At 71.8% G+C, this 57,671-nt stretch carries 50 protein-coding genes and 1 tRNA gene (2 of these 51 only partly in view); 18 read left to right on the top strand and 33 right to left on the bottom strand.

Going from position 1 to position 57,671, the window contains the following annotated elements; genetic code table 11:
• The 7 genes from E0W78_RS09430 to E0W78_RS09400 all read right to left on the bottom strand — a co-directional run.
• Nucleotides 1-606: the 5' portion of a bifunctional aldolase/short-chain dehydrogenase gene (locus tag E0W78_RS09430; RefSeq protein WP_131403633.1), read on the bottom strand. The gene continues 1,431 nt to the left of window position 1, outside the view; the window shows 606 of its 2,037 coding nt (coding positions 1-606); the start codon lies at nt 604-606; its stop codon lies off the left edge, out of view.
• Entirely contained in the window at nt 606-1,769 is a 1,164-nt protein-coding gene (gene rhaI / locus E0W78_RS09425; protein ID WP_131403631.1) for an L-rhamnose isomerase, read from the bottom strand. The genes E0W78_RS09430 and rhaI overlap by 1 nt, the downstream gene beginning before the upstream one ends.
• 1 nt (nt 1,770) lies before the next feature.
• Nucleotides 1,771-2,127, bottom strand: a complete 357-nt coding sequence (locus tag E0W78_RS09420; protein ID WP_038951674.1) for an L-rhamnose mutarotase — start codon at nt 2,125-2,127, stop codon at nt 1,771-1,773.
• A gap of 79 nt (nt 2,128-2,206) precedes the next feature.
• Nucleotides 2,207-3,235: a rhamnose ABC transporter substrate-binding protein gene (rhaS, locus tag E0W78_RS09415; RefSeq protein WP_131403629.1), complete on the bottom strand. Its 1,029-nt coding sequence runs from the start codon at nt 3,233-3,235 to the stop codon at nt 2,207-2,209.
• A gap of 5 nt (nt 3,236-3,240) precedes the next feature.
• Nucleotides 3,241-4,335: an ABC transporter permease gene (locus E0W78_RS09410; RefSeq protein WP_131403627.1), complete on the bottom strand. Its 1,095-nt coding sequence runs from the start codon at nt 4,333-4,335 to the stop codon at nt 3,241-3,243.
• Nucleotides 4,332-5,378, bottom strand: a complete 1,047-nt coding sequence (locus E0W78_RS09405) for an ABC transporter permease (RefSeq protein ID WP_131403625.1) — start codon at nt 5,376-5,378, stop codon at nt 4,332-4,334. The genes E0W78_RS09410 and E0W78_RS09405 overlap by 4 nt, the downstream gene beginning before the upstream one ends.
• A gap of 79 nt (nt 5,379-5,457) precedes the next feature.
• The gene (locus E0W78_RS09400) at nt 5,458-6,990 is read right to left on the bottom strand and encodes a sugar ABC transporter ATP-binding protein (protein ID WP_131403623.1); all 1,533 of its coding nucleotides are present in this window, start codon (nt 6,988-6,990) and stop codon (nt 5,458-5,460) included.
• 214 nt (nt 6,991-7,204) lie between these two features.
• Between E0W78_RS09400 and E0W78_RS09395 the strand changes: the two genes are divergently transcribed.
• Nucleotides 7,205-8,242 carry a LacI family DNA-binding transcriptional regulator gene (locus E0W78_RS09395; protein WP_131403622.1) on the top strand — a complete coding sequence of 346 codons (1,038 nt, stop codon included), beginning with the start codon at nt 7,205-7,207 and terminating at the stop codon, nt 8,240-8,242.
• An 81-nt stretch (nt 8,243-8,323) separates the two neighbouring features.
• On the opposite strand, the gene E0W78_RS09390 is transcribed toward E0W78_RS09395, so the two are convergent.
• Entirely contained in the window at nt 8,324-9,226 is a 903-nt protein-coding gene (locus E0W78_RS09390; RefSeq protein ID WP_131403621.1) for a bile acid:sodium symporter family protein, read from the bottom strand.
• Nucleotides 9,227-9,318: 92 nt separating this feature from the next.
• Here E0W78_RS09390 and E0W78_RS09385 point away from each other — a divergent pair, with 92 nt between their 5' ends.
• The 3 genes from E0W78_RS09385 (at nt 9,319) to E0W78_RS09375 (ending at nt 12,036) form a co-directional block, all read left to right on the top strand.
• Complete coding sequence (locus E0W78_RS09385; RefSeq protein WP_131403620.1) at nt 9,319-9,672, top strand: ankyrin repeat domain-containing protein; 354 nt, start codon at nt 9,319-9,321, stop codon at nt 9,670-9,672.
• A gap of 37 nt (nt 9,673-9,709) precedes the next feature.
• Entirely contained in the window at nt 9,710-10,180 is a 471-nt protein-coding gene (locus E0W78_RS09380) for a PPOX class F420-dependent oxidoreductase (protein ID WP_131403618.1), read from the top strand.
• A 104-nt stretch (nt 10,181-10,284) separates the two neighbouring features.
• Nucleotides 10,285-12,036 (top strand): S8 family serine peptidase, encoded by a 1,752-nt coding sequence (locus E0W78_RS09375; RefSeq protein ID WP_131403616.1) that lies wholly within the window; start codon nt 10,285-10,287, stop codon nt 12,034-12,036.
• A 60-nt stretch (nt 12,037-12,096) separates the two neighbouring features.
• On the opposite strand, the gene E0W78_RS09370 is transcribed toward E0W78_RS09375, so the two are convergent.
• Together E0W78_RS09370 and E0W78_RS09365 are read right to left on the bottom strand one after the other, a co-directional pair.
• Complete coding sequence (locus E0W78_RS09370) at nt 12,097-13,140, bottom strand: DUF429 domain-containing protein (protein ID WP_165570453.1); 1,044 nt, start codon at nt 13,138-13,140, stop codon at nt 12,097-12,099.
• A complete protein-coding gene (locus E0W78_RS09365; protein ID WP_242686296.1) occupies nt 13,137-14,672 on the bottom strand; it encodes a carboxyl transferase domain-containing protein in 1,536 nt (511 codons plus the stop codon). The genes E0W78_RS09370 and E0W78_RS09365 overlap by 4 nt, the downstream gene beginning before the upstream one ends.
• A gap of 49 nt (nt 14,673-14,721) precedes the next feature.
• Here E0W78_RS09365 and E0W78_RS09360 point away from each other — a divergent pair, with 49 nt between their 5' ends.
• The 3 genes from E0W78_RS09360 to E0W78_RS09350 are packed head-to-tail and all read left to right on the top strand — an operon-like array spanning nt 14,722 to nt 16,773.
• Nucleotides 14,722-15,429 carry a histidine phosphatase family protein gene (locus tag E0W78_RS09360; RefSeq protein ID WP_131403613.1) on the top strand — a complete coding sequence of 236 codons (708 nt, stop codon included), beginning with the start codon at nt 14,722-14,724 and terminating at the stop codon, nt 15,427-15,429.
• 10 nt (nt 15,430-15,439) lie between these two features.
• Complete coding sequence (locus E0W78_RS09355; protein WP_131403612.1) at nt 15,440-16,009, top strand: DUF3090 domain-containing protein; 570 nt, start codon at nt 15,440-15,442, stop codon at nt 16,007-16,009.
• Complete coding sequence (locus E0W78_RS09350) at nt 16,006-16,773, top strand: SCO1664 family protein (protein WP_131403610.1); 768 nt, start codon at nt 16,006-16,008, stop codon at nt 16,771-16,773. The genes E0W78_RS09355 and E0W78_RS09350 overlap by 4 nt, the downstream gene beginning before the upstream one ends.
• Before the next feature lie 89 nt (nt 16,774-16,862).
• On the opposite strand, the gene E0W78_RS09345 is transcribed toward E0W78_RS09350, so the two are convergent.
• The 7 genes from E0W78_RS09345 to E0W78_RS09315 all read right to left on the bottom strand — a co-directional run bounded on the left by E0W78_RS09345 (nt 16,863) and on the right by E0W78_RS09315 (nt 27,256).
• Nucleotides 16,863-17,264: an SRPBCC family protein gene (locus E0W78_RS09345; RefSeq protein WP_131403609.1), complete on the bottom strand. Its 402-nt coding sequence runs from the start codon at nt 17,262-17,264 to the stop codon at nt 16,863-16,865.
• On the bottom strand, nt 17,264-17,464 hold the full coding sequence (locus tag E0W78_RS09340) for an Lrp/AsnC family transcriptional regulator (protein ID WP_131403607.1): 201 nt from the start codon (nt 17,462-17,464) through the stop codon (nt 17,264-17,266). The genes E0W78_RS09345 and E0W78_RS09340 overlap by 1 nt, the downstream gene beginning before the upstream one ends.
• Nucleotides 17,465-17,534: 70 nt before the next feature.
• Nucleotides 17,535-17,846, bottom strand: coding sequence for a GNAT family N-acetyltransferase (locus tag E0W78_RS09335; RefSeq protein ID WP_131403606.1), 312 nt, complete (start codon nt 17,844-17,846; stop codon nt 17,535-17,537).
• Nucleotides 17,847-17,900: 54 nt separating this feature from the next.
• A complete protein-coding gene (locus E0W78_RS09330; protein ID WP_131403604.1) occupies nt 17,901-22,034 on the bottom strand; it encodes an Ig-like domain-containing protein in 4,134 nt (1,377 codons plus the stop codon).
• A 146-nt stretch (nt 22,035-22,180) separates the two neighbouring features.
• Nucleotides 22,181-22,822 carry a class E sortase gene (locus tag E0W78_RS09325; protein ID WP_242686295.1) on the bottom strand — a complete coding sequence of 214 codons (642 nt, stop codon included), beginning with the start codon at nt 22,820-22,822 and terminating at the stop codon, nt 22,181-22,183.
• A gap of 85 nt (nt 22,823-22,907) precedes the next feature.
• Complete coding sequence (locus tag E0W78_RS09320; RefSeq protein ID WP_131403601.1) at nt 22,908-24,212, bottom strand: HNH endonuclease signature motif containing protein; 1,305 nt, start codon at nt 24,210-24,212, stop codon at nt 22,908-22,910.
• A 221-nt stretch (nt 24,213-24,433) separates the two neighbouring features.
• A complete protein-coding gene (locus E0W78_RS09315; RefSeq protein WP_131403599.1) occupies nt 24,434-27,256 on the bottom strand; it encodes an aminotransferase in 2,823 nt (940 codons plus the stop codon).
• A gap of 141 nt (nt 27,257-27,397) precedes the next feature.
• On the opposite strand from E0W78_RS09315, the gene E0W78_RS09310 reads away from it, so the two are divergent.
• Nucleotides 27,398-27,880, top strand: coding sequence for a hypothetical protein (locus E0W78_RS09310; RefSeq protein ID WP_131403598.1), 483 nt, complete (start codon nt 27,398-27,400; stop codon nt 27,878-27,880).
• A gap of 208 nt (nt 27,881-28,088) precedes the next feature.
• Here E0W78_RS09310 and E0W78_RS09305 read toward each other — a convergent pair whose 3' ends face one another.
• The 8 genes from E0W78_RS09305 to E0W78_RS09270 form a co-directional block, all read right to left on the bottom strand.
• Nucleotides 28,089-28,520, bottom strand: coding sequence for an ASCH domain-containing protein (locus E0W78_RS09305; protein WP_131403597.1), 432 nt, complete (start codon nt 28,518-28,520; stop codon nt 28,089-28,091).
• Nucleotides 28,493-29,980: a GNAT family N-acetyltransferase gene (locus E0W78_RS09300; RefSeq protein ID WP_131403596.1), complete on the bottom strand. Its 1,488-nt coding sequence runs from the start codon at nt 29,978-29,980 to the stop codon at nt 28,493-28,495. The genes E0W78_RS09305 and E0W78_RS09300 overlap by 28 nt, the downstream gene beginning before the upstream one ends.
• Before the next feature lie 486 nt (nt 29,981-30,466).
• Nucleotides 30,467-30,543, bottom strand: a tRNA-Met gene (locus tag E0W78_RS09295).
• A 191-nt stretch (nt 30,544-30,734) separates the two neighbouring features.
• The gene (locus tag E0W78_RS09290; RefSeq protein WP_207392701.1) at nt 30,735-31,760 is read right to left on the bottom strand and encodes a prolyl oligopeptidase family serine peptidase; all 1,026 of its coding nucleotides are present in this window, start codon (nt 31,758-31,760) and stop codon (nt 30,735-30,737) included.
• Between the two features lie 26 nt (nt 31,761-31,786).
• Nucleotides 31,787-34,633: a UPF0182 family protein gene (locus tag E0W78_RS09285; protein ID WP_242686294.1), complete on the bottom strand. Its 2,847-nt coding sequence runs from the start codon at nt 34,631-34,633 to the stop codon at nt 31,787-31,789.
• A gap of 96 nt (nt 34,634-34,729) precedes the next feature.
• Nucleotides 34,730-35,257 carry a PPA1309 family protein gene (locus E0W78_RS09280; RefSeq protein ID WP_207392700.1) on the bottom strand — a complete coding sequence of 176 codons (528 nt, stop codon included), beginning with the start codon at nt 35,255-35,257 and terminating at the stop codon, nt 34,730-34,732.
• Nucleotides 35,248-36,339: a PDZ domain-containing protein gene (locus E0W78_RS09275; protein ID WP_131403592.1), complete on the bottom strand. Its 1,092-nt coding sequence runs from the start codon at nt 36,337-36,339 to the stop codon at nt 35,248-35,250. Before E0W78_RS09275 ends, E0W78_RS09280 begins: the two co-directional genes overlap by 10 nt.
• Before the next feature lie 28 nt (nt 36,340-36,367).
• Nucleotides 36,368-36,775, bottom strand: coding sequence for a molybdenum cofactor biosynthesis protein MoaE (locus E0W78_RS09270; protein WP_019145069.1), 408 nt, complete (start codon nt 36,773-36,775; stop codon nt 36,368-36,370).
• Between the two features lie 146 nt (nt 36,776-36,921).
• Between E0W78_RS09270 and E0W78_RS09265 the strand changes: the two genes are divergently transcribed.
• Both E0W78_RS09265 and E0W78_RS09260 read left to right on the top strand, forming a co-directional pair.
• Nucleotides 36,922-38,250, top strand: coding sequence for a zinc-dependent metalloprotease (locus E0W78_RS09265; RefSeq protein ID WP_131403591.1), 1,329 nt, complete (start codon nt 36,922-36,924; stop codon nt 38,248-38,250).
• Complete coding sequence (locus E0W78_RS09260; protein ID WP_131403589.1) at nt 38,247-38,825, top strand: NUDIX hydrolase; 579 nt, start codon at nt 38,247-38,249, stop codon at nt 38,823-38,825. Before E0W78_RS09265 ends, E0W78_RS09260 begins: the two co-directional genes overlap by 4 nt.
• Here the strand turns inward: E0W78_RS09260 and E0W78_RS09255 are convergent.
• A complete protein-coding gene (locus E0W78_RS09255; RefSeq protein WP_131403588.1) occupies nt 38,749-39,249 on the bottom strand; it encodes a M48 family metallopeptidase in 501 nt (166 codons plus the stop codon). The two genes, E0W78_RS09260 and E0W78_RS09255, sit on opposite strands and share 77 nt — an antisense overlap.
• 332 nt (nt 39,250-39,581) lie before the next feature.
• On the opposite strand from E0W78_RS09255, the gene E0W78_RS16555 reads away from it, so the two are divergent.
• The 3 genes from E0W78_RS16555 (at nt 39,582) to E0W78_RS09245 (ending at nt 42,018) form a co-directional block, all read left to right on the top strand.
• Entirely contained in the window at nt 39,582-39,740 is a 159-nt protein-coding gene (locus E0W78_RS16555; protein ID WP_165570452.1) for a DUF5679 domain-containing protein, read from the top strand.
• A gap of 94 nt (nt 39,741-39,834) precedes the next feature.
• The gene (locus tag E0W78_RS09250) at nt 39,835-40,641 is read left to right on the top strand and encodes a hypothetical protein (protein ID WP_131403586.1); all 807 of its coding nucleotides are present in this window, start codon (nt 39,835-39,837) and stop codon (nt 40,639-40,641) included.
• A 39-nt stretch (nt 40,642-40,680) separates the two neighbouring features.
• Nucleotides 40,681-42,018, top strand: coding sequence for an AarF/ABC1/UbiB kinase family protein (locus E0W78_RS09245; protein ID WP_207392699.1), 1,338 nt, complete (start codon nt 40,681-40,683; stop codon nt 42,016-42,018).
• A gap of 66 nt (nt 42,019-42,084) precedes the next feature.
• Here the strand turns inward: E0W78_RS09245 and E0W78_RS09240 are convergent, their stop codons facing one another.
• Nucleotides 42,085-44,067: an ATP-dependent DNA helicase UvrD2 gene (locus E0W78_RS09240; protein WP_131403585.1), complete on the bottom strand. Its 1,983-nt coding sequence runs from the start codon at nt 44,065-44,067 to the stop codon at nt 42,085-42,087.
• A 110-nt stretch (nt 44,068-44,177) separates the two neighbouring features.
• Here E0W78_RS09240 and E0W78_RS09235 point away from each other — a divergent pair, with 110 nt between their 5' ends.
• The gene (locus E0W78_RS09235; RefSeq protein ID WP_019145061.1) at nt 44,178-44,429 is read left to right on the top strand and encodes a mycoredoxin; all 252 of its coding nucleotides are present in this window, start codon (nt 44,178-44,180) and stop codon (nt 44,427-44,429) included.
• A gap of 85 nt (nt 44,430-44,514) precedes the next feature.
• On the opposite strand, the gene nudC is transcribed toward E0W78_RS09235, so the two are convergent.
• From nudC to moeZ, 5 genes are all read right to left on the bottom strand, one after another.
• Nucleotides 44,515-45,396, bottom strand: a complete 882-nt coding sequence (nudC, locus tag E0W78_RS09230) for an NAD(+) diphosphatase (protein ID WP_242686293.1) — start codon at nt 45,394-45,396, stop codon at nt 44,515-44,517.
• A 20-nt stretch (nt 45,397-45,416) separates the two neighbouring features.
• Nucleotides 45,417-48,578, bottom strand: a complete 3,162-nt coding sequence (locus E0W78_RS09225; protein WP_242686292.1) for an ATP-dependent DNA helicase — start codon at nt 48,576-48,578, stop codon at nt 45,417-45,419.
• Nucleotides 48,575-51,805 (bottom strand): ATP-dependent DNA helicase, encoded by a 3,231-nt coding sequence (locus E0W78_RS09220; protein ID WP_131403583.1) that lies wholly within the window; start codon nt 51,803-51,805, stop codon nt 48,575-48,577. Before E0W78_RS09220 ends, E0W78_RS09225 begins: the two co-directional genes overlap by 4 nt.
• 126 nt (nt 51,806-51,931) lie before the next feature.
• The gene (locus E0W78_RS09215; protein WP_131403581.1) at nt 51,932-52,234 is read right to left on the bottom strand and encodes an MGMT family protein; all 303 of its coding nucleotides are present in this window, start codon (nt 52,232-52,234) and stop codon (nt 51,932-51,934) included.
• Between the two features lie 58 nt (nt 52,235-52,292).
• Entirely contained in the window at nt 52,293-53,450 is a 1,158-nt protein-coding gene (gene moeZ / locus E0W78_RS09210) for an adenylyltransferase/sulfurtransferase MoeZ (RefSeq protein ID WP_347559437.1), read from the bottom strand.
• Between the two features lie 134 nt (nt 53,451-53,584).
• On the opposite strand from moeZ, the gene E0W78_RS09205 reads away from it, so the two are divergent.
• From E0W78_RS09205 to E0W78_RS09195, 3 genes are all read left to right on the top strand, one after another.
• Nucleotides 53,585-54,517 carry an LLM class F420-dependent oxidoreductase gene (locus tag E0W78_RS09205; RefSeq protein WP_131403579.1) on the top strand — a complete coding sequence of 311 codons (933 nt, stop codon included), beginning with the start codon at nt 53,585-53,587 and terminating at the stop codon, nt 54,515-54,517.
• 63 nt (nt 54,518-54,580) lie between these two features.
• On the top strand, nt 54,581-55,225 hold the full coding sequence (locus E0W78_RS09200; protein ID WP_242686291.1) for a TetR/AcrR family transcriptional regulator: 645 nt from the start codon (nt 54,581-54,583) through the stop codon (nt 55,223-55,225).
• Nucleotides 55,222-55,464, top strand: a complete 243-nt coding sequence (locus E0W78_RS09195) for a DUF3107 domain-containing protein (protein WP_019145053.1) — start codon at nt 55,222-55,224, stop codon at nt 55,462-55,464. The genes E0W78_RS09200 and E0W78_RS09195 overlap by 4 nt, the downstream gene beginning before the upstream one ends.
• Nucleotides 55,465-55,553: 89 nt before the next feature.
• Here E0W78_RS09195 and E0W78_RS09190 read toward each other — a convergent pair whose 3' ends face one another.
• Nucleotides 55,554-56,261: a ferritin-like fold-containing protein gene (locus E0W78_RS09190; protein ID WP_131403577.1), complete on the bottom strand. Its 708-nt coding sequence runs from the start codon at nt 56,259-56,261 to the stop codon at nt 55,554-55,556.
• Nucleotides 56,262-56,489: 228 nt separating this feature from the next.
• Between E0W78_RS09190 and E0W78_RS09180 the strand changes: the two genes are divergently transcribed.
• Nucleotides 56,490-57,671: the 5' portion of a DEAD/DEAH box helicase gene (locus E0W78_RS09180; RefSeq protein WP_131403574.1), read on the top strand. The gene runs 228 nt beyond the window's last position; only the first 1,182 of its 1,410 coding nucleotides appear in the window; its start codon is at nt 56,490-56,492; its stop codon lies beyond the right edge, outside the window.

Here is a 57,671-nt window from a genome sequence, read left to right as displayed (position 1 = left end):
GATCCACAGCGAGTTCTGCTCCGCCTCGTCGCTGGTGTCGCCCCAGGCGGTGATGCCGTGGCCGCCGAGGATGCAGCCGATGGCCTGCGGGTTCTTCTCCTTGATCGCGGCGATGTCGAGGCCGAGCTGGAAGCCCGGACGACGCCACGGCACCCACACGACCTTGTCGCCGAAGATCTGGCCGGTCAGGGCCTCGCCGTCGGCGGACGTCGCGATGGCGATGCCCGAGTCGGGGTGCAGGTGGTCGACGTGCGCGGCCGGCACGAGGCCGTGCATCGCGGTGTCGATGGACGGCGCGGCACCGCCCTTGCCGTGCAGGCAGTAGTCGAACGCGGCGACCATCTCGTCCTCGCGCTCGACGCCCGGGTAGACGTCGACGAGCGAGCGGAGGCGGTCCAGGCGCAGCACCGCGAGGCCCTGCTCCTTCAGGGTGCCGAGGTCTCCGCCGGAGCCCTTGACCCAGAGCAGCTCGACCTCCTGGCCGGTGACCGGGTCGGTCTCGGTGCCCTTGGCGGACGTGTTGCCGCCGGCGTAGTTGGTGTTCTTGGGATCCGCGCCCAGGCGGTTCGACCGCGCGATGAGCTCGGCTGCCGTCGGGTTCGTCATCAGTTCCATCCTGCCTGCGTACCGCCCACGCGGTCCGCCTCGATCTGCTCCTGGTAGCCGCTCTCGAGGTAGGCCCGCATCGGGTTCGCGGGCAGGCCTCGCTCCTCGCGCCACGTGGCGAGGTCGGCGCGGACGTCGGTGTAGAAGGCGTCCATGAAGATCTCGTTGGCCAGCAGGACGTCGCCGTCCTCCTGGGCCTTCGTCAGCGCGTCACGGTCGACGAGCAGCGCGCGCGCCGTCATCTCCTGGACGTTGAGCACCGAGCGGATCTGCCCGGGGATCTTCTTCTCGATGTTGTGGCACTGGTCGAGCATGAAGGCCACGCCGCTGTCCGCCTCGAGGGCGCCACCGCGGACGCACTCGACCATGATGCGGAACAGCTGGAACGGGTCCGCCGAGCCGACGATCAGGTCGTCGTCGGCGTAGAAGCGGCTGTTGAAGTCGAACGAGCCGAGCTTCCCCAGGCGCAGCAGCTGGGCCACGATGAACTCGATGTTGGTGCCGGGCGCGTGGTGGCCGGTGTCCAGGCAGACCATCGCCTTGTCGCCGAGCGCGGCCACCTGCACGTACGACGTGCCCCAGTCCGGGACGTCGGTGTGGTAGAACGCCGGCTCGAAGAACTTGTACTCCAGGACGAGCCGCTGGTCGTCGCCCAGGCGGTCGTAGATCGTCCGCAGGCTCTCGGCCAGGCGGTCCTGGCGGCCGCGCATGTCGGCCTGGCCCGGGTAGTTGCTGCCCTCGGCGAGCCAGATCTTCAGGTCCTGCGACCCGGTGGCGTGCATGATCTCGATGCAGGCCAGGTGGTGGTCGATCGCCTTCTGGCGGATCGCCTTGTCGGTGTGCGTCAGGGCGCCGAGCTTGTAGTCGTCGTCCTGGAAGGTGTTGGAGTTGATCGTGCCCAGGCCGACGCCGAGGTCCTCGGCGTACGAGCGCAGAGCCGCGTAGTCGTCGACCTGGTCCCACGGGATGTGGAGCGCGACGGTCGGCGCCAGACCGGTGAAACGATTCACCTGGGCAGCATCGGCGATCTTCTCCTGCACGGTGCGGGGCGTGCCCGGCGTGCCGAAGACCTTGAACCGGGTGCCGGAGTTGCCGTAGGCCCACGACGGGACCTCGATCGCCTGGCCCTCGAGGAGCGGCGCAATCTGCTGGAACGTTGTCATCTCACTTCGTCTCTGTGCTGGTGTTCGCGGCCGCGAGCTGGTCCTCCAGGTGGAAGACCTCCTCGAGCTCCTGGAAGCCCTCGTCCGGCGCCTGGTCCTGGTCCTCGAAGAGGTCGCCCATCTCGGCCTGCCAGCGCGCGTTGACCTCACGCGCGGCCATGGCGGCCTGGGCGGCCTCGAGGGACTCGGTCTCCAGGTAGCCGATGAGCAGCCCGTCAGGGCGGAGGAACAGCGAGTAGTTGTGCCACCCGGTCTCGTGCAGGGCCTGCAGCATCTCGGGCCACACCGCCGCGTGGCGGCGCTTGTACTCCTCGATGCGGTCGGGCCTCACCTGGGAGTGGAAGCACACCCGTCTCATCTGTTCCTCGTTCCTGGGGTCGTGCCTGCCGGGACCTGGAGGGACCCCGGCAGGCACGGGTCCAAAGTGACGACTCGACTCAGAAGTCGAAGTCGCCGATGTTGTCGGCGTTGAAGACGAACGGGTCGCCCAGGAGCACCTCGCCGTTGTCGCCGACGGTGTACTCGCCGAGCTCGCCGGCCTCGAAGGTGTCGCCCTTCTTGCCCTCGATGTCGCCGTCGATCAGGGCCTTGGCCGCGAAGGCGGCCAGGTAGCCCAGGTCCTCCGGGTTCCACAGCGCGAACGCCGTGACGGTGCCGTTCTCGACGTACTCACGCATCTGGTTGGGGGTGCCCAGACCGGTCAGCGCGACCTTGCCCTTCGACTTGGAGGTCGAGAGGTAGCGAGCGGCCGCCGCGATGCCGACGGTGGTCGGCGACACGATGCCCTTGAGGTTCGGGTGCGACTGCAGCAGGGCCGCGGTCTTGTCGAACGACGTCTGGTCGTCGTCGTCGCCGTAGACGGTGTCGACGAGCTTGATGTTCGGGTGGTTCGCGGCGAGCTCCTTCTCCATGAGCTCGATCCACGCGTTCTGGTTGGTCGCGTTGGCCGCGGCCGACAGGATCGCGATCTCGCCGGAGTCACCGATCTGCTCGGCGATCAGGTCGACCTGCGCCTTGGCGATGCCCTCGGACGACGCCTGGTTGACGTAGATGTCGCGGCAGTCGGCCTCGGTGTCGGAGTCGAACGTCACGATCTTGACGCCGGCGTCGCTGGCCTCGTTGAGCGCGTCGCAGATGGCCTTGGGATCGTTGGCCGAGACGACCAGCGCGCCCACGCCCTGCTGCGCGGCGGTGTTGATGAAGGGCACCTGCGCGTCCGGGGTGGCGGTGTCGGGACCGACCTCCTCGAACTTTCCACCGAACTCCTCGACGGCCTTCTTGCCGCCGGCGTCGCTCGTGTCGAAGTACGGGTTGCCCAGGTTCTTCGGCAGGAAGGTCACCGAGGCGTCGCCGCCACCGTTGCCGTTGCTGCCGCTCTCGTCGTCCGAACCGCAGGCGGTCAGCGCGAGGCTGGCGGTGAGGGCGAGCGCGGTGAGCGCGGCCGTCCGCCGGTTGATGAACTTCATCGTTCTTACCCTTCTGTCGTGCTGCTGGTGCCGGACTGAGCCCGGCTGGTGGAGGGGCGGGAGCCCCGTGTCCTCGAGCGGACCTGGCCCGAGACCCAGCCGAGGAGGTTCGTGGAGATCACCGAGAGCACGAGGAGCACTCCGATGACGATGTTGATGACGTTGACCGTCTGGCCCTCCAGGCGCATCGCGCTGGAGATGACGCCGATCAGCAGGACGCCGGCGACGACGCCGTGCAGCGCGCCGCGTCCGCCGAAGATCGACACGCCGCCCAGCAGGACGGCCGCGATCACCTGCAGCTCCATGCCGTTGGCGTTGTCGCCGCGGGCGCTGCCGAAGCGCAGCGTGAAGTACACGCCGGCCAGGGCCGAGACCGCGCCGGCCAGCAGGAAGAGCCACAGCTTGGTGCGGGCCACGTCGACGCCGGCGAACTGCGCCGCCTCGTCGTTGAGGCCGATGTCGTAGACACCGCGGCCGAACGGCGAGAAGTGGAGCAGCAGCACGAAGCCGAGGAGCAGCACCAGGAACGGGATGAGGATCATCGGGTAGGGCTGGCCCTCGATGATGCGCTCCTTGGACAGGTCGGTCCACTTCTCGGGGAAGTCGGTCTTCGCCGTCGTGCCGAGGATGCCGACCGCGATGCCGCGGTACAGCGCGAGCGTGCCGATCGTGACCGCCAGCGAGGGCAGTCCGACGTACGCGACCAGGAAGCCGTTGAAAGCGCCGCAGACCGCGCCGACCGCGATGGCGATGAGCGCCGCGACCGGGACCGACAGGCCGCCGTCCTGGACCAGGACGCCCACCAGGACGCTGGACAGTCCCACCACGCTGGCGACCGACAGGTCGATCTCGCCGGTGATGATGATGAGCGTCATCGGCAGCGCGATCAGCAGCAGCGGCGCGACGTCCAGGAACAGGTAGTACAGCGTCAGCGGGCTGTCGAAGTTCGCGACGTTGCCCATCGACCAGGCGTACACGGCCACGACGAGGGCGATGATCGCCATCTCGCGGGTCAGCAGGGTGCGCTTCCACCACGGCTGGGCGTAGGCGTCGTACGTGCGCGCCTGGCCGTCGGGACGGGTGAGGACGGGGGTGCTCATGCGTGGTCCCTCTCTTCCACGAGCTTGCGTTCCTGACGGGCCGAGAGCACCCGGTCCAGGACGATCGCGCCGATGATCAGGGCGCCGACGACGGCGCGCTGCCAGAAGTCCTGGATGCCGATGACCGGCAGGGCGCGGTTGATGGTGACGAGCAGGAACGCGCCGATGGCCGCGCCCCACACGGTGCCCGCGCCGCCGAAGATGGCGACGCCACCGATGACGGCCGCGCCGACGGCCTGGAGCTCGATGCCCACGCCGGCGCCGGAGCTGACCGTGCCGTAGCGAGCGGCGTAGACGACGCCGGCCAGGCCGGCGAGCGCGCCGGACAGCACGAACGCGGCCAGGATGCGGCGGGTGACCGGCAGGCCGTACAGCGTCGCGGCGTCCGGGTCGGAGCCGATGGCGTACAGCTCCCGGCCGCCGCGGTGGCTGTGCAGGTAGTAGCCGACGATCGCCAGCACGGCGAGCGCGATGATCGTGAGGATCGGGATGCCCAGGATCGAGGACGTGCCCAGGTCGAGGAAGCCGGGCGGCATGTCCGAGGCGGTGATGCGGTCGCTGCCGGCCCACGACAGGAAGATGCCGCGGTAGATGTACATCGTGCCCAGCGTGATGACGAGGGCCGGGACGCGGCCGAAGGCCACCAGCACGCCGTTGACCAGGCCGAGCACGGCACCCATGGCCAGGCCGGCCAGGAAGACCACCACGATCGGCAGGTCCGGGTAGGTCGAGAACAGCTTGCCGGTCAGGTAGGCGGTGAGGCCGAGCGTGGAGCCGACCGACAGGTCGACGCTGCGGGTGATGATGACCGCCGTCTGGCCCACCGCGAGCAGCAGCAGGATCGACGGGGTGACCAGCAGGTCGCGGAAGTTGTCGCCGCCGAACAGGAAGCTGGGGCTCTTCAGCGTCGTCAGCACGACGACCAGCACCAGGACCGCGGCCACCGCGATCTCGCGCGAGCGCAGGGCGTTGCTCAGCCCGCGCACGAAGGCGCTCTGGCGCGACCCGGCCTCCGGGCGCTGCGCTTCGGTCGTCGTGCTCATGCGGACACCTCCGTGAAGGAGAAGGAACGGTACGTAGGCGTCGTCATGAGGAGCCCTTCGCTCACTCGCTGGCGCTCGCTCATGCCTTGATCTCCTCGGTGGTGCTGGCGCCACGGGTGGCGGCGTGCATGACCTTCTCGGGCGTCGCCTCGGCGCGGTCGAGCTCGGCGGTGATCTGTCCCTCGCACACGACGAGGACGCGGTCGGCCATGCCGAGCACCTCGGGCAGCTCGGAGCTGATCATGAGGATCGCCATGCCCTGGCCGGCCAGCTCGGAGAGCAGGCGGTGCACCTCGGACTTGGTGCCGATGTCGATGCCGCGGGTCGGCTCGTCGATGATCAGCAGCTTCGGGTTCGTCGCCAGCCACTTGGCGATGACGACCTTCTGCTGGTTGCCGCCCGACATCGTCGACGCGGCCATGTCGAGGGCGTTGGTCTTGACCTCGAGCTTGGACGCCCACGGGCCGGCGGCCTTGTTCTCGGCGCCCGAGGTCAGCAGGCCGCCCTTGGTGAGGCGGCGGCGGATGACCGAGGCGACGTTGCGGGCGACGGACTCCTCGACGACCAGGCCCTGCTTGCGGCGGTCCTCGGCGACGAAGGCGATGCCCGAGCCGATGGCCGCGCGCGGACGGTTGGCCGGGACCGGCTTGCCGTTCATCGTCACCGTGCCGGCGTCGTACTTGTCGACGCCGAAGACCGCGCGGGCGATCTCGCTGCGGCCAGCGCCGACGAGGCCGGCCAGGCCGACGATCTCACCGGCACGCACCTGGAAGGTGACGTCGTGGAAGGTGCCGGCCGACGACAGGCCCTGGACGTCCAGGACGACGTCGCCGAGCGGCGCGGGGGTCTTGGGGAACAGCTCGGCGACCTCGCGACCGACCATGAGGGCGACGAGCTCGTCGTTGGTCGTCTCGGCGATGGCGTTGGTGCCGACGTACTCGCCGTCGCGCATGACCGTGACGGTGTCGCACAGGGCGAAGACCTCGTCGAAGCGGTGCGAGATGAACACCAGGCCGCGGCCCTCGTCGCGCAGGCTGCGCGCGATGGTGAACAGCCGCTCGACCTCGACGCCGGACAGGGCGGCGGTGGGCTCGTCCATGATCAGCAGGCTCGCGTCGAGCGAGATGGCCTTGGCGATCTCGATGACCTGCTGGTCGGCGATGGACAGGCCGCGGGCCGGACGACGCGGGTCGATCTGCACGCCGAGGCGCTCGAACAGCGAGAGCGCCTCCTCGTGCATGCGCGCCCGGTCGATGCGGCGGCCGGCACCCAGCGGCTGGCGGCCCATGAAGATGTTCTCGGTGACCGACAGGTCAGGGAACAGCGTGGGCTCCTGGTAGATGACCGCGATGCCGGCGGCCTTCGAGGAGGCGGTCGAGCCGAAGTCGACGTCCTCGCCCTGGAAGCGGAAGGTGCCGGAGTCGCGACGGTGCACGCCGGCGACGATCTTGACCAGCGTCGACTTGCCGGCGCCGTTCTCGCCGATGAGGGCGTGGATCGATCCCGCCTGCACGGCGAGGCTGCCGGAGCGCAGCGCGGCGACCGAGCCGAAGGACTTGCGGACGTCCTGCAGCTCCAGCACCGGGGTGGTGGCGGGGGCCGGACCAGCCATGCATCGCTCCTTTGAAACGTTTTAATCGAGCACGGGAAATGTATGTGACCGTCATCACGGACGTCAACCGCCCGGAGGAACCAATTTGTCGCGAGTCGGCAATCCGCCCGTCATCTCGGCCAAATATCGTGACCCCGCCTGCGTGTCGAAGGCGTGATCGTTGACACATGCACCCTGAACCGTTTCAATCAGGCGAGCCTCGGAGGGAGGGCCCGTGAGTCCTGCAGCACGTCGACCGGCAAGCCCCACAGCATCCGTCAAGGACGTCGCCGCGGCCGCCGGGGTCTCCCTCGGCACCGTCTCGAACGTGCTGAACCGACCCGACCGCGTCGCCGCCGGCACCCGGGAGCGGGTGGAGCGGGCGATGAACGAGCTGGGCTTCGTGCGCAACGAGTCCGCCCGGTCGCTGCGCTCGGGCCGTTCCCGGACGCTCGCCTACGTCATGCTCGACGCCGGCAACCCCTTCTTCACCGACGTCGCCCGCGGCAGCGAGGGCCCGGCCGACGACGGCGACCTCTCGCTCTTCCTGTGCAACAGCGACAACCGCGCCGGCCGCGAGGCCGCCCACCTGGAGCACCTCGAGCAGCAGCGCGTGCAGGGCATCCTCATCACGCCGGTCGACCCCGACAGCCCGACCCTCGACGCCGTCGTCGAGCGCGGCACTCCCCTGGTCATCGTCGACCGCACGCGCACCGACGATCGCATCTGCTCGGTGGCCGTCGACGACGTCCTGGGCGGTCGCCTGGCCGTCGAGCACCTCATCGACCAGGGCCACACCCGGGTCGCGTTCGTCGGCGGGCCCACGTCCATCGGTCAGGTCGCCGACCGGCTCGAGGGCGCCCGTCGCGCCTGGGCCGACGCCGAGCTGCCCGAGGACGACCTCACGCTCGTCCACACCGACTCGCTGACCGTGGCCGCCGGCCGGGAGGCGGGCGAGCGCATCGCCGGGCTCGCGTCGACCCGGCGGCCGACGGCCGCGTTCTGCGCCAACGACCTGATCGCGCTCGGGCTGCTGCAGCAGGCCACGCGCGCCGGGCTCGCCGTGCCCGATCAGCTGGCCATCGTCGGCTACGACGACATCGAGTTCGCCGCGGCCGCGGCCGTGCCGCTCACGTCCGTGCGCCAGCCGCGTCACGAGCTGGGGCGGACCGCCGCGCTGCTGGTGCTGGACGAGTCGAGCAACCCCCAGCACGTCCACCAGCAGCTGACGTTCGAGCCCGAGCTCGTCGCCCGCACGTCCACCCTCGGCTGACTTTGCTCCCTGAGCCTGTCGAAGAGACGTCCTCTCGACAGGCTCGAGGACCCCACCGCTCCCTGAGCCTGTCGAAGGGGCCTACCGCACCGCCCGCTCCCCTGCCGCGGGCTCGGGTGCCACGGCTCCCCCGCGCACGCGACGCGAGATCGCCCAGCCGAACAGCGCGGCGAGGACGTACATGACGATCGAGTAGACGGCGCTGGGGATCGCGACCTCGGTGCTGTCCAGGACGCTCAGCGCGATCGTCATGGCCACCGTGGTGTTGTGGATGCCGACCTCCATCGAGCTGGCGATGGCCTGGCGCTCGTCCAGCCGCATGACCCGGGCGCCGAGGTAGCCGATGGTCAGGCTGGCCAGGCAGAACAGGGCGACGACCAGGCCGACCTGCTCGACGTACTCGGCGATGTTCTCGCGCTCGCCCAGGATCGCGCCCACGGACACGAGCACCAGCACGACGATCGAGAAGATGCGCACCGGCTTGTCCGCACGCGCCGCGAACGCCTCGGACCGGCTGCGCACGACCATGCCGATCGCGACCGGCACCAGGACGATCGCGATGACCTGCACGACCTTGGTCAGCTGCAGGCCCAGCTCGCCGTCGGCGTCGAAGTGGTTGATCGCCAGGTTGGTGATGAGCGGGATGGAGACGGCCGCGAGCACCGAGTTGATCGCGGTCAGCGTCACGTTCAGCGCCACGTCGCCGCGGAACAGGTGGCTGAACAGGTTGGCGGTGGTGCCGCCTGGGGACGCGGCGAGCAGCATCACGCCGACCGCCAGCAGCGGGTCGACGTCGAACGCGGTGACGAGCCCGAAGGCCACGACCGGCAGCACCAGCACCTGCAGCACGAGCGCGACCACGACCGCGCGGGGCGAGCGCGCGACGCGCTGGAAGTCGGCGACCGTCAACGACAGGCCGAGGCCGAACATGATGATCGCCAGGGCGATCGGCAGGCCGACGGTGATGAGGGCGGAGTCGTTCATCGGGTCCTCCAGGGGCTCGGATGACCGAAGGATGGCAGTGGCCCGGGTCACACGACGCGCTACCGTTCGGGTGACCCGAGCGAGGAGGCCCCGTGTCCGGTGGCGACTGGAAGGACATGTTCGGCGCTGCGTGCGCCGGCGACCTCGACACCCTGCGCCACCACCTGGCCGCGGGCGTCGATCCCGACTACGTCCATCCCGAGTACCAGTCGACCGCGCTCGTGGCGTGCCTGCTGGAGCGCCAGGGCGCCGCGGCGGACGTCCTGCTCGACCACGGGGCCTCCCCCGTGCTCGTGTCGCCGCTGGAGGGGCAGACGCCGGTCGAGGCGGCCCGGCAGGTCCGGCTGGCCGCCGTCGAGCAGCGGCTGCGCGCGATGGGCGCCCCCGACCCCGCACCCGCCGAGTCCGGACGTGGCGGCTGGTTCGGCCGGCTCTCACGCTCGTAGCCGCGCGTCCGTCCCCGGCCCGTGCCACGATCGGCACATGGCCCGCACGATCGCGACGAACACCCGAGTCGACCTGCCCGAGCTGCTGGAGTTCGTCCGGCCGCGGCACCGCTTCGTCCTCATCACCGAGCGGGCCGACGGCACTCCGCAGGCGTCCCCGGTGAGCGGCGGTGTCGACGCGTCCGGACGGCTCGTGGTCGCGACCTACCCCGAGCGGGCCAAGACCCGCAACGCGCGCCGGCGTCCGTGGGTGAGCGTCGTGGTGCTGTCGGACGAGTGGAACGACGCCTGGGTGCAGGTCGACGGACCGTGCGAGGTGCTCGACGCGTCCGAGGGTGACGAGGCGCTGGACGCGTTCGTCGACTACTTCCGCAGCATCGCCGGCGAGCACCCGGACTGGGACGAGTACCGCCGGGCGATGGTCGACCAGGGCAAGTCGCTGCTGCGGGTCACGCCCGAGCGCTGGGGCCCGGTGGCGACCGGCGGCTTCCCCGCCCGGCTCGCGTAGCGACGCGCGGCGGCGATTTTTCTCCGTCGTCGCCGGAAGAAGGTACGGTTCGCACGACGGCTCGGGGGAACGAGCTCGTCGTTCGTCCTGACCCGGAGGTCCCCTTGAGCTCGTCGTTCACCCGCGCCCTGTGCGGCACCGTGGTCGCGGCCCTGCTGCCGCTCACCGCGATGTCGCCGCTGTCCGCCGCCGAGGAGCCGTCCGCCGACGCTCCCGTCGAGGTCGACGGCCTGACGCCCACCGAGGTGGCCGACGAGGTCGAGCGCACCGGCAACCCGGTCGTCGCCATCCTCGACGACGGTGACGACCTCACCATCAAGACGTACGACGCCGACGACGCCGACGAGGCCCGCGACGTGGCCGAGAAGCTCGAGAAGAACGACGACCTCGTCGCCCTCGACGTCGACCAGCGCGTGCGCGGCGCCGACTCCGAGGTGAAGATCCTGGGCGACCACGCCGGGAGCGGCGCCGAGAACTGGAAGCAGTACGCGCTCGACCGCACCGGGGCCCGCACGGCCTTCAACATCGGCACCCGCTCGGTCAAGGTCGCCGTGGTCGACACCGGCGTCGACGCCGCCCACCCCGACCTCGCCGGCCGGGTGCTGAACGGCGCCGAGTTCCTCGACCGCAACACCGGTCACCGCGGACGCGTCGACGACCACGGTCACGGCACGCACGTCGCCGGCATCGTCGGCGCGCTGCACAACAACGCCGGCGTCGACGGCTTCGCCACCCACGTCCAGATCCTCCCGGTCAAGGTCCTCGACAAGCAGAACCTCGGCTGGACGAGCGACTTCGCCCAGGGCATCATCTGGGCCGCCAACAACGGCGCCCAGCTGATCAACGTGAGCCTCACCAGCACCGGCCGCGACGCCGCGGTCCTCGCCGCCGTGCGCCACGCCCGCCGCAAGGGCGCGCTGGTCATCGCCGCGGCCGGCAACGACGGCGCCGGCGCGCCGGTCTCGTACCCGGCCGCGCACCCCGAGACGATCTCGGTCGCGTCCACGAACCAGTCCGACTACTGGGCCAACTTCTCCAGCGTCCGGGGCGACGTCGACATCGCCGCGCCGGGCCAGGACATCATCTCGCTGTGGCCGAACCAGCGCGTGGCCGTGCTGAGCGGCACCTCGATGGCGGCTCCGGCGGTCACCGGCGCCATCGCCTCGCTCATGTCGACCGGCATCACCGCGAACCAGGCGTACAGCGCGCTCGTCGCCAGCGCGAAGGACATCGCCGGCGGCCGCATGGGTCTGTCGTTCGGCACCGACCCGTACACCGGCATCGGACGCATCGACGTCGCGGCCGCGACCAAGCCCGTCGTCTCCTTCCTCGGCTCGGTCGGCCGCACGTACACCGCGGGCACGACGGCGCGCATGCAGGTGCGCGTGTCGCACCTGGGCCGTCCGCTGGCCAACCGCGCGGTCACCATCCGCACGTCCACCGGTCGCACCGCGAACGTCCGCACGGGTGCCAACGGCCAGGCCGCGTTCAACGTCCCGCTGCTGCGCGGCACCACGATCGAGGCCCGCACGGCCGGCATCGCGGCGCGACGCACCACGTTCGCCCGGGTCCAGCCGCACGCCCGCGTGAAGCTGAAGAAGTACAAGGCGTCCTCGCAGCGCAAGTACCGCAAGGTGCGCCTCACGATCGCCCGTCCGGCGCGTCAGAAGGTCGTCGTCCAGGTCAAGAACGGCCGCCGCTGGAAGACGGTCAAGAACGCCCGCCTCGGCGCGACGACCCGCGCGAAGACGTACTCGTGGAAGGTGAACGCTCGCTCGTCCAAGAAGCGCTACGTTCGCGTGAAGATCTACGCCGGCGGCGGGCTCGTCTCCCGCACGATCACCGTCAAGGGCTGACCCGCCCCGACGAGGAAGGGTCCCGGACCGCTCGGTCCGGGGCCCTTCGCCGTCCCTGGGTCAGCGCGGTGCCCCGCGGCGAGGTGCGACCGTGACGCGCACTCCGTCGACCCGCGCGTCGAAGCGAGCCCTGATGTCAGCCACCTCCCGGGGGACGAGCGCGTCCCGCATCCCGGTCAGCACCTCGGTCACGAGCACCTCCAGGCGCGGCCCGAGACCGGGCGCCACGGCGAGCTCGATCGTCACCGAGCGGGCCTCGGGCAGGTGCGCGGCCTCGACGGCGGTCGCGGCGTTCTGCATGAGGTCGCCGTGCGGCGCGACGTCCAGGACGACCGACGGGGTGACCGGCCGTGCTCGTCGGGGACCGGCCGCGTGCGTCGGCGGGGGCGGCGCCACGACGTAGCCCTCCGCGAACGTTCCGTAGACCTGCAGGACGTCCGGGCTCGTGTGCCACAGCCAGGCCAGGTGCGCGCACAGGACGGCGTCGATCTCGTCCTCGACCGCCTCGAGGTGCATGTGCCGCGTGGCCCCCTCGACCGCGGCTCGCAGGTGCAACCAACGCACGTTCTCGGCCAGCCGGAGCGGCTCGATCGTCTCCATGTGCTCGACCAGCGTGGTGAACGTGTCGCGGCGCGCCTCGGGGGTGCGTCCCCGGCTGGACTTGTAGGGCAGGACGGTCGGCAGCTCGAACAGCGCGACCATCGCGGGGTGCGGGTAGACCTCGATGCACACCGGCTCACCGGGCGCCCCGTGCCGTGCAGGGTCCATGGACCAGCCCATCGCCCGCGCGAGCGTCTCGCCCCGGGGCGGGTCGAACCAGGGCCGTGAGCGGTTGGCGGGGTACGGACCGGCCCCGTACGCGCCGAACGAGCGCTGCACCTCGTTCTCCCCCGGACGCTGGCCCGCGGCGTTCGGGACGATCAGGGGCGCATCCACCGCCGCGACGAGCACCTCACCCTGGTCGCCGACCCAGCCGACGATCTCCGCGTCCGTCCGCACCGTCGCGGAATCGAGCAGGCGCCCATCGACGTCCACGACGGCCAGTCCGGTGCGGTTCCGGTCGGACCACGCCAGGTCGATCCCGACGAAGCGCGACTGACTCACCAGGCGTCCACGGGGCGGTGGCTGCCCTGCAGGCGGCCGTCGCGGTCGGCGGCGTCGAGCAGGCGGGTGAGGACGAAGCGGGTCTCGGCCGGGTCGATGACGTCGTCGATCTCGAAGTGGCGCGCGACGTTGAGAGCGGACGCGTGGGACTGGGCGTAGGCGACCATCTCCTGCACCGCGGCCTCGCGCTCGGCGTCGTCCTCGATCGCCTCCAGCTCCTTGCGCATCGACAGCCGCACCGCACCCTCGAGTCCCATCGCGCCGAGATGGGCGCCCGGCCACGCGAGCGTCATGAGCGGCTCCCGGGTGCTGCCGCCGAGCATCGCCTGCGCGCCGAGCCCGTAGCCACGGCGCAGGACGACGCCGACCAGCGGGACGGTCAGGCGTGCCCCGGCGATGAGCAGCCGCGACGTGTGGCGCACCATCGCCGTCCGCTCCGCCTCCGGGCCGACCATCATCCCGGGGGTGTCGACGAGCGAGACGACGGGGAACCCGTACGCGTCGCACAGCTGCAGGAACCGCGCCGCCTTGTCGCCGGCGTCCGCGGTGATCGCGCCGGCGGTGTGCCGGGTGTCGTTGGCGACGACGCCGACGGTGCGTCCCTCGATCCGTCCCAGCGCGGTGAGCAGCTCGGGGGCGAAGTCCGGACGCAGCACGGTGACGGTGTCCTCGTCGCACAGCGTCTCCACGATCGGCAGCACGTCGTACGCCCGCCGCTCCCCCTCGGGCACGGCGTCGCGCAGCGCGTGCTGGTCGGGCTCCGTCCAGGTCTCGGCGCGCCCGAGGAAGTACCCCAGCAACGTCCGCGCCGCCGGCACGACGTCCTCGCTGGACGTCGCCACGTCGACGACGCCGTTGGCGGTCATGACGTCGATCGGACCGACCTCGGACGCCGCGAAGTCGCCGAGTCCTCCCCCGGCGATCATCGCCGGCCCGCCCATGCCGAGGGAGGCGCGGTCGCTGGCGACGATGAGGTCCGAGCAGCCGGCGATCACCGCGTTGCCGGCGAAGCAGTTGTCGTCCACCACGGCGATGCGCGGCACCGTGCCCGACAGCCGCGCCCACTCCGCGAACGTCGTGGCGTGCAGGCCCGAGACCATCGGCAGGTCGACGTCGCCCGGACGTCCGCCGCCGCCGGCCGCGAAGAACACCGTCGGCAGCGCGAGCCGCTCGATCACCTCGAACAGCCGGTCGGTCTTGGTGTGCCCGCGGAAGCCCTGCGTGCCGGCCATGACGAGGTAGTCGTACGAGAGCACCGCGACCTGCTGGCCGTCGATCGTCGCCAGGCCGCCGACGATGCCGTCCGCGACGCTGCGGTCGAGCAGCTCGTCCACGCTGCGGCGCTGCTCCTGCGCGGCGGTGACGTAGCGGCCGTACTCGACGAAGCTGCCCTCGTCGACGAGCTCGCCGATCAGCTCGCGGGCCGTCCGTCCACCACGGTCGTGCAGCCTCGCGACCGCCTCGGGACGCGCCGCGTCCTCGGTCAGCGCGCGGCGGGCCAGCAGGTCCAGGAGCTCGGGTCGGATCGACATGTCCCGCATCCAAGCAGAGCCGCTGGTCAGGCCCCTCTACGCTCGCGGCATGGCCACCGTCATCCTCGTCCGGCACGGACGCACCACCGCGAACGCCAGCGGCACCCTCGCCGGACGCACCGCCGGCGTCGAGCTCGACGAGACCGGACGCGACCAGGTCGCCCGCACCGGCAAGCGGCTCGCGGACGTCCCGCTGGTCGAGCTGGTCACCAGCCCGCTGGAGCGTTGCCGCCAGACCGCCGCGGCCGTCGCCATGCACCAGTCCGAGGCGACGCAGGCGACCCTCGAGGACGCGCTCACCGAGGCCGACTACGGCGACTGGCAGGGCGGCTCGCTGGCCGACCTGGCCCAGCACGACCTGTGGCCGGTCGTGCAGAACCAGCCGTCCGCGGTCGTCTTCCCCGGCGGCGAGTCGATGGTGTCGATGCAGTCCCGCGCGGTCGAGGCGGTCCGCCGCCGTGACGCCGAGATCGAGGCCCAGCACGGGCCGAACGCGGTCTGGGCCGCGGTGAGCCACGGCGACATCATCAAGGCCGTCCTGGCCGACGCGCTGGGCATGCACCTGGACGCGTTCCAGCGCATCGGCGTCGACCCGGCGTCCGTCTCGATCGTCCGCTACACCAGCGCCCGGCCCTACGTCGTCGCGATGAACACCCACGCCGGCGACCTCTCGTGGCTCGCCGCCAAGCCGTCCGGCGAGGACGCCGCGGTGGGCGGCGGCGCGGGCCCGGCGGCGCCCGTTGACGAGCGCTCCTAGAGTGGGGCCCATGGCACCGATCGTCCACGAGTTCGACTGGCCTGACCGTTTCGTCGTCGGCACCGTCGGAGTCCCCGGGGCGCGCACGTTCTTCCTGCAGGCCCGCGACGGACAGCGCGTCGTCAGCGTGTCGGTCGAGAAGGAGCAGTCGTTCGCCCTCGCCGAGAAGATCGACGAGGTGCTGGACGAGCTCATGACCGAGGACGGCAATCCCTACAGCATCCCCGCGCTCGCCGACGAGGCACTCGTGGACGAGGACCCGCTCGACACCCCGATCGACGAGGCGTTCCGCGCCGGCGCGATGAGCCTGGGCTGGGACCCGGCCACCGGGCAGGTCGTCATCGAGGCGTTCCCGATCGTCGAGGTCGAGGTCGAGAGCCTCGAGGAGCTCGACGAGATCATCGACCTGCCCGAGTCGCTGCCCGAGCAGGTCATGCAGGTCCGCATCCCGGTGGGCGCCGCCCGCGCGTTCACCAAGCGCACGCGGGACGTCGTCGCGTCCGGCCGGCCGATCTGCTCGCTGTGTGGGCTGCCGATGGACGAGGGGCACGTCTGCGAGCTGCCCGACGGCTTCCGGTGACCGTTCCCGGCGACCTGCTCGAGGGCGAGCTCGTCCTGCAGGGCCGCATCATGCCGGCGTCCAACGCGACGTTCCTGGCCACGATCGGCGACGTGCAGGTGGTCTACAAGCCGGTCGCCGGCGAGCGTCCGCTGTGGGACTTCCCCGACGGCACGCTGGCCCAGCGCGAGGTCGCCGCGTACCTGGTCTCCGAGGCCACCGGCTGGGACGTCGTCCCGCCCACGTGGCTGCGCGACGGCCCGCACGGCGTCGGCATGGTGCAGCGCTGGATGGACGCCGACCCCGAGCAGGAGGCGGTCACCGTCGTCCGCGCCGGTGAGCTGCCCGAGGGCTGGCACCACGTCATGGACGGCCTGGACGAGGACGAGGAGGTCGTCTCGGTCGTCCACGAGGAGTCGGCCGCGCTGCGCCGCATAGCCGTGCTGGACGTCGTCATCAACAACGCCGACCGCAAGGGCGGGCACGTGCTGGAGATGCCCGGCGGGCACCGGCACGGCGTCGACCACGGCGTCTCGCTGCACGCCGAGCACAAGCTGCGCACCGTCCTGTGGGGCTGGATCGGGCAGCCGCTCACCGACGAGGAGCGCGCGGGCGTCGAGCGCGTCCGCGAGGCGCTGGACGACGGTCTCGCCCGGACGCTCCAGGACTACCTCACCGGCGCCGAGGTCGAGGCGCTGCTGGCCCGGTGTGACGTCCTGCTGGACGCCGGCGTGTTCCCGGCTCCGAGCGGATCGATGCCGCCCGTCCCGTGGCCCCCGTTCTGACCCCCGCGCTCTGAGCCTGCGACCCCCGCTCCGTGAGCTCGTCGCCCCCGCTCCTTGAGCTCGTCGAAGGGGCAGCGGTCCGTCGCAGGCTAGGCGGTGGGTCGTTCGGCGGCGAGGCGCTCGATGCGGCGCAGCGCGACCTCCAGCACCGGCAGGTAGGCCGGTGCCCACAGCGGCGCGGTCATGCGGACGACGCAGCCGCCGAGCACGGGCTCGACCTCGTGGGTGGTGGCCGGGACGCCGGCGACGCTCCACGACCAGCAGTGCTCGGGGTCGACGTAGGTGACCTCGAACGGCAACGGGACGCCGACCGGCGTCCACACGGTGCCGCGGGCGCCCTCGACCACGGCACCGCCGTCGATCTCGGCACGCTTGACCGTCGGGCCCCACAGCGGCCACGCGTCGGTGTCGGTGAGCAGGTGCCAGACGGCCTGCGGCGGCACGCGCATGTGCCGCTGCGCCGTCCAGCGTCCGGCCTTCAGCGCGACCATCAGTCGGCCGACGCCGTCAGCCGGTACTGCTGTCGGGGCGGTTGCGACGGCAGCTCCACGGACACGACCGCCCCGGCCGCCTCGAGGATCGACAGGCGGGCGCGGACGTCGTCCAGCGGCGCGCCGACGGCCTCGGCTACCAGCTGCGGCTCGCGTCCGCCGTCGGCGAGGGCGTGCAGGATCGCGTCGTCGAGCTCCATGCCACGACCGTAGGCGCAGTCCGCTCCCTGAGCCTGTCGAAGGGAGCCTGTGGAAGGGACCGCCGGACCGTCAGTCCGTGGCGGTGGTCGCGGGCGCGCCGTAGATCATGTCGGCGTACTCGCGGTGGTGGCCGATCCAGCCCTTGATGAACGGGCACAACGGCAGCACGCGGCGGGTGCCGTCGGCGCGGACGTCGTCGAGCGCGAAGCGGGCGATCTTGGACCCGACGCCCTGGCCCTCGAACTTCTTGTCGACCTCGGTGTGGGTGAAGACGATGAGCTCGTCGGTGAGCTGGTACTCGGCGAACCCGGCGCGCACGCCGTCGATCCACGCCTCGTAGCGGCTCCGCTCGGTGTTGTGCACGGTCTCGATCTCAGCCATGGCTAGAACCTACCGCTGCCTCGACACCCACCGACGTGGCCGGGCGAGCCGGTCTCAGACCTCGCGCCGCCACCGCAGCAGGGCCGCGCCCAGAACGACGAGCAGGGCTCCCCCGGCCAGGATCCCCAGGGCCGGTCCACCCGCAGCCGGCAGCACGTCGGTCGCCTCCCCGGCGCCCTCGACGGTGATGTCGAGGGAGTCGCGGTAGGTGTTGCCCGCGGTGTCCCGCACCGAGAACTCGACGGTCGCGACGCCGGAGAAGCCCTCGCCCGGCGTGAAGGTCACCGCGCCATTTCCGCGCACGCCCCAACCGCCGACCGTGTCGACGTCCAGGTCACGGACGCACGCGGCGGCACCGTCGACGGGATGCGGGTCGCCGTCCACGAGCACCGTGTCGGTCAGCAGGCACACGCTGCCCGGCACGAGCTTCGCGCCCACGGCGGGCGTGACGAGTGACAGCACGTCCACCGTGACCGACCCGCCCGCGTCGACGCGTCCGGTGCTCGGCGCGGAGTGGCCGGCCGCCGCGACCACCGTGACCGTGAGGCTCGCCCAGGCGGAGTTGCCCGACGAGTCGGTCACCGCGTATGGGACGACGGCAGTGTCACCGGCGAACGTCGGCTCGGGGTCGAGCACGACGGCACCGCGGTCGGTGGCGCGCCAGACGCCTTGGCCGGGCACCGTCAGCGTGCGCTGGTCGGCGGTCAGCACGCTGCCCGCGGGCAGGTCCGCGGACGTCCGCAGGCGCACCGGGGACGCGGCCCAGTCACCGGCCGAGCCGTCGGCCTGCTGGCCCGGCGTGTCATTGCCGAGCGGCTTCAGCGTGACGTCGGTGTCCTGGGCCGTGGTCGCGGCGTCGTCCACCGCGACCGGGCCGGGACGCACGCGGACGCGGAGCGTCGCGGTGCTGGTCGTGCCGTTCACGTCCTCGACGCGGTAGGCGACCCGGGTCGTCGTGCCGGTGAAGCCGTCGGCCGGCACGAAACGGACCGTGCCGTCGGCGCGCAGCGTCCAGCGTCCCTCGGCGGGCACGGCGAGCGTGCGGCCCTTGTCGGTGAGCGCGGCGTCGGACGGCTGCCCGGCGGACGGGAAGACGGTCGCGCCGAGCACCAGGGCGGGCGTCACGTCGTCGGTGGTGTCCGACGGGGTGTCGTGGTCGTCCGTGCCCGGGGTGTCGTCGCCGGCGCCGACCAGGTCCACCGGCGTCGCGTAGGCGGTGTCGCACTCGTCGTCGGTGGCGACGGGGACGATCGGGCGCACGCGCACCGTCATCGTCGAGCGCACCCGGTTGCCCAGCGAGTCCTCGACCGCGTAGGTCACGGCGGACGTCGTGCCGTGGAAGCTCGCCGCCGGCTGGAACGTGGCCGTGCCTGCCGCCGGGTCGATGGTCCACGTGCCCTCACCGAGCACGGTCAGCTGCTTGCCGCCGGTCGCGATCGCCGCGCCGGGCTGGCCGGACGCGGTGAACGTCACCGAGCGGGGGTCGAGCGTCCCGGAGTCGCAGCCGGACGGGGTGCCCGCAGCCGAGCACGGACGACCGAGGTCACCCGCGACGTCGTTGGACAGCGGCGCCAGCCCGACGGCGGTGGCCTGCGGGGTCGCGGCATGGTCCGGCGCGGCGAGCGCACCCTGGCCCACCACGACGGTGACGTCGGCGGCGCGGCGGGTCCCGTTGCGGTCGGCGACCGAGTAGCGCACCGGCGTCGCCGTGCCGGTGAAACCGGACTCGGGGGTGAAGCGGAGGCTGCCGTTGCTGCGCACGGTCCAGGTGCCCTCGCCGTCGACGACCAGGGACGTCCCGCCGGCCGTGGCGGACGTCGAGGTGAGCCGGACGCTCGCGGCGTCCAGCGGGGCGGTGGGGTCGCCCCCGGCGTCGTTGGCGAGCACGTCCACGACCACGGACTGGCCCTGGCGCGTCTTGGCACCGTCACCGACGACGACCGGGACGATCGCCGTCACGGTGACCTCGATGGTCGCGGTCGCGGTGTTTCCGGCCTGATCGGTCACCCGGTAGGTCACCGGGGTCGTGGTGCCGGTGAACGCGGGCTCGGGCCGGAAGGTCAGGCGTCCCGTCGTGGCAGCAACGGTGTGCACGCCCTCACCGGCCACGGTCAGGGTGCGTCCGTCGGCGCTCACGATGGCGCCCGCGGGCAGTCCGGACGGCAGCAGGGTCACGGACGCAGGGTCCAGCGCGCCGGCGCTGCCGTCCGCCCGCGGTCCGGCCTCGTCGCCGTGGAGCAGGTCGACGACGACGTCCACGCCCTGCTTGGTCGTGCCGCGGTCGGCGTCGGCGGTGGGCGCCGGACGCACGGTCACGGCGAGCGTCGCGGTGGACGTGAGGCCGTTCTCGTCCACGACCCGGTAGGTCACGCTCGGCGTCGTGCCGACGAAGCCGGCAGCCGGCTCGAAGCGGACGTCGCCGTCGGCGCGGACGGTCCAGGTGCCCTGCGTCGTCACCAGGCGGTGGCCGGCGTCGGTGGCGTCGGCGTGGACCAGCACGGTGTCGGCCGCCACGACGTCGGTGCTGCCGCGGACGTCGTTCACCGCGCCGGGCAGCGCCACGGCGGTCGCGTACGGGGTGCCGACGGCGTCGTTCGTGGCGGTCGGGCCGACGACCTTGTTCGTCGCCGCCGCCGCGTCGCTCGCCGAGGCACTGCCGTTGCCCTTCACCGGGGTGCCGGACGCCGTGGCGGTGTCGGTCAGGTCGGCCGAGGCGGCGACGTGCGCGGCGGTGACCGTCGACGTCGCCGTGCAGGTGGTGGACTCGCCGGCGTCCAGGCGCTGGCCGAGCGCGACCGGCGTGCACGAGGCGGCCGAGAGCCCGGCCAGCGTGTGGCCCAGCGCGAGGGCGTCCAGGTCGACGTTGCCGGCGTTCGTGATCTCGTACGTCCAGGTCAGTTCCTGGCCGACGCGGGTGAACGTGGTGGGCGTGACGGTGGCGTCGACGGTGATCCGCGGGGTCACCGCGCCGACGACGAAGCTGCAGCTGGTCGTCGCCCCGGTGGTGCCGGTCGGCACGGTCACCGGCATCGAGGTGCCGGCCTGCACGGCGCCGGCCTGGCCGGTCGCGGTGTCGACGCAGCGGTAGCCGATCGTGTAGTCGTCCAGGTCGGTCGTGCCGGCGGGCTTGAGCGTGGCGGTGTAGGAGTCACCGGGCAGGACGATCGCCTTGCCCGCCGTCTCGCCGGGGCCGTCCTGCACGCCGCCGTCGGTGCCGGTCGTGGTGCCGCTGGGGAAGGCCGGCGTGCCGTCGTAGTCGCCGCCGACTACCTCGATGGTGAACTGGTCGGTCGGCTTCACGCGCCCCAGCTCGCCCAGGTCGGCCGCGACGGTCAGCGTGCTCGGGCCCGCGCAGGAGGCGAGGTCGGTGCTGGTGACGCCGGACATCGACACGGACGTCACGACCTTGCCGGTCACCGGGTTGACCTTCGTCAGCATCGTCGACTGGCCCAGGTACAGGAAGCCGTCCGAGCCGAAGGCGATGCCGTTGGCCGCCCCGGACAGGGTCGAGGTGGAGATGGAGATCGCCGTGAACGTCTTCTTCGGCGTGCCGGTGGGCAGCTGATCGCCGAGCCGGTAGAGCGTGGTCTCGGTGCTCGACGCGACGAAGTACAGGATGCCGTCGGCGTCGAAGGCGAGGTCGCCGTTGGTGCCGGGCAGGCCGGGTGCGGTGATGGACGCGACCGGGCCGCGGGTGGAGTCGGTGGCCGGGTCGTAGACCCAGAGCACGAGGTTCTTGCTGCTGTCGTAGCCGCCGTAGTAGAACAACCCGTTCTTGAGGTTGATCGCGCCGGCGACCTTGTTGACGCCCGCGTCGACCAGGGCGGTGGTCGAGCTGGTCGCCCCGCTGACCGGGTCGACCTCGACGATCTTGCCGTCGGAGATGTAGATGGCCTGCGCGCCGCCCTTGGAGACGCCGACCTGGTTGGCCGACGTGCTCGTGCCGGTGTGGACCGCGGTGCCGACCGTGCCCGTGGTCGGGTCGACCGGACGGATCTGGCCCGTGGCGCTGTCGGTGAGGTAGAGCGTGTCCAGGCACTTCAGCGCGGTGCCCGCGGCGTGGGCCGCCGGGGCGGCGACGGCGCCCGTCACGACGGCCGCGACGGCGGTCAGCACGACGGCCAGAGCGGCGCTGGCGAGGGGGCGCAGGACGGGACGGGCAGGGCGCGAGCGCCGGACGAGCAGCATGGAGCAGGGGGCCTTTCAGCGGCGGCGGGTCCGCAGCACGGCCCCCGAGACCAGTCCCCCATCGGTCTCCACCGATTCGATCTGAGCGGCCAAACGTCTTTGGCCCGCAACCAAAATGCCAAACGCGCTCCGGGCGCCGAAACGGTTCAGCGCGAGGCGGGAGCGAGACGGGGCGCGGAGCTCTTCAGATGCCCGAAGACGACCGTGCGGTCGTCGGTCTGGAACACCTCGGCGCAGGTCACCAGCGTGATGAGCTCGGCGGCGTCCGTGGGCCCGGTGCCGCCGTCGGGGTTGCGCGGTCGCTCGTCCAGCACCCAGGTGTCGGTGAACGGGACGTCGAGGTCGTGCCCACCGGTGTCGAGCACGTACGTGTAGGTGGCGTCGCGGGTCTCGACCTCGACCTCGTCGCCGGGACGCAGGTCGCGGATGCCGGCGAACGGCTCGCCGTGGGTGACCCGGTGGCCGGCGAGCGCGACGTTGCCGCCCTCGCCCGGCTCGGCGGTGCCGTCCAGGTGCCCGACGCCGGAGGCCAGCACCGTGTCGGACGACCCGCTCAGCACGGGCACCGACCAGTCGTCGCCGAACCGCGGGATCCGCAGGATCGCCGTCGCCTCGCCGAACTCGGTCTCAGCCGTCGGCTGGCCGGACGTCCACGTCTTCTCGAGCGTCGCGGTGACGTCGTCGTGGCGCTGCTGGGACTGCCAGTTCGTGCCCCAGTACTGCCAGCCGAGCCAGCCGAGCACGGACAGGCCCGCGACGACCAGCACCAGCCCGACGATCCTCAGCACACGCCCACCCTGGCACAGCGAGCCCACGGTCGTTGCCCCGTCGAAGCGACCGGTCGTTGAGGCCGTCGGAAGAGCCCGGGACAGGTCAGGCTGGGACGCGTGGGCGCAGCCTCACGTGGCGGACGTGGCGCATCGGTCGCCGGAGCGGATCGATCCGTGCCGGTGGGATCACCTCGACGACGCCGTCCTCGGCCAACCGCGCGGACCAGTCCGAGTCGTGGAGCAGGTGGTGGTGCTGGAAGCAGAACAGCGCGCCGTTGTCGACCGATGTCTCCCCGCCTTCGCTCCACGGCGTGAGGTGGTGAGCCTCGCACCAGGCCGGCGGCCTGTCGCAGCCCTTCCACGAGCATCCGCCGTCCCGTTTCGCCAGGACGGCACGCTGATGGCGATCGTGGAGGCGCTCGCCGCGGCCGAGGTCGAGGGGCTGGGAGTCCCCACCGAGGACCATCGGCAGGATGCTCGCGTTGCAGGCGAGACGTCGGGCCTGACTGGCGCTGAGGCCACCACCCGTGGAGAGCGACGCCCGCGACACACGGTCGCGGAGGTCGTCGAAGTCGATGTTGATCGTCACCGTCGCGGCGACGCCCCCGGCCTGCGGGAAGCACTCGTTCGGGAGGTGCTCCACGAGCTCGCACAACGCCAGGCCCATGCGCCGCGCGTGGTCGAGGCGTCCGATCTCTTGGTCGGAGTGCTCGCCGTCGACGTTGCGGAAGATCGCGCCGTCGCGTCGGGGTGAAGCGAGGCCTTCGAGGACGGTCTTGAGCATGTCAGCCTGCACGTCCGGCAGGACGCCCCGGATCGACGAACGGCCCTTCCCCATCCGGATGATCGACAGATGGGTCTCGTCCCAGGCCTGCTTCTCCTGGCGTTCCAGCTGCGCCCCGATGATCTCGTCCGCCGAGTCCGGATCGACCACCTCGACAACGCGGTTCGCCAGCCGGCGCAGGTCGTCCGCCCCGAAGTTCTTCGCGTGCTCCAGGAGCGTGGCCTCGGCGTCGTCGTGCTGCTCCTCAACGAACCACTCAGGCAGGGCGTCGAGCGCGGTCAGGATGATCGAGGCCTGCTCGGTGGCAAGGTCACCGGAGCCCCACGCCTCCCGGGTTGCAGTGCCGCGGGCCGGGTCGAGGTGGGACAGCTTGACCAGCCTCGACGCCTCACGCCGCGCCATCCCAGTTGTCGACGCCAGCCACGCAGCTGTCGAGGCGGAACCGTCCTCGCGCGGAAGCGCTCTGTCCTCGGCGGCGCCAGTCAAGCGCGCCGCGGTCGCGGTCAGGCTGGCGATCGTCCGATGGATCTCGACGTTCACCGCGCGCAGCTCCGTGTCCGTGAGCGACCATGCCTCGAGCTCGCGCAAGTCGCTGCGCAACCTCTCCAGCTGGTCGATGATCATCCGAAACCCCCGCGTCGAACGTTTGTTCTACTCTACCTCGAACGACCGACAAGAACAACGCGATATCCCCGAAACCTCAGCGCTTTCCTCGCTTCGACAAGCTCAGCGAGCGGTGGCTAGACCGAGCGACGAACCGAGCCGCGCACGCACGCACGCACGCACGCTCGTTTCGACAAGCTCAAGGAGCGAGCCCCGCTCCTCGAGCTTGTCGAGAGGAGCCCTCACCCGAGCATCGACAGGACGCGGTCGAGGGCCTCCACGACGTGGTCGACGCTCTCGCGGGTGATGACGAGCGGCGGCTTGATCTTGAGGACGTTCTTGTGGTCGCCGGTGGGCTGCACGATGGCGCCCTCCTCGAGCAGCAGGTCGCAGACGTCGGCGGCCAGCCGCGTGGCCGGCGCGAACGTCTCGCGGTCGCTGACCAGCTCGACGCCGAGGTACAGCCCCATGCCGTGCACCGCCCCGATCGCCGGGTGCCGCTCAGCCAGGGCGAGCAGCCGCTCGCGGAAGTGCCCGCCGACCTCGCGCGCGTTCTGCTGGAGGCCCTCGGACTCCAGGACGTCCAGCACGGCCAGGCCGATCCGCGAGCTGACCGGGCTGCCGCCGGCGGAGCTGAAGAACGATCCTTCGGCGGCGAACGCCTCGGCGATCTCGCGGGTCGTGATGACCGCGCCGAGCGGCTGCCCGTTGCCCATCGCCTTGGCGACGGTGATGACGTCCGGCACGGCGTCCTGCTGCTCGAAGCCCCAGAAGTGCTCGCCGAGGCGTCCGTAGCTGACCTGCACCTCGTCGCTGATGCACACGCCGCCGAGCGCACGCACCCGCTCGAAGACGCCGGCGAGGTAGCCGTCGGGCAGCAGCACTCCCCCGCCGTTGCCGAAGATCGGCTCGATGACGACGCCGGCGAGCTGCGCACGTCCCTCCTCGCCGAGCGCGTTCAGTTGCACGTCGAGATCGGCGAGGTAGCCGGTGGCGGCGTCCGGGCCGCGGTGCGTGCCGCGGACGCTGTTGGGCGCGTCGATGAGCTCGACCCAGTCCGGACGGCTCTCGAGCGCGCGCGGGTTGTCGCCCAGGGACGTGGAGACGGCGTCGGAGGCGAGCGTCCAGCCGTGGTACGCCTCGCGGGCGGCGAGCATCCGCGGACGTCCGGTGGCGACCTGCGCGAGCCGGATGGCCAGGTCGACGGCCTCGCTGCCGCTGTTGACCAGGAAGACGCTGTCGAGGCGGTCGGGCCCGAGGGCGGCGAGCCGCTCGGACAGCTCGGCGACCGCGGCGTAGTGGAAGCGCGAGTTGGTGTTGAGCAGCGACCACTGGCGGGTGGCGGCCTCGACCAGGTGCGGATGCGCGTGGCCGGTGGTCGCGACGTTGTTGACCGCGTCGACGTAGACCTGCGCCTGGGTGTCGACCATGAGCTCGCGCCAGCCGCGCTCGACCTGCGGCGGCGCGGCGTAGTAGTGCTCCTGCACCGGCGCGTAGGCGGCGTCGCGGCGGGCGAGCACGCGGTCGGCGTCCGTCGGCGGTGCGGCCACGTCGACGCCGAGCAGGGCGGACGGGTCCGGGCTCAGCGCCCGCCACAGCGACTCGGCCCGCGGGCTGACGAAGAACGGCGCCCGCGGCGCCTCGGTGCGGTGCAGCTGGACGCGCAGGCGACCGGACGCGAGCCCGAGCCCGTCCGCATCCTCGACGTCGCCCCGGACGACGAGGGTCAGCGCGTCGCCGCGCAGCTCGAAGCCGCCGTCGATGCGCACTCGCTGTCCCTCGAACGGGACGTGCAGCAGGGTGCCGTCAGGCACGACGACGTCGACGCCCAGCGCGAGCGTCCGGGCGCTGCCCCGGGGCGCGAGCGGACGAGCCTGGGTGAGCCGGTGCTCGGCCCAGCGGGTGCTGACCGGCGCGCCCTCGGCGTCGAGGACGGCCTGCTCGGCGTCCGGCTCGAGCCAGCGACCGGCGTCCAGCGACGGGCTGAGCACGGACAGGTCGACGACGCTCGGCCGGACGTGCTCGGGCAGCATGCGGCCGAGCGAGAACGGCCGCGGCCGCACGCCCGCGACGGTGGCGGCGACCAGCACGGCCATCTCGTCGGGGTCGAAGGACGTGGCGAGCCGGAACGCGCGCCACTCGCGGCTCGTCCGCTCGGCGGCGTAGTCGTTGCCCTCGTCGATCGCGGTGAGCTCGGCGGCGCTGGTGACGAGCACGGCGCAGCGCAGGACGACGAGCGGCCACAGAGCCACGACCTCGGCGTGCTCGAGCGGCACCTGCTCGGCGAACGCGCGGACGGTCTCGAGCGACGTCAGCGGGTCGTCGCAGCCGTTGGCCAGCACGCCGGTGATCGCGACGGCGAGCTCGGCGACGCGCCAGCTGACCATGAGGTCGCCCAGGTCGATGACGCCGACGCTCCCCTGCTCGTCGAGCACGAGGTTGTCGTCGGTGACGTCGCCGTGGATCACCTGCAGCGGCAGCGCGGGCGACACGGCCGCGACCCGCGCGACGGAGTCCAGGCTGGCGTTGGCGACGCGGGACCGCAGGCTCTCGGGCACGTGGTGCAGCAGGGCGCGGACGACGTCCGGTGCGGCGCGCAGGTCCCACTGCGTCGTGCGCGTGGTGCCCGCGTGCTCGAACCCGGCCAGCGCGGCGACGATGCGTCCGGCCGTCTCACCGAGCATGCGCGCCTCGGCCTCGCCGAAGGACGGGACGTCCATGAGCGGCTCGCCCTCGACGTACGTCAGCAGCCGCGCGTGGAGGGTGACGCCACCGATCTCGACCGGCTCGACGGTGCGGCCGCTGGTGCTCTCGACCGGCCGCGGCGCCCGCATGCCGGCATCGGCGAGGACGTCCATGGACGCGTTCTGGGCCTCGAGCTCGGCGACGTCCGTGGCGGCGTTGGCGACCTTGAGCACGTGCCCGGCGCCGATGCGGAAGTTGCGGTCCTGGTTGCTGCCGAGCTCGACGACGTCCCCCTCGACGCCCCACCGCTCACGCGCCACCGGCGCCGCGTCCTCGACCGACACGACCGGCCGCGCCAGCCCACCCAGCTGCTCCGCCATGACTCTCCTCAGCCCACTCCGCCCCGGCGAAGCGAGCGTAGTCCTCGACGGCGCACGGTGGACGTCCTCGCCGTCGGGTGGCGACGCCGGACCCGGCGACTATCGTCGAAAGCCAACCTGCTTCCCGGCTGAGGAGCCACCATGCATCCCACCCACGTCCCGCTCCGCCTCGCCACGGGCGCGTACATCCTCAACTCCGGCATCAGCAAGCTCGGTGCCGACGAGGGGACCGCCCAGTACCTCCACGGGGCCGCCGCCTCGACGTACCCGGCCGTGTTCAAGGACATGGAGCCCAAGAAGTTTGCCAAGCTGCTCGCCTACAGCGAGATCGGCGTGGGCGCCGCGCTGCTGTCGCCGATGGTGCCGGCCGCGGTCGCCGGCGCCGCCCTGACCGGCTTCGGCGCGAGCCTGATGGGCATGTACTTCCGCACCCCGTCCATGACCCTGTCGGACGGCATCCGCCCCAGCCAGGAGGGCATCGCCCTGGCCAAGGACGCCTGGATGGTCGGCGGCGGCCTCACCCTGCTCACTCAGGGCCTGTGGGGCACGGCGAAGTCCAACGCGAAGGCGGGCGTCAAGAAGTCCAAGAAGGCGGTCCGCCGCGTCACCCCCCGCCGGAGCTAGGGCACGGGCCCCACACCGGGCGGCGGGACGCGACCCTGAAGGAACAACGATGCACGGTTCGACGCCTCACCGCTCGCGCGTCACCGTTGCCACGTCATCGACCGACGCCGGCCGCTCCAGCCGCAGCTCATCCGCCATGACTCTCCCTCAGCCCACTCCCCCCGGCAAGCGGGCGTACTCATGAGTTGGATGCCGGATACCGTGCGCGTCAAGCAAACGCGAGCCGGACAGCGGCTGACGCATCCGAGGCATCGAAGTACTGGACGCTCTGCGGAGGCCGACTGATTCCGAAGGCATCCTCGAGAGACTCGTGCTCGGCCAGTCTGACGAGATCAGCGACCTTGATGCCCACGCCCTGCTGATGTCCGTCGTAGTACTCGAAAAACTTGTCGTGCGAGATTCCCCCAACCGGTTTGAACATCTCCCATAGCCGGCTCGGAGCATCGAGTACCTGCTCCTCGACGGAGAACACTGCTATCACACGGCCTACCGGTCGAGTGGCGTACACGGCAACATGAGTGACGTCCGCGGCAAGCGGCCGTTTCCGGAACTCAACAGTCTTCGTTCCGTCGACGATGGCACGCGCGTACTCAGGATGGACGGACAGCAGAGCTAGACGGAAATCAGTGTCTCTAGCCACTCGACGGCCCCTTCATCTGACACCAGTTGAACACTCATGGGAGAGCGTGCCATCACTCCTCGCTCCCTGAGCTCATCTGAGGAGATCGGCGTGTCGAGCACCCGATCGAGACGAAAGCGAATGGCGAGCACTTCGCCCTTTGAACACATATCAGCGATCTCGGCCGGGGTATAGACAGTTCGACGTCCGGTAAACTCGAGAACTCGCGTCGGGTCCGATGACCGCGTCGTCTCCTCTACGACCCCTATGACATTCGCCATTTGATTCTGTCTCGTGCGCAGGAACAGGAGCGTGTCACCGGGTCGGAGCTGCTTTGACGGCGAGTGACAAACGTATGCCTTGCGGATAGCGTTGCCCTGGTCGGTCATTCCGTCATAGAGCGCGAACTGTCCGGAGTCATCCGCCACGGGAAAGAGACTTCGATGCCATTTTGGTATAATCGGCACGATAAACCAGCGGGTCGGCGCGATCGCGCCGGGACCGAACTCGATAGCGTACCCCAGAGGATCCAACCCATCGGGTCGACTCGCGGGCTGTAAGCGTTTGCCAAGGACCAACTCGTCCTCTCGATCCGTAGTATCGAGTTTCGTAAATCCGAAGGCTTCGAACAGTTCAATAAGTGCAACCTCGCGCGAGAACACCTCGATAAACATGGAGTCGTAAGCGTTAGTCCGCGCGTGCTCAAAAACCGCCCAGAGGAGCAACTCTCCTCGCTTGACCCCACGAGCGTGTGGCGAAACCTTGAAGGTGCAAATCTTAAGCACCTTACCGGGCAGACCCCCCGAGGTTTCGGTCTCCTCCTTCAAAATCACCACGGCGTCCAGGGACTCACCTGGGTCCTGCATGACTAGACAAACTCGGGCTTCGGGCGCCACCTTGTTCTTCAACCAAGCCCGGATATCATACTCGTCCGCGAATTCGTCGAAAATCGGATCATCACGATCAAGCTGATAACCTTTAATTTCTGTAACTGCCGGAACGTTTACGGGCTGATGCCGCTGCCGACTCAGCACGTCCAAAGAGTCACTCAGAGAAAAGACGCGGTCTTCTAGTTGCAGAGCTCTCGCATGGGGGAGGATCCGCTGGTCCTCTGTCACCAACCATTGCGCAGCGCCTCGGTCGAGCAGAAGCAATAGTGAAAGATCCACCCTACTCTGCGCGTTTATCCTGGGAGGATACCCCGCTTTCGCCTGGAGGCCAGGAGGGATATCAACGGAATCAAAAATATGATACCGCTGCAGTTGCTGGCGCCTCTTCGCCCTGTGCGCCTCATCATGGTGCCGCGCGATGTCTTCTAGAGTGCCGGAGCCCACGCACAGAGTGTGCCGGAGTTCAGTCGCTAACCGGTAGAGCGCCGTTGCGTTCACGGCATTGACGTGCAGTTTAGTTGCTTCGCTTTCAGCAGCGATAAAAATGTTGGTATCAATCAGAATGCGCAACGAAGCGCCCTGAGCAACCACTATCGCCACCTCCTCAGACCTAAGGATGCAACATCAGCCCCCGGATGGTGGCGTTTCGCGGGCATGTCAGCCGGTTCTTGCTCCCCCGCGTTCAATTCGGCTGCGCCTAGTGGCCGGATCAAACCGCCTCGGTCCCGCCGGATCCAAGGATTCGGAGCAGTCCCGGTGGGCCGTGTCCGTCGCGCGCCAGAACGCGCAGGCTCCGATTGCTCAGAGACAGATACGCACCACGTTGCCACCACCCGACCAGTCCGCCGTTCACCGCGTGGACAAACCACTCGTCGTCAGCAAAGACATCCCGGAGTAGTTCGTCGACGACGGCGACGGCGTTCTCTCTCCTTCGATCGAGAATGTGTCCAGCGTTCGCAGCATGTCGATGACACGGAGGGAGACGTAAGTGGTCACGAAAGGACCTGGAACAGAAAAGTTGCTCCAGTCAGCACATGACGAAGGCCCTTCCGGATCTCTCCGGAAGGGCCTTCGTGGTGGTAGCGGGGACAGGATTTGAACCTGTGACCTCTGGGTTATGAGCCCAGCGAGCTACCGAGCTGCTCCACCCCGCGTCGCTGAAGACAACGTTAGCAGGGTGTGTCCGGAGACCCAAATCGGGGTGGTGCGAGGCGGGTGACATGGGCGGGAGCGGTGACGCTCCGGGGGTTCCGAATCTCCCCTCGACAAGCTCGGGGAGCGGGTGGTGGTGTCCCTTTGACAGGTTCAGAGACGGCGCGGGCGCCAGGGATTATGAGTCCTCGGGTCAGTTGAGCTCGCGGGTCAGGAAGCGGACGGTTCTGGACATGGCGGCAGGGAACTGGGGGCCGAAGGCGTGGCCCTCGCCCTCGTACCAGCGCAGGGTCACGTCCACGCCGGCCTGCTTCGCGGCGCGCTCGGTCGCGCGGGCCCAGCGGGGTGGGGTCTGGTCGTCGAGGGTGCCGTGGTGCATCAGCAGCGGCTCGGTGATGCGGCCCAGGTGCGGGCGGGTGGACGCGCGCAGGTACGGCTCCGGGTTCTCGTCCGGGGTGCCCCAGCGGCGCTCGGCGTCGCTCCAGAAGCCCGAGCCGCCGTCACCGTACTGGGCCCAGTTGTCCGCCTCGAGGCTGGAGACGCCCGAGAACACCACGCCGGCGCCGACGAGGCCCGGCGCCATCTCCAGCGCCTGGACGACCACTCCCCCGCCCATCGAGCGGCCGGCCAGGGCGATGCGGTCGTCGTCGACCGGGACGTCCGTCGTCGCGCGCAGGGCGTGGACCGCGTTGATCGCGTCGGCGGCGTAGCCGAGCCGGAAGCCGCGATCGAGCCGCGGGTCGTCGTCGGACGCCGCGTGGTTACGCAGGTCCACATGCAGGGCGATGAAGCCCTTGTCGGCCAGGTAGCCGCGCTCGCGGGTCATGCCCTGGCCCTGCTCGTACGAGTCCGGCGGGATGTAGCCGTGGACGAGCACCACCGCCGGGAACGGGCCACGGCCGCGCGGGACGTTGAGGACGCCCGAGATCGTCAGGCCCTCGCTCGTGAACGTGACGTTGCGGGACGTGTACGTGGGCTGGCGCTCGCGGACGCGTCCGAGGCGCAGGTCGCCGCCGGTGAAGCGCTTGTCGAAGTAGGAGGCGATGTCGGGGTTCGAGGTGTCGACGGGGTCGGCGGGAGGCTCAGCCGTCGGGGTCGGCGTCGCAGAAGCGCTGGGACTCCCTTCGACAGGCTCAGGGAGCGTGGGGCTGGGTTCCGAGGCCGGCTCCCCCGAGGTACACGCGGAAAGGCCGAGGGCGAGCGCCGTGGCTGCTGCCACGACGCCCGCCCTCGTCCACATGAGCGCTAGCTTCCCTCGACCGCTTCGCGGGCCTGGCCGACCAGGCGTCCGACGTTGTCGATGCGCTGCTGGTACTCGGCCAGGTCGCCGTCCTCCAGCGCCTTCTGCGCGGCCTCGTACTCCTGCGACGCACGGTCCAGCAGCTGGCTGGCCGACTGCGGCGTGCCCGGCGTCGCCGGCGTCTCACCGCCGTCGGTCGACCCGTCCGGGACGTCGTCCGGATTCGTGTCGCCCGGGTCGCTGGCCTCGAGGCCGAGCGCCCCGCGCAGCGCCTGGTCCAGCGTCTGGCCGAAGCCGACGCCGTCACCGAACGACGCGATCACGAACTGCAGCACCGGGTACGAGCCCTCGGCGTTCGACCGCTGGATGTAGACCGGCTGGACGTACAGCAGGCCGTCGCCGACCGGAAGCGTCAGCAGGTTGCCGCGACGGATCGTGGCCTCCTCGGACTGCTCAAACGGCAGCAGCGCCTGGGTGACGGCCGGATCGGTCTGGAAGTCGTTCGCCACCTGGCTCGGACCCGGAATCTGCGTCTCGCTCGGGAGCTGCAGGATCGTCATCTTCCCGTAGTCCTCGGCGTCCGTGGTCTCGGAGTTCACCGACACGAAGGCCGCCAGGTTCTGCCGGTTGTTCGGGAGGAACACCGACGTGAGCGAGAACCGCGGGTCGGGCTGGTTCGGGTTGCTCGTCGTCAGGTAGTACGGCGGCTGCTTGCTGACCTTGTTCGTCGGGTCCTCGGACGTCTTCCAGCGCTCGCCGTCCTCGTAGAACGTCGACTGGTTGGTCACGTGGTAGCGCGTCAGCACGTCGCGCTGCACCTTGAACAGGTCGACCGGGTAGCGCAGGTGCTCCAGCAGCTCCGGCGAGATCTCCGACTTCGGCTTCACCGCGTCGGGGAAGACCTTCATCCACGTCTTGAGGATCGGGTCCTTGTCGTCCCACGCGTACAGGTCGACGGTGCCGTCGTAGGCGTCGACGACCGCCTTGACCGAGTTGCGCATGTAGTTGATCTCGTCGGTCGGCAGCACCGCCTGCGCGCCGCGCTGGGTCAGCGAGTCGGTGGTCGCCTCCTCCAGCGAGCGGTGCTGGCTGTACGGGTACTGGTTGGACGTCGTGTACGCGTCCACCACCCACACGATGCGCCCGTCGACGACCGCCGGGTAGGCGTCGCCGTCGGCGGTCAGCCACGGCGCCACCTTCGCGACACGGTCGCGCGGGTTGCGGTCGTAGAGGATCTTGGAGTTCTCGTTGACGCGGCTGGACAGGACGAGGTTGGGCTCGCCGAACTTGAACGCGTACAGCACCTTGTTGAACAGGTTGCCGACGCTGACGCCGTCCTTGCCGTCGTACTCGTTGGCCGTGACGTTCTCCTCGCCCTCGGCCTGCTCGCCGCCGCCACCGCGCGGGATGTCGACCTCGATCGGGTTCGCGCCCTCGGGACGCCCGACGATCGAGTACGACGGCGAGTTCTCGCCGAAGTAGATGCGCGGCTGCTGGATGTCGAACTCGCCCGAGGACGGGATGTCCTTCTCCACCCAGACCGGCTCGCCGTTCGGGCCGCGCTGGTTGCCGCGCGCCGCCACGACGCCGTAGCCGTGCGTGTAGACGGTGTGGTCGTTGGCCCAGTTGCGCTGGGTGTCCTGCAGACCGTTCAGGTCGACCTCGCGGGCGGCGATGATGACGTCGCTCGCGGTCTGGTCGTCACCGAGCTTGTAGCGGTCGACGTCCAGCGTGTCGGGCATCGTGTAGTAGCCACGCACCTGCTGCAGCTGCTCGAACGCCGGCGACACCAGGGTCGGGTCGATGAGGCGCGCGGACGTGCGCGACTCGGCCGTCTGGGTGAGCTCCTGCGCCGACAGGTCGGTCTTGGCCGTGTAGTTCGTGACCTCGGTGTCGGCCACGTCGTAGGCGTCTCTCGTCGCCTCGATGTTGCGTTCGATGTACGGCCCCTCCTTGTCCGGCTGCGACGGGCGCACCTGGAAGGACTGCATGATCGCCGGCCAGATGCCGCCGATGAGGATCGACGTGACCAGCAGGAGGCCCAGGCTCAGGACGGGCAGCGTCCACGAGCGGATGACAATGGTGGCGAAGAACAGGATCGCGCAGACGATCGCGACGGCGATGAGGATGTTCTTGCTGGGGATGCGCGCGTGGACGTCGGTGTAGCCGGCGCCGTCGACGTAGCCCGAGCCGTTGATCACCAGGTCGTAGCGGTCCAGGTAGTACGAGCCCGCGCGCAGCAGGACGCCGAGGCCGAACAGCACGGCCAGGTGCACCTGGGCGGCGCGCGAGAAGCGCGTGCCCTTGCCGGCCAGCTTGATGCCGCCGTAGACGTAGTGGACGAACGCGACCAGCAGCACGGTGACCACGATCAGCGCGAACGCGTAGCTCAGCAGGAAGCGGAACCACGGGTAGTCGAAGACGTAGAACCCGATGTCCTTGTTGAACTGGGCGTCCTTCTGGCCGAACGAGCCGCCGTTGCGCCACATCTGGAACGTGTCCCACTGACCCGCCGCGACCGAGCCGGCGAAGGCGACCAGGACGACGGTGAGCACCGCGAGCACGGGCTTGAGGATCGGGGTGAGCGCGGCGCGGTAGCGGGTGGCCGGGTCGTCACGACGGACGCTGACGAACTCCGGACGCGTGCGGTAGGCCAGCACGACGTTGGCCAGCACGAACAGGCCGAACAGCAGGCCGAGCACCGCGAACAGCAGCACGCGGGTGCCGAGCACCGTCTGGAAGACGTCGGAGTAGCCGACGGACTTGAACCACAGGCGGTCGGTCCAGACGCTGGTGAAGACCGAGCCCAGGATGAGCAGCGCGGCGAGCGTGATCAGGGTCGGGACGAGCACGCGGCGGCTGTTGCCGGGACGCGGTGCGCGTGGCTGTTGACGAGGGGTGCCGAACGGATTGCTCACAGTTCTCCTGGGTCAGGGGTCACGCAGTACCTAGTCTGCCAGCGTGTCCCGAAGGGCACGGGTCAGGTTGGGCACGAGGTCGGGGGCTTCGAGCAGCTCGTCGTCGGCCGGCGGACGTCCGCGGACGCCGGTGTGCGACTGGCCGTCGCGGGTCACGGCGGCCACGATGCGCACGTCGCGGCGGTCCGGGTGGGCGGCCACGTAGGCCTCGAGCGCGGCGGGATCTTCGGGGACGTCCTGCTCGGCCTCGGGCGGCAGCATGATGCGCTCGACCACCACGGCGCAGCCGTCCACAGCCGGCGGCCAGGCGATCGCGTCGAGCGACTCCTCCAGCGAGCCCTGGTCGGGCAGGCCGTCCTGCTCGACGGGCGTGTAGACCGCGTCGCCGAGCTGGCCGGCGAGCTCGGGCTGCTGGGCGACGAGCGCGGCCGTGCGCACGAGGGCGAACAGCCGCGGCACCTGGTCCCACCCCTCGGCGGCGACGTGCCGCTCCACCTCGAGCGCCGCCTGCCGGACGTCGGAGTCCGGAGCCAGGTTCGCCAGGTCCTCTACTCGCACGTGGGCACCTCCGCCTTGGGGTCCTTCGCCAGCGCCTCGAGGGCGTCGATGGCACCGGTGAGCTTCTCGACCTTGACGAGCGTCAGGTCGTGGTCGGACTCGGCCGCCTCGGCGCAGTTCGCGGCCGGGACGAGGAAGACCTCGGCCCCGGCGGTGTCCGCGCCGGCGATCTTCTGCTTGACGCCGCCGATCGGGCCGACCACGCCGTCGGCGTCGATCGTGCCGGTGCCGGCGATATCGCGGCCCGCGGTGAGCGAGCCCGGCGTGAGCTTGTCGTAGATGGCGAGGGCGAACATCGTGCCGGCGCTGGGGCCGCCGATCGCCTCGCCGACGTTGTTGGTGACGTCGACCGGCAGGTCGTAGTCGGCGCCGAGCGTGACGCCGACGAGCGCCCGGTCGGGGTCGTCCTCGGCCGGCACGGTCGTGACCTTGACCTGCTGGTCCTTGCCGGCGCGCTCGACGTCGAGCGTCACCGCGTCACCGGGCTTGGCCTTGCCGATCTGGTCGACCGCCTCCTGGGGCGTGGCCACGTCGACCCCGTCGATGCGGCGCACCAGGTCGTCCGCCTCGAGCACGCCCTCGGCCGGGCCCCCGTCGACCACCGAGGCGACGAGCACCCGGGTCGTCACCTGCTTGCCCAGCGCGCGCAGCGCGGCGACGGCGGACGTGCTCTTCGAGCCGGCCAGCTGGGCAGCGGACTCCTGCGTCGACTGCTCCTGCGTCGTCCCCTCGGGGTACAGCAGGTCGCGCGGGACGACCTCGGCGTCCGGCGTCAGGGCGGTCTTCACCGCGTCCACGAGCGAGACGTTCGAGGACGCGCGCGAGACCGAGACGGTGGTGAAGTTCAGCGAGCCGTCCGGGTCGGCGTACGTCTTGACGCCGTCGCCGAACTCGATGAGCGGACGTCCGTCGAACTCACCGAGGGTGTTGAAGACGGGTCCGGGGCGCATCGTGGCGTACGGGACGGGCACGAACGCGGCCAGGCAGGTCAGCACCACGAGGGCCACCCCACCGATCGTGAGCGTGCGGCTGCGACGGCTCCACGTGACGGGACGCTCGGGCTCCTGCTCGTGCGCGCTCACGCCCACACCCTAGGGGGACGGGGCAACCTCAGACCCAGACGGCCTCGCCGTCGACGAACTCCTGGTGCTTCCAGATGGGCACCTCGTCCTTGAGCCGGTCGATCAGCAGCCGGCAGGCGGCGAACGCCTCGGCGCGGTGCGCGGCGGAGACGGCCACGACCACGGCGCGGTCGCCGATGCGCAGCTCGCCGGTGCGGTGGACGGCGGCGAGTCGGACGACGCCGGGCTCGCGGGCCACCTCGTCGACGACGGCGCGCAGCCGGGCCACGGCGGTCGGGTGCGACTCGTAGCCGAGCGCCGTGACGCCCTTGCCACCGTCGTGGTCGCGCACCGTGCCGACGAACAGCACGATGCCGCCGGCCGTCGGGTCGGTGACCGCGTCGTACACCTCGTCGAGGCTCAACGGCGTCTCTCGGACGTCCACCAGGGGTTCCACCCGGCCAGCCTAGGGCGAGGGCTCCTTTCGACAAGCTCAAGGAGCGGTCCGCTGGCTGAGCCTGTCGAAGCCGCCGGGTGTTCGCCCTGGACGAACCGCGGCTCGTCGGCCTGGGGTGGCGGGGCGCGGACGGGTAGCGTTGACCCATGGCCGACCCCCACGACCCGGACCGCGACGACAACCCGTTCAAGGGCACGCCGATGGAGCAGTTCTTCACGGCGTTCACCGGCGGCGGGGGCACGCCCGACTTCCAGGCGCTCATGAACCAGGTGCAGCGCATGTTCGCCCCGCACGAGGGCCACGTGAACTTCGACATGGCCAAGGACGTCGCGCGCCACGTGCTCGCCGCCGCCGGCCCCGACCCCTCGCCGCACGCCGGCGAGCGCAGCGCCGTCGACGACGCCCTGCGCCTGGCCGAGATGTGGCTCGACAGCGCCACCGACCTGCCCGCCGGCGCCACGCGCGCCGTCGCCTGGAGCAAGGCCGAGTGGGTCGAGCAGACGTCCGGCACCTGGCACCAGCTGGTCGAGCCGATCGCCGAGCACGTCGTCGAGGCGATGGGCGACGCGCTCCCGGCCGAGGCCCGCGCCATGGCCGGCCCGCTCGTCGGCATGCTCAGCCAGGCCGGCGGCGCCATGTTCGGCCAGCAGGTCGGGCAGGCGCTCGGCACGCTCGCCGGGGAGGTGCTGTCGTCCACGGACGTCGGCCTGCCGCTCGGCCCCGAGCGCACTGCCGCCGTGCTGCCTGCCAACGTCCGCGCCTTCGGTGAGGGCCTGGAGCACAGCGAGGCGGACGTGCTGCTGTACGTCGTCCTGCGCGAGGCCGCGCACCAGCGCCTGTTCGCGCACGCGCCGTGGCTCGCCGCCCGGCTCGTCGGCGCGGTCGAGGACTTCGGCCGCGGCGTGACCATCGACGTGTCGGCCATCGAGAGCCAGCTCGGCTCGCTCGACCCCTCGCGTCCGGACGAGATCGCCGAGGCGCTGCAGGGCGGCCTGTTCGAGCCCGCCCGCACCCCGCAGCAGGAGCAGGCGCTCCAGCGGCTCGAGACCATGCTCGCGCTGGTCGAGGGCTGGGTCGACGAGGTCGTCACCCAGGCCACCAAGGACCGCATGCCCGCCGCCGTGCCGCTCGCCGAGGCCATGCGCCGGCGTCGCGCCGAGGGCGGTCCGGCCGAGCAGACCTTCGCCACCCTCGTCGGGCTCGAGCTGCGCCCGCGCCGCCTGCGCGACGCGGCCAACCTGTGGGCCGCGCTGCGCGACGCTCAGGGGCCCGAGGCCCGCGACGCCGTGTGGTCGCACCCCGACCTGCTGCCGACGGTCGACGACCTCGACGACCCGATCGGCTTCGCCGCCGGCGAGAACCGTCCGTCCGACGGGCCCAGCGCCCAGTTCGACGCGCAGTTCGACGAGGCGCTCGGCCGGCTGCTCGACGAGGGCGACGACCGTCCCTCCGGCGACGACGACCAGCCGCGGTGACGCTGCACGACGACGCCGTCCGGGTGCTCCAGGCCTGGACGGCGCCCGACGCCGTCCAGGACGAGCTGCGGCGTGACTACCTGGCCCACCTCGCCACACGCCCGGACGCCATGGAGCGCGCCTGCCACCCCGACCACCTCACGGCGTCCGCCCTGGTGGTCGACGCCGCGCACGAGCGCGTGCTGCTGACGCTGCACCGTCGCCTGCAGCGCTGGCTGCAGACCGGTGGGCACTGCGAGAGCGACGACGTCACGCTGGCCGAGGCCGCGCTGCGCGAGGCCACCGAGGAGTCCGGCATCGACGGGCTCGTCGTCGACCCCGACCCGGTCGTGCTGTCGCGCCACGAGGTGCCGTGCGGCCCAGTGCGTCCGGCCCACCACCTCGACGTGCAGTACGTGGCCGTCGCGCCCGAGGGGGCGGTCGAGGTGATCAGCGACGAGTCGAGCGACCTGCAGTGGTTCGCGGTCGACGCCCTGCCCGAGGGCGTGGACGACAGCGTCAGGACGCTGGTGGAGCTGAGTGCTCGACGCCTTCGAGGAACCCCCGAGCCCGCTCCGTCCGCGGGTACGCGCTGACGATCGTCCAGAACCGGTCGGAGTGGTTCGGCTCGACCAGGTGCGCGAGCTCGTGGACGAGCACGTAGTCGACCACCCACGGCGGCATGCCCTGCAGCTTGTCCGAGAGCCGGATCGCGCCGTCCGCAGCGCTGCACGAGCCCCAGCGCGTCGTCATGTTCGAGACCCAGCGCACGGACGTCGGCATCGGCGCGCCGGCCACGTGGCGCCGTGACAGCTCGCGGGCGCGGGTCTCGAGCTCGTCGTCGCCGGGACGTCGCCGGGCCTCGCGCTTCTCGATGCGCGCGAGCAGACGGGCGACGATCGGCTCGAGCTGCTTGTCGGTGACGTGCTGCGGCACGAGCGCCACCAGCTGGTCTCCCTCGCGGCGCAGCGACACCGTGCGCGTGCGACGCGCGCTGCGACGGATCTCGACCTCGGGCACGCCGTGAGCGTAGCCCCGCCACCCGACAGCGTCCGCCGCCGCGCTGGACGGGACGTTGTGCACGCCTGGCGCGGCGTGTCGCGTCCACAACGTCACTCCCAGCGACGACGGCCAACCCTCCAGCGGGGGTTCAGGGACACGCCCGGCTGTCCACGACGCGCCGGGCGCGTTCCACAGGCCGTCGGCGTGTCCACACACGTCGTCCCCAGCCTTTTCCACAATCGGTGGACAAGTCAGGACGCGCCGCGGCGCTGACGGGCGAGCGCCCCCGCCGGGCCGTACGGTGGCTGTGACCGGCGTCACACCGACGCCGCGGCGGACAGGAGCGCGACATGGCTGATTCGTGGACCGGCGAGTTCTACTGCGTCAAGTGCAAGGAGAAGCGCGAGGCCACCGGCGAGGTCCAGGTGAGCGAGAAGGGCACCAAGATGGCCAAGGGCACGTGCCCGGTCTGCGGCACCAAGCTCAACCGCATCCTCGGCAAGGCCTGACCCAGCCCGACGACGCGCCCCGGCCTCCCGGCGGGGCGCGTCGTGCTGTGGACGGACGCCGGCCCGTCCCCGCCGCCCGGGGCGAGGGTGGGGCATGGCGTTCCGACCCTGCCTCCGACCCGGCCTGCTGCTCCTGCGGCGCGACGCCGGCCACCTCCAGCTCGGCACCTCCCCCGGCGTCGTCGTGCGTGACGAGCCCGGGCTGCTCGCCCTGCTGCGCCGCTTCGACGGCACCGCCGACCTCGCCCGGCTGCGGCGGCACGCGGACGACGTGGGGTTCGCCGGCGACGTGGAGGCCGTGGCCACCGACCTGCGCGTCGCCGGGCTGGTGCTGGCGGGCATCCCTCGGCCGGCTCGGCCGGTCACGAGCGTCCTGCTCGACCACGACCACGCCACCGCTCCCCTCGCCGACGCCGTCGCGGCGCTGCTGACCGAGTCCGGGCACCGGGTCGTCCGCCGGGGCGCGGCGGCCGACCTCACCGTCGTCCTGGCCGCGGGCGAGCCGCCGCGCGCGCTGTTCCGGGCCGCCCAGGAGGCGCGCGACGACCACCTGCGCGTCGTGGTCGAGGACGAGCGCGTCCGCATCGGGCCGCTCGTGCGTCCCGGCCTGACCCCGTGCATCCACTGCCACGACCTGCACCGCACCGACTGGGACCGCGGCTGGCCGGCGCTGCTCACCCAGCTCGGCTCCCCCGGCACGCTGGTCGTGCCGCCGGCGCTCCCAGTCGCCACCGTCCACGCCGCCGCGCTGCACGTGCTGGCCGAGGTCGACGCCTACGCCCGCGGGCAGGACGCCGGCGCGAGCCACTGCGTGGCCGTCGGGCCGGGGCCGTTTGACGCCGACACCTGGCCGATCGGCTTCCACCCCGCCTGCGGGTGCGAGCTGCTGCTCGTCGCCTGACGACGGGCCGCTCTGGGCGCGCGCCCCTACGATGACCACGTGGCCAAGGACGACGAGGACCGCGGCATCCGCGGCAACGCCCTGTCCCGCGGGGCGCGGCTCGCCGCTCTGCCCGTGGGGTTCGCCGGTCGTACCACCTGGGGCCTGGGCAAGCGTCTGGTCGGCGCGCCGGCCGGCTACGTCGCCACCGAGGTGCAGCAGCGCACCGCCGACCAGATCTTCCGCGTGCTCGGCGAGCTCAAGGGCGGCGCGATGAAGCTCGGCCAGGCGATGAGCATCTTCGAGGCCGCGCTGCCGCCCGAGATCGCCGGGCCGTACCGCGAGACCCTCACCAAGCTGCAGGACGCTGCGCCGCCAATGCCGACCTCGACCGTGCACCGCGTGCTGGCCGAGCAGCTGGGCCCGGACTGGCGCGACCTGCTGACGACATTCGACGACCGACCGGCCGCGTCGGCCTCGATCGGCCAGGTGCACCGCGGCACGTGGCACGACGGGCGCGAGGTCGCGGTCAAGATCCAGTACCCCGGTGCGGGCAAGGCACTGCGCTCGGACCTGCGCCAGATCGCCCGCATCGCCCGGCTGTTCGGCGTCCTCATGCCCGGCATGGACGTCCGCGCGCTCGTCACCGAGCTGCAGGAGCGGGTCGCCGAGGAGCTCGACTACGGGCTCGAGGCCGCCGCCCAGCAGGCGTTCGCCGACGAGCTGACCGACGACCAAGAGGTCGTCGTGCCGAACGTCGTCCACCACACCGACGCGCTGCTCGTGAGCGAGTGGCTGGAGTCCTCGTCGTCCCTGGCCGAGGTGATCGTCTCGGGCACCCCCGAGGAGCGCGACCGATACGGCGAGGCGTTCATCCGCTTCCTGCTCGCCGGCCCCGAGCGCGTCGGGATGCTGCACGCCGACCCGCACCCGGGCAACTTCCGGATCATGCCCGACGGACGCCTCGGAGTCGTCGACTTCGGCGCCGTCGCCCGGCTGCCCGAGGGCCTGCCGCCGTCGATGGGCCGCCTGCTGGGCACCGCCCTGACCGGCGACCGGGCCGCGGTGCTCGAGGGTCTGCGAGCCGAGGGCTTCGTGCGCGTCGGGGTCGTCGTGGACGCCGAGCAGCTCGGCGAGTACCTCGACCCGTTCCTGGAGCCGGTGCGGCACGAGACGTTCGCCTTCGACCGCGAGTGGCTGCGCGGCCAGGCCGCTCGGCTCAGCCAGCCGTCCAGCGCCGTCATCGCGTCCAAGATCAACCTGCCACCGGAGTACCTGCTGATCCACCGGGTGTGGGCCGGCGGCATCGGCGTGCTGTGCCAGCTCGGCGCCACCGTGCCGGCGCGCGGCATCGTCGAGGAGTCGGTGCCCGGCTTCGCCGAGACCGCCGGTCCCTGAGCCGGCTTCGACAGGCTCAGCCAGCGGTCTAGTCCCTGAGCCTGTCGACGGGGCTGCTCGACGCCCCTACTCGCCGCCGATGACCCGCAGGACGTCCTCGCCGTACTGGTCGAGCTTGGCCTGACCGATGCCCTTGACCTTCACCAGCTCGCGGACGTCCGAGGGCTTGAGGATGGTCAGCTGCTCGAGCGTCTGGTCGTTGAAGATGACGTAGGCCGGGACGCTCTGCTCCTGGGCCTGCTCGGTGCGCCAGGCCCGCAGCTTCTCGAACAGGGCCTCGTCGAAGTCGTCCGGCCGCGCGACCAGGCGCACCTTCTTCGCCTTGGGCTGCGGACGTCCCTGGCTGCGGGCGGCGTGGTCGGCCGGCAGGAGCCGGTCGAGGAAGCGCGTGGGCTGGCGGTTGCCGCGTCCGCCGGCCTGGCGGGCCGCGGCCCACGAGATGGTCAGGAACGAGCGAGCGCGGGTGATGCCCACGTAGAACAGCCGGCGCTCCTCCTCGATCTCGGCCTCGGTGGTGGCGTGGACGAGCGGGACGGTGCCCTCCTGCATGCCGACGCAGAACACGGCCTCCCACTCCAGGCCCTTGGCCGAGTGCATCGTGGCCAGCGTGACGCCGTCGGCGGTCGGCGCGTTGGCCGTGGCCGCACGCCGCTCGAGGTCGTTCACGAGGTCGGCCAGGCTGGCGTTGCCGCCCAGGTCGGTGGCCATCGAGACGAGCGCGTGCAGCGACTCCCAGCGGTCACGTACGGCGCCGCTCGCCGCCGGCGGGTCGGCCGTGTAGCCCAGGCCGGACAGCACGTCGCGCACCTGGCCGGCCAGGTCGCCGCTGGCCTCGGTCTCCGACACCGCCGCCGCGCGCAGCAGCGTGACCGCCTGACGCACCTCGCCGCGCTCGAAGAACCGCTCGACGCCGCGCAGCACGTACGGGATGCCCTGCGCGCCCAGCGCCTCCTCGTACGCCTCGGACTGGGCGTTGATGCGGAACAACACCGCCATGTCGCGGTAGGGCAGGCCGCGGTCGTGCAGCCGGCGGACCTCGCCGGCCACGTAGGCCGCCTCGGCCGGCTCGTCGCCGAAGCCGCGGTAGGTGACCGGATCGCCGGCCGATCGCTGTGCCTCGAGCGTGACGCCGAACGTGCGCCGGTCGAAGACCGCGTTGGCGGCGGCCACGACCTGCGGCGTCGAGCGGTAGTTGCGCACCAGGTCGACGCGCTGGGCGTCCTCGTAGCGGCGGGTGAAGCCGGTCAGGTACTCGGCCTTCGCGCCCGCGAACGAGTAGATGGTCTGCCGCGGGTCGCCGACGACGCACAGCTCGTCGCGTCCGCCGAGCCACAGGTCGAGCAGCGTGGCCTGGAGCGGGTTCACGTCCTGGAACTCGTCGACGACGAACCAGCGGTACTGGCTGCGCACCTGGGCGGCGACCCGCTCGTCCTCGGTGAGCATGGCCGCGGTGACCAGGAGGATGTCCTCCATGTCGATGCGGTGGTGGCCGCGCTTGACCTCCTCGTACGCGGCGTAGACCTCGCCGACCTGGGACGGCTGCAGGTCGCCGACCTCGCGCCGGGCGTCCTTGGCCTTGCCCGCGTACTGGGCCGGGCGGACGTTGCTGACCTTGGCCCACTCGATGGCGCTGGCCAGATCGCGCAGCACCGACTGGTCGGGGCGCAGCCCGACCTTGCGGGTGGCCTCGACGACGAGCGGGATCTTGGAGCCGGTGACCTCGGGGAGCTCGCCGCCGTAGACCTGGGGCCAGAAGAAGCGGGCCTGGCGCAGCGCGGCGGAGTGGAAGGTGCGGGCCTGGACGCCGCCCGCGCCCAGCTGCTGGAGCCGTGCGCGCATCTCGCCGGCCGCGCGGGTGGTGAACGAGACGGCCAGCACCTCGGTGGGCTGGTAGACGTTCGTCGCCACGCCGTACGCGATGCGGTGCGTGATGGCGCGGGTCTTGCCGGTGCCGGCGCCCGCCACGACCACGAGCGGACCGCGGATCGTCTGGGCGACCTGACGCTGCTCGGGATCGAGGGCGGCGAGCAGGTCGCTGGGGTCGGGCACGGGACTCCTTCGAGGTCGGGGGCTACGGTCGAGGGGGAACAGCCCGGCGGACGCCGGCGTTGTGCCTGTCGCACGACCACGACCCACCCTAGACGGCTCAGGAGACAGACATGTCGGCCCAGTTCACCCTCTACTCGACTCCCTGGTGCGGCTACTGCCACCGGCTGAAGAACCAGCTCGAGCGCGAGGGCATCGTCGAGTTCGTCGAGGTCGACATCGAGCAGCAGCCCGAGGCGGCCAAGCTCGTCGAGCAGGCCAACAACGGCAACCAGACCGTCCCCACGCTCGTCTTCTCCGACGGCAGCGCGCTGACCAACCCGTCGGTCGCCCAGGTCAAGGCCCAGCTCGCCTCGCTGAGCTGACCGCGTCCGCGCTGAGTGTGACGTTTCGGGGCTGTTCAGGCCCTTTTCACCCCCGAAACGTCACACTCAGCGCGACGGTGACCCCCTACCAGGAGCCGGGGATCGGTCCGCCGTACCAGGACTCGATGAGCCAGCGCGAGATCGAGACGTGCGGCGGCGGCAGCACCAGCTCGCCGGACTCGCCCCAGCGCGCCAGCTCCTCGCGGGTCACCCAGGTCGCCTGCGCGATCTCGTCGTGGTCGACCTGGATGTCGGTCGTCGTCGCCCGGCCGAAGAAGCCGACCATGAGGCTGGCCGGGAACGGCCACGGCTGGCTGGCGCCGTAGCGCACCTCGCCCACCTCGACGCCGACCTCCTCGCTCACCTCGCGGCGCACCGCGTCCTCGAGCGCCTCCCCGGGCTCGACGAAGCCGGCCAGGGTCGAGAAGCGTCCCTCGGGCCAGGACGGGTTGCGGGCCAGCAGCGCGCGGTCGTCCGCGTCGGTGATCAGCATGATGACGGCGGGGTCGGTGCGCGGGAAGTGGTCCTTGCCGCACTCGGGGCAGTGCCGCACGTGGCCGCCCTGGCGGATCTCGGTGCGTCCGCCGCAGCGTGGGCAGAACGGCGTGGACGCCAGCCAGCGCGACATCGCGACGGCGTGGATGGCCAGCGACAGCTCGTCGGGGTCGAGCAGGGGCGCCAGGGTGCGCACGCTCACCGGCTGCAGCTCGTCGGGCACCCGCTCGACCACCACGGCGGCGTAGGTGCGGCCGTGCTGCTCGCCGAGCAGCAGCCACTCCCCCTCGGGTGCCTCGTCGCGGGCCGTCCAACGCACCGCGGGACCGTCGACGGTGGCGACGTGCTCGCCGCCGAGCACCATGACCTGCAGCCCCTCGTCGTCACGCCACTCCTCGAGCCGCCGGCGGTTGCCGGTGCGGTCGTGCCGGGCTCGGTGGAACGCGAACGGGGCCTGCTCGGTGTCGGTCACCCCGCCACGCTAGCCGCAGGTCAGTCGGTCCACCCGAGGAGGCGCTCGAGCTCGTCACGGCCCGGCAGCGACGCCGGCCGGTCGGTGGTGCCGAGCCGGACGTAGACGAACGCGGCGCTCACCCGGCTCGGGTCGACGCCCTGCAGCTCGGCCCACGCCAGCCGGTAGATGGCCAGCTGCAGCGGGTCGGCGGTCTGGGCGGCGTTGGTCTTCCAGTCGACGACCTCGAACCCGGGACCGCCGTCGTCCAGCGTCGTCTCGTAGACGGCGTCGATGCGCCCGATGACCTGCTGGCCGCCCAGGACGATCGAGAACGGCGCCTCGATCGCGTACGGGCGTCGCTCGCCGTACGGACCGTCGGCGAACGCCTTCATGAGCGCCTCGAGGTCGGCGTCGTCGACGATGTCCTCCTGCGCCTGGCCGGGCAGGTCCTCGGGGTCGAGCAGCGCCTGCTGGTCGAACCGCGCCTCGACCCACGCGTGGAAGCGCGTGCCGTAGCGCGCGGCGGACGAGGGCCGCCGCGGCATCGGGCGCGCGAGGGCGGCGGCGTACCGCTGCGGGTCGGAGTGGAGGGCCATGGTGGCGGTGGCCGACAGCGTCTCGGGCAGCTCGACCACGTTGCGTCCGGCCTCGACCTGCTCGGCCTCGGCCAGCAGCAGGGCGATCTCGTCGGCCAGCTCGGCCACGCGTCCGTCGACCTCGACCGGCTCGGCGTCGTCGCCGGCCGCGAGCCGCTCGCGCACCGCGTCGGCCAGCACCCGGCGGCGCTCCAGGCGCGGACCGGGAGCCGGCCAGGCGAGCCCGACGCGCTCGTCCAGGTGCGGGTTCGGCGCGTCGTCCTCGGGCTTCGCGGCCCAGACCGACGGCTCGCCGCCGTTGGCCACGACCCAGTCGCGGGTGGCCTCCAGGAACGGCGACGGACCGCGCGGCTTGGCCTGCGTGCGTCCCCACCAGTGCCCGCTGACGTGCAGCTCCTGCTTGGCCCGGGTGAACGCGACGTAGGCCAGGCGCCGCTCCTCCATGAGCGAGTCCTCCTTGACCGCGGCCTTGAACTCGCGCTCGGCCGTGGGCGTCCAGTCGTCGATGTCGGGCACCGACGCGTGGTCGCCGCGCAGCTCGGCGGGCAGCGTCTTGGCCGATCCGATCCAGCGTTCGCGACCCTTGCCGGACGGGAACACGGAGGCCGACATCATCGGGACGAAGACGACGTCCCACTCCAGGCCCTTGGCCTTGTGGGCGGTGAGCAGCTTGACCGACTCGGCCTCCGACGGCGTGGAGACCTCCATGCCGTCGTTGTACTCGTCCTCGGCGCGCAGGTAGGCCAGCAGGCCGGTGAGCGAGGCGAACCGGTCGGTCTCGGCGTAGGCGGCGATCGCGTCCATGAGCAGGGCGACGTTGTCCATCGCCGCCGGGTGGTCGCCGGACTCGAGCTCGAGGTCGAGGTCGAGCGCCACCATCGCGCGGCGGGCCAGGTCGACGAGCGGCTCGCCGACGTGCTTGCGCAGGTAGGTCAGCAGGCTCGACAGGTCACGGAAGCGCTCGAGCGCCTCGGGCGAGTACCCGAGGTCGCCCGGGTCGTCGACGGCGTCCGCGAGCGAGACGACCTCGGTGGGGTCGGAGCCCTCGACCGCGCGGGCCAGCTCGTCCTCGAGCGTCGCGGCGTCGCCCGGCCGGCCGGCGCCGCGGGTGAGCATGGCCGCCCGGCGGCCGAGCAGCGCCAGGTCGCGTGGGCCGACCGCCCAGCGCGGACCGTCGAGCAGGCGCATGGTCGCCGGGTTGGCGGTGACGTCCTCGAGCACCTCGAGCACCGAGAGCAGGTCGGCCACCTCGGGCTGGCTGAGCAGGCCGGTGAGGCCGACGATCTCGAACGGGACGCCGGCCCGGCGCAGGGCGGCGACGATGGCCTCGTTCTCGGCGCCGACGCGCACCAGCACGGCGATCTCGCGCAGCGCCGTGCCCGCCTCGTGGGCCTGCTGGACACCCTCGACCACGGCGGCGACCTCGTCGGCGACGGTCTCGTGCAGCGCCACGGTGATGCGGCCGGCGTCCGAGCGGGCCGACCGCAGCGGGGTGACCTCGCCGGTGGTCGCGTAGAACGGCTGCACGACGCTGTTGGCCAGGTCGATGACCCCGGTCGGGCAGCGCCGGGTCTCGGACAGCGACAGCCGCGCCCCCGGGCGTCCGGGCACCGGGAAGTCGTCGAGGAACTCCAGCAGGTTGTTGGCCGCCGCGCCGCGCCAGCCGTAGATGCCCTGGGCCGGGTCGCCGACGGCGGTGACGCACAGGCCGGCGAACAGGCCCTTGAGCAGGTCGCGCTGGGCGACCGACGTGTCCTGGTACTCGTCGAGCAGGACGACGTCGAACCGGTCGCGCAGCGCCGCGGCGACGTGCTCGTCCTGGGCGAGCGCTGCCCCGAAGTACATCTGGTCGGAGAAGTCCATGACGCCGTCGACCCGCTTGAGCTCGCGGTACTGGTCGACCAGCTCGGTCAGCTCGGCGCGTTTGCGGGCGGTCTCGGCCGCGTTGCGCAGCACCGCCGGCTTGTTGCCCTGCGCCTCGGCCAGCGCGACGAGCCCGCGGGCGTGCTCGCGGACCGCCTCGGGGCTGGTGAGGTGCTCGGCGATCTGCCCGTCGAGGGCCAGCAGCTCGCCCACCAGCGTGGGCAGGTGGGTGCCGACGTGCTGCAGCGGGCGCTCGAAGGTGCGCACCGCCATGGCCGCCCGCTGGAACCGCGAGGCGTCCGACACGACCCGCAGGTCGGGCTCGACGCCCAGGTTGAGCCCGTGCTCGGCGATGAGCGTGCCGGCGAACGCGTGGTAGGTCGCGGTGGTGGGCTCGCCGTCGCCGATGGCCTGCCGCTCCCCCAGCGCCTGCAGCGAGCGGCGGATGCGCAGCCCGAGCTCGGCCGCCGCCTTGTTGGTGAACGTGAGGCCGAGGATGCGCTCGGGCGCCACCCCGTGGTGGCCGACCAGCCACACGACGCGCGCGGCCATGACCGTCGTCTTGCCCGAGCCTGCGCCGGCGATGATGACGCTGGCGGTGTCGAGCGGGGCAGTGATCGCCGCACGCTGCTCGTCGGAGAAGCGGAACCCCTCGATGCCGCTCATCTCGCCGAACAGCCGGTCGAGGTCGTCCAGGTCGTGCAGGACGGTCACGCGCTCGCTCGTGCTGCGCTCGCTCACTCGCCACCTCCGAGGATCGTCTGGCCGGCGTCCTTGGTCGGGCACACACGGTGGAAGGCGCAGTAGCCGCACGCCTTGTCCGAGGGCGTGGCCTCCCAGGTCTCGTCGCCGATGGTGCGCACCGCGTGGGCGAGCTGCTCGACGGCGAAGAACGGCTCGTCGGGCCGGGGCGCGTCCTGCGGCTGCACCTTCGGGTAGCCGGGCACCTTGGTCTCGTCGTTGCGCAGCTGGACGAGCTCGGCACCGGCCGGCGGGGCGCCGGGAGCGAGCTCCTCGGTGGCGCCGTGCTCGACGGCCAGCTGGTAGAAGCCCAGCTGCGCGTGCTCGCCGACCTCGCGGGCGCTGGGCGCGTTCTTGGACGTCTTGAGGTCGATGACGTGCACGCCGCCGGCGTCGTCGAGCTCGACCCGGTCCATGGAGCCGCGCAGGACGACCTCGCGGCCCTCGACGGTGAGCGTGACCTCGAAGGGGTGCTCGACGGCGAGCGGCGTGCGGCCGTGCTCGCGGTGCCAGCGCACGAAGCGGCCGATCGCCTCGACCGCGGCCTCGCGCTCGCGTGCCTCGATCCAGGGGGCGTTGAACTCCAGCTGGTGCCAGACGCCGTCGAGCTCGGCGGCCAGCGACGCGGCGTCGTCGTCGCGGTCGCGCCGCACGACGTCGGCGGCCAGCGCGTGGACCAGCGAGCCGAAGCCCTGCGCCGAGGACGTGCCCGCGCCGGCCTTGGCCTCGTGCTCGAGGAACCAGCGCAGCGAGCACTCGGTGAGCGTGCTGACCGAGCTGCCGGACAGCCGGATCGGCCGCTCGGGGTCGTGCACCGGACGTCCGGTGTCGGTGCGCTCGCGCAGGCCCCACCAGCGCTCGGGGTTCGCACCGCGCGCGGACGGGTGGGCCGCCAGCCGAGCGAGCTGGTCGGCCACCTGGGCGCGCACATGGTCGTCGTCGGTGGTCTCGCCCAGGCGGCGCAGCTCGGCGACGACGCCCCGCAGCGACAGTGCGCGGCGCGGACGCGGCCGGGGCACGAGGTCGAGCGCCGCCGGACGCGCGTGGGCACCGGCGGACGCGGCCACGTGCTCGGCCAGCTCGGTGACGAAGCGGGACGGCTGGTCGCCGTCCTCGTGTCCGCTCTGCGTCGCGGTGACGACGAGGTGCCGGCGCGCGCGGCTGCAGGCGACGTAGAACAGCCGGCGCTCCTCGGCCAGCCGGGCGCGGGCGCTCGGCGGCTCGACCAGGCCCTCGGCGCCGAGCCGCTCGGACTGCAGGAAGCTGCCACGGAAGCGCAGGTCGGGCCACACGCCGTCCTGGACGCCCGCGACGACGACGTACGCCCACTCCAGGCCCTTCGAGCGGTGGGCGGTCATGAGCCGCACCGCGCCCGAGTCACGGCCCGGACGCGCGCCGGCGCCGGCCGGGATCTGCTGGTCCTTGATGCGGCTGACGATCTCGCCGAGCGAGTCCTTGGCGAACTCCTCCTGGGCGCGGGCCGCCTCGTCGAACAGCGCGACGAGCGCGTCGAGGTCGCGGTGCGCGCGGGCGGCACCCTCGCCGCCCGCCTCAGCCTCGTCACGCAGCCGGCGCGGCCAGTCGGTGCCGTCCCACAGCGTCCAGAGCACCTGCTCGGCCGGCTCGCCGGACTCGATCTGCGCGGCGGCGCGCTGCAGCAGGCGGGCGACCCGCTCGACGGCGGCCGCGGCCTGGCCGGTCGGGGTGTGCGGCGCGTCGAGGGCCAGCCCGGCGGGGGCGTGCAGCAGCTCGGCGACCAGGACGCGCGCGGGTCGCAGCTCGCGTCCCTCGGCCGCCTCGCGCTGGCGCAGCGCCCGACCCAGCCGGCGCAGGGCCGGGTCGTCGAGCCCGCCGAGCGGGCTGGTGAGCACGGCCTCGGCGTCGTCGGCCGACAGCGGTCGTCCGCCGGCGACCTCGACCGCGAGGTCGAGCGCGCCGAGCAGCGTGCGCACCGACGGCTCCTGGTACAGCGGCAGCTCGTCGCCAGCCACGTCGACCGGGACGCCCGCGGTGGTGAGCGCCCGCCGGAGCCGGGCGATGTCGCGGCTGGTGCGCACGAGCACGGCCATGTCGCGCCACGGCACCTCGGCCTTCAGGTGGGCCTCGCGCAGGCGCAGCGCGATGTGCTCGGCCTCGGCCGCGGGCGTCGTGTAGGTCTCGACCTCGACCACGCCGGGGTCGTCGACCCGCGACACCTGGTCGCGCAGGGCGGCGTAGTCGCGTCCGTCGACCGGGCCCAGGGCGCCCCGGCTGTCGACGACCGACCGGACCGCGGCGGCGATGGCCGCGCCGTAGCGGTTCGTGTGCCGCAGGACGATCGTCGGCGCGGGGCCGGCCGGCGTGGCCAGCTGCTCGGGGAAGTCGAGGATGCCCTGCACGTCGGCGCCGCGGAAGCCGTAGATGGACTGGTACGGGTCGCCGACGACCACCAGGTCGCGACCGTCGCCGGCCAGCTCGCGCAGCAGCGCGACCTGGAGCGGGTCGGTGTCCTGGTACTCGTCGACGACGACCAGCCGGTGCCGGCGGCGGGCCTGCTCGCGCACCCGCGGGTCGCGCAGCAGCTGCACGGCCTGGTGGACGATGCCGCCGTAGTCGGTGGTGTTGCGCAGCGCGGAGACGTCGGCGTACTCGCGCATGAGGTGCGCCGCGGCGTACCAGTCGTCGCGTCCGGCCGCCCGGGCCACGTCGGCCAGCTGCTCGGGGTCCATGTCGAGCGTCTGGGTGGCCGCCATGAGCCGGTGCAGCTCGCTGGCGAACCCGCGCGTGCGCAGGGCCGGACGCAGCCGCGCCGGCCAGCGCTCGGCGGCGCCGCCGGTGACCAGGTCGCGCAGCATCGTGTCCTGCTCGGGCGCGCTGAGCAGGCGCATGGGCGAGACGAAGTCGTCGGCCCCCTGGTGCGCGCGGACGAAGGCGTAGCAGAACGAGTGGAAGGTCATCGCCGGCGTCGTCGACACCGTGCGCGAGAGCCGGCGGGCGATGCGGCCGCGGATCTCCTCGGCGGCCTGGCGGCTGAACGTCAGCACCAGCACCTCGTCGGGCGTCAGCTCGCCCCTCTCGACCCGGTCGACGACCAGCTCGACCAGGGTCGTCGTCTTGCCCGCACCCGGACCGGCGAGCACGCGCAGCGGCCCGCCCCGGTGCTCGACCACGGCCCGCTGCTGCTCGTCGAGCACGGGCACGCGCACCGGCTCGGCGGCGCGGCGGCACAGGACGTACGACTCGGGCATGCCCCTATCCCAGCAGACCGCACCGACACCCGGGCCGGAACCCGCCCCTCGTCGCTGGGAGTGACGTTCTGCACGCGACACGCCGCGCCGGGCGTGCAGAACGTCACTCCCAGCGAGGACGGAGGATCAGGGCTCGGGTGACCACGCGGCGGTGCGCATGTCGACCCGGCGCAGGTCCGGGCGCATGGGGGTGTCGTCGGCCAGCAGCAGCCGCGCGGCCTCGCCGTCGTGGCAGTCCGCGGGCGTGCCGTCGGCGCGCACGACCCGCCACCACGGCACCGACGCGCCGGTCGTCGACATCACGCGTCCGACGTAGCGCGGCCCGTAGCCGTCCTGCAGCGCCTCGGCGATCGCGCCGTAGCTCATCACGCGTCCGGCGGGGATGCGCTCGACCAGCGCCAGCACCCGCTCCACGAACCGCTCGTCCACGCCGCGAGCATGCCAGAGGGCGGCCTCCCCACGGGGAGACCGCCCTCGGGACGGACGCTCAGTAGCTGGGCTGCGAGGGGTCGACCTGGTTGACCCAGGCGACCACGCCGCCGCCGACGTGCACGGCGTCGGAGTAGCCGGCGCCCTTGAGCACGGCCAGGGCCTCGGCCGAGCGGACGCCGGACTTGCAGTGCAGGACGACCTGCTTGTCCTGCGGCAGCTGCTCGAACGCGCGGCCGCTGATGATCTCGTTCTTGGGGATGAGCACCGAGCCAGGGATCTTGTTGATCTCGTACTCGTTGGGCTCGCGGACGTCGACCAGGACGAAGTCGCGGGCACCGTCCTCGCGCTCCTTGAGCCAGCCGTCGAGCGTCGTGACCGAGATGGTCGAGTCGGCGGCGGCCTCGGCGGCCTCGTCGCTGATCGCGCCGCAGAACGCCTCGTAGTCGATGAGCTCGGTGGGCAGGACGCCGTTCGGGTCCTTGCGGATCTTGAGCGTCGTGTACCGCATCTCGAGCGCGTCGTAGACCATCAGACGGCCGATCAGCGGGTCGCCGATGCCGGTGATGAGCTTGATCGCCTCGGTGACCATGATCGAGCCGATCGAGGCGCACAGGACGCCCAGCACGCCACCCTCGGCGCACGAGGGCACCATGCCCGGCGGCGGGGCCTCCGGGTAGAGGTCGCGGTACTGCGGTCCGTGCTCGGCCCAGAACACCGACGCCTGGCCCTCGAAGCGGTAGATCGAGCCCCACACGTACGGCTTGCCCAGGATGACGGCGGCGTCGTTGACCATGTAGCGGGTCGCGAAGTTGTCGGTGCCGTCGAGGATCAGATCGTAGCCGGAGAAGATCTCCAGCACGTTGTCGTTGTCGAGCCGCTCGTTGTGCACGATGACGTTCACGTACGGGTTGACCTCGGCGACCGACTCCGCGGCGCTGACCGCCTTGGGCTTGTCGATGTCGCTCTGGCCGTGGATGACCTGGCGCTGCAGGTTCGACTCGTCCACGACGTCGTCGTCGACGATGCCGAGCGTGCCGACGCCGGCCGCGGCGAGGTAGAGCAGCGCGGGGCTGCCGAGGCCGCCGGCGCCGATGACCAGCACCTTGGCGTTCTTCAGCCGCTTCTGGCCGGTCATGCCGACGTCCGGGATGATCAGGTGACGGCTGTAACGACGGACCTCGTCGATCGTCAGCTCGTCGGCGGGTTCCACCAGGGGGGCGACCACGGCATCTCCTCGGGATCGGGTGCGGTGCTTGCCAGGCCCAACGCCCGGCTCCCGCCCATTCTTCCCGCGGCGCCCCGGCGGCTCGTCCGGCGTCCGGATGCTGGGCCTGGGAGACTCCGGGCATGGACCTGCGCATCTTCACCGAGCCCCAGCAGGGCGCCGACCACGAGGACCTGCTGGCCGTCGCCCAGGCCGCCGAGCGCCTGGGCTTCGATGCCTTCTTCCGCTCCGACCACTTCCTGACGATGGGCGGCGACGGCCTGCCCGGTCCGTCGGACGCCTGGATCACCCTGGCCGCGCTGGCCCGCGAGACGAGCACCATCCGGCTCGGCACGCTCATGACGTCCGCGACGTTCCGCCTGCCCGGGCCGCTGGCGATCGCCGTGGCCCAGGTCGACCGGATGAGCGGCGGACGCGTGGAGCTAGGCCTGGGCGCCGGCTGGTTCGCCGAGGAGCACACCGCCTACGGCATCCCGTTCCCCGAGACCAAGGAGCGCTTCGACCGGCTCGAGGAGCAGCTGGCGATCCTCACCGGCCTGTGGGGCACGCCCGAGGGCGAGACGTTCAGCCACGCGGGCGAGCACTACACGCTCATCCACTCCCCCGCGCTGCCCAAGCCGGCCCAGCGCCCCGGCCCGCCGGTGCTGATCGGCGGCCACGGCAAGCGCCGCACCCCGGCCCTGGCCGCCCGTTACGCCGCCGAGATCAACGTCCCGTTCGGGTCCCTGGAGGCCAACCGGGTCATGTTCGAGCGCACCGAGCGCGCCTGCGAGGAGATCGGCCGTGACCCGGGCGAGCTCGTCCGCTCCAGCGCCCTGGTGCTGTGCGTCGGCTCGGACGAGGCCGAGATCGCCCGTCGCGCCGCCGCGATCGGTCGCGAGGTCGGCGAGCTGCGCGAGAACGGCCTGGCCGGCACGCCCGAGGAGGTCGTCGAGAAGCTGCGGGCCTACGCCGAGCTGGGCAGCACCCGCGCGTACCTGCAGGTGCTCGACCTGGCCGACCTCGACCAACTCGAGCTCGTGGCCGCGGAGGTCGCGCCGCACGTCCGTGGCTGAGGCGTCGCCGCGACTCGCCGCCCGCGGACCGGACGCCCCGGGCCTGGCCGATAGGATCGCGTCGTGACTGAGACCACCTCGACCCGCCCGCGCTCGGGCCGGATGCCGCGCACGGAGCGGCGCGCCCAGCTGCTCGAGGTCGCGCTCGGGGTGTTCGTCGAGCAGGGCTACCACGCCGCGTCCATGGACGAGATCGCCGACCGCGCCGGCGTGAGCAAGCCCGTGCTCTACCAGCACTTCCCCGGCAAGCTCGAGCTGTACCTGGCGCTGCTGGAGACCTCGTGCGCCGAGGTCGTGCAGGGCGTGCGCATCGCGCTGGCGTCCACGACCGACAACCGCAAGCGCGTCCAGGCCACCATGGCGCTCTGGTACGACTACGTCGCCGACCAGGGCGCGGCCTTCCGGCTCGTGTTCGAGTCGGACCTGACCAACGACCCGGCCGTGCGCCGGCTCGTCGACGGCGTCATCGAGGACTCCGCGGCGGCCATCGCCGAGGTGATCCGCGAGGACACCGGCCTGCCCGGCGCCGCCGCTCACCAGCTGGCTGTCAGCCTGGTGGGCATGGGGCACGTGGGAGCCCGCACGTGGCTCGACACGCGCTCGGAGCTCAGCAAGGAGCAGGCCGTCGAGCTGGCCGCCGGTCTCGCCTGGCGAGGAATCGGCGGATTCCCGCGCGACCCCGAGAACTCAGACCGAGGAGAGGAATGACCGTGGAGGTCAAGATCGGCGTCCAGAACGCCGCCCGTGAGCTGTCCGTCGAGACCGAGGAGACCCCCGAGGCGCTGCTGAGCCTCCTGGAGACGGCGATCGCCGACTCCAAGGTGTTCTCGCTGACCGATCCCAAGGGCCACACCGTGGCCGTGCCGGCCGACAAGGTCGCCTACCTGTACTTCACGTCCGAGGCCGGACGCCCCAAGGTCGGCTTCGCCGCCGGCCTGAACGCCTAAGCCGCTGAACCGGGCCCCGGCCCGGTCACGACGCAGCACGAGCCTGCTGGGAGCACCGCTCCCGGCAGGCTCGCTGCGTCTGCGACGTCCTAGGCCGCGAGGCCAAGGCGCTCCATGCGCTTGGTGTGCGCCTCGGTGATGCGCGCGAACATGCGGCCGATCGCGGCCAGGTCCATGCCCGGCACGTCGACGCCGCCGACAAGCACCGCCGACAGCGCGTCCCGCTCGGCCACGACGGTCTGGGCCTGGCTGAGCGCCTCGCCCATGAGCCGGCGCGACCACAGCGCGAGGCGGCCGGCGATCTTCGGGTCCTGCTCGATGCCGGCGCGCACGGTGTCGACGACGAACTGCGAGTGCGCGGTGCCGCTGAGCGTCGCGACCACCAGGTCGCGGGTGGACGTCTCCAGGAACGCCGCCACCTCGCGGTAGAAGTCCGAGGCCAGGCCGTCGCCGACGTACGCCTTCAGCAGGCTCTCGTAGTAGTCCGACGGCTTCGTCTTGGCGTGGTAGCGCTGGAAGATCGCCTCGAACGGCTTCATCGACTCGTACGGGTCGACGCCCATCTCGACCAGGCGGTCGCGCAGCTGCTGGAAGTGGTCGAACTCGGCGGCGGCGAGCGCGGCGACCTCGACCCGGCTGCGCAGGTCCGGCGCCATGCCGCCGTCCAGGGCGAGCTGCTCGACGGCGCTGATCTCGCCGTAGGCCAGCAGGCTGAGCAGCTCGACGACCCCGCTGCGGTACGTCGGGTCGTCCAGCGCCGAGCCTCGTCCGGACGCGTCACGCTTGGAGAGAGCCATGGCCGCAGCCTACCGAGGCCGGTGCCCGCGGACGTGTCCGAGCGCACCCGTCCGGGGCGTCGAGGCCCGGTTTTCCGGCCTCCGCGCGTACCATGGCCTCAGACACATCCTGAACTCCTCAAGAATTCGAGTAGAGCCATCACCACGTTCCGAGACCTGGGCGTCCTGCCCGAGATCGCCGACGCGCTCGCCGAGAAGGGCATCGAGAAGCCCTTCCCCATCCAGGAGATGACCCTCTCGGTGGCCCTCATGGGCACCGACCTCATCGGCCAGGCCCGTACCGGCACCGGCAAGACCTTCGCCTTCGCGATCCCCGTCATCCAGCGCACCGTCGCCCCGCACGACCCCGACTTCGAGCAGCTCGCCGCCCCCGGCAAGCCGCAGGCGCTCATCATCACGCCCACGCGCGAGCTGACCATCCAGGTCTTCCGCGACGTCGAGACCGCCTCCGCCAAGCGCGGCACCCGCAACCTGGTCATCTACGGCGGCGTGCCGTACGAGCCGCAGCTCGAGGCCCTGGAGAAGGGCGTCGAGATCGTCGTCGGCACCCCCGGCCGCGTGCTCGACCTGGCCAACCGCGGTCACCTCGACCTGTCGCACGTGAAGTCGATCGTGCTGGACGAGGCCGACGAGATGCTCGACCTGGGCTTCCTGCCCGACGTCGAGTCGATCCTGGCCAAGACCCCCGAGCTGCGCCAGACGCTGCTGTTCTCGGCCACGATGCCGGGCGCGATCGTCTCGCTGGCCCGCAAGCACATGCGTCACCCGATGAACATCCGCGCGGAGTCGACCGAGGAGAACCAGACGGTCCCCGCGACGGCGCAGTTCGTCTACCAGGCGCACGAGATGGACAAGCCCGAGGTCGTCGCCCGCATCCTGCAGGCCGAGAACGTCGGCAAGGTCATCATCTTCACCCGCACGAAGCGCTCCGCCCAGCGCGTCGCCGACGACCTGGCCGAGCGCGGCTTCCCGTGCTCGCCGCTGCACGGCGACATGGCGCAGGGGGCTCGCGAGAAGGCGCTGACGAAGTTCCGCGACGGCGGAGTCGACATCCTCGTCGCGACCGACGTGGCCGCGCGCGGCATCGACGTCGCCGACGTCACGCACGTCATCAACTACACGTGCCCCGAGGACCACAAGACGTACGTGCACCGCATCGGCCGCACCGGCCGCGCGGGCGCCACGGGCATCGCGATCACCTTCGTCGACTGGGCCGACCTCCAGCGCTGGAAGCTGATCAACAAGGAGCTGGACCTGCCGTTCGACGAGCCGCAGGAGACCTACTCCACGTCCGAGCACCTGTTCCACGACCAGGGCATCCCGGCGGGCACCAAGGGCCGGCTCAAGCCGGCTCCCCCGCGGGAGCCGAAGCCCAAGACCGATGGCGACCGGGGCGGACGCTCCGGCGGT

The organism is Aeromicrobium sp. IC_218 (assembly GCF_004336805.1).
In the GTDB taxonomy this organism is placed as follows: domain Bacteria; phylum Actinomycetota; class Actinomycetes; order Propionibacteriales; family Nocardioidaceae; genus Aeromicrobium.
This window is presented reverse-complemented; position numbering and strand designations above follow the sequence as displayed.

Coding starts and splice junctions, on each gene's coding strand:
- E0W78_RS09190 (WP_131403577.1), bottom strand. CDS start 56,261: ATGGCTCTCTCCAAGCGTGACGCGTCCGGACGAGGCTCGGCGCTGGAC.
- E0W78_RS09390 (WP_131403621.1), bottom strand. CDS start 9,226: ATGAACGACTCCGCCCTCATCACCGTCGGCCTGCCGATCGCCCTGGCG.
- E0W78_RS09320 (WP_131403601.1), bottom strand. CDS start 24,212: ATGATCATCGACCAGCTGGAGAGGTTGCGCAGCGACTTGCGCGAGCTC.
- E0W78_RS09235 (WP_019145061.1), top strand. CDS start 44,178: ATGTCGGCCCAGTTCACCCTCTACTCGACTCCCTGGTGCGGCTACTGC.
- rhaI (WP_131403631.1), bottom strand. CDS start 1,769: ATGACAACGTTCCAGCAGATTGCGCCGCTCCTCGAGGGCCAGGCGATC.
- E0W78_RS09420 (WP_038951674.1), bottom strand. CDS start 2,127: ATGAGACGGGTGTGCTTCCACTCCCAGGTGAGGCCCGACCGCATCGAG.
- E0W78_RS09405 (WP_131403625.1), bottom strand. CDS start 5,378: ATGAGCACGACGACCGAAGCGCAGCGCCCGGAGGCCGGGTCGCGCCAG.
- E0W78_RS09365 (WP_242686296.1), bottom strand. CDS start 14,672: ATGTCGATCCGACCCGAGCTCCTGGACCTGCTGGCCCGCCGCGCGCTG.
- E0W78_RS09400 (WP_131403623.1), bottom strand. CDS start 6,990: ATGGCTGGTCCGGCCCCCGCCACCACCCCGGTGCTGGAGCTGCAGGAC.
- E0W78_RS09265 (WP_131403591.1), top strand. CDS start 36,922: ATGGCCGACCCCCACGACCCGGACCGCGACGACAACCCGTTCAAGGGC.
- E0W78_RS09330 (WP_131403604.1), bottom strand. CDS start 22,034: ATGCTGCTCGTCCGGCGCTCGCGCCCTGCCCGTCCCGTCCTGCGCCCC.
- E0W78_RS09335 (WP_131403606.1), bottom strand. CDS start 17,846: ATGGCTGAGATCGAGACCGTGCACAACACCGAGCGGAGCCGCTACGAG.
- E0W78_RS09195 (WP_019145053.1), top strand. CDS start 55,222: ATGACCGTGGAGGTCAAGATCGGCGTCCAGAACGCCGCCCGTGAGCTG.
- E0W78_RS09310 (WP_131403598.1), top strand. CDS start 27,398: ATGCATCCCACCCACGTCCCGCTCCGCCTCGCCACGGGCGCGTACATC.
- E0W78_RS09345 (WP_131403609.1), bottom strand. CDS start 17,264: ATGGTCGCGCTGAAGGCCGGACGCTGGACGGCGCAGCGGCACATGCGC.
- E0W78_RS09315 (WP_131403599.1), bottom strand. CDS start 27,256: ATGGCGGAGCAGCTGGGTGGGCTGGCGCGGCCGGTCGTGTCGGTCGAG.
- E0W78_RS09205 (WP_131403579.1), top strand. CDS start 53,585: ATGGACCTGCGCATCTTCACCGAGCCCCAGCAGGGCGCCGACCACGAG.
- rhaS (WP_131403629.1), bottom strand. CDS start 3,235: ATGAAGTTCATCAACCGGCGGACGGCCGCGCTCACCGCGCTCGCCCTC.
- E0W78_RS09250 (WP_131403586.1), top strand. CDS start 39,835: ATGGCGTTCCGACCCTGCCTCCGACCCGGCCTGCTGCTCCTGCGGCGC.
- E0W78_RS09220 (WP_131403583.1), bottom strand. CDS start 51,805: ATGCCCGAGTCGTACGTCCTGTGCCGCCGCGCCGCCGAGCCGGTGCGC.
- E0W78_RS09355 (WP_131403612.1), top strand. CDS start 15,440: ATGGCACCGATCGTCCACGAGTTCGACTGGCCTGACCGTTTCGTCGTC.
- E0W78_RS09380 (WP_131403618.1), top strand. CDS start 9,710: ATGGCCCGCACGATCGCGACGAACACCCGAGTCGACCTGCCCGAGCTG.
- E0W78_RS09360 (WP_131403613.1), top strand. CDS start 14,722: ATGGCCACCGTCATCCTCGTCCGGCACGGACGCACCACCGCGAACGCC.
- E0W78_RS09410 (WP_131403627.1), bottom strand. CDS start 4,335: ATGAGCACCCCCGTCCTCACCCGTCCCGACGGCCAGGCGCGCACGTAC.
- E0W78_RS09340 (WP_131403607.1), bottom strand. CDS start 17,464: ATGGAGCTCGACGACGCGATCCTGCACGCCCTCGCCGACGGCGGACGC.
- E0W78_RS16555 (WP_165570452.1), top strand. CDS start 39,582: ATGGCTGATTCGTGGACCGGCGAGTTCTACTGCGTCAAGTGCAAGGAG.